Genomic DNA, 56598 nt, shown 5'->3' on the forward strand with positions numbered 1-56598 from the left:
GATCCAGTTGGGTGCTGATGCGGTTGGCCGCGAGGTTCGGCATGCTCCCCACCACCCCCTCCGCCGTCATCACCGGTGCGAAGGCGTCACGCGCCCCGCCCGCCGGCACGGCGCCCGCCTGCCCCGCCTCCTCCAGCCAGTGCGGCACCCGCCACCGGGCCCCCGCGCGCGCCACCTCCGGGTCGACGCCCATGCCGATGACCACCATGGTCCGCTCACGGGGAAGCACCACCGTCCGCACGGCCTCCCGGGCGGCCTCCAGGACCAGAAGCTGATGGCGTACGGTCCGCTCCAGGGCCAGTGGCGGGAAGCACAGGTCCTTGAGCGCCACGGCGAACTCCGTTGCGGGACCGCGCCGTTCGCCGCCCAGGACCGCCCGGCGCAGATCCTCCGCGGACGTCCCGTCACCCACCCGGGCGCCGACCGCGACGATGGCCACCGGTGCCCGAAGCCCCGGGGCGTCGGGCGACTTCCGCGCCGGCCGCCGCACGGCGGGCCGGCGCACCTCGTCGGGATGGTCCACGACGACGTGGGCGTTGGTCCCGCCGAAGCCGAACGCACTCACCGCCGCCCGGCGCGAGCCCGTCCACCGCTCCGACTCCGTCAGCACCCGCAACGGTGTGCCCGACAGCGCGTCCAGCGGCCGTCGTCCACCCGGTGTCGCCGGACGCACCCCGGCCCGCAGCGCGCCGAGCACCTTCAGCAGCCCGGACATGCCCGCCGAGGCCAGCAGATGCCCGACATTCGCCTTCACCGACCCGATGGGCACGTCCGCCCCGCCCGCGAAGACATGGGCCATGGCCCGTGCCTCGACGGCGTCACCGACGGGTGTTCCCGTCGCATGGCACTCGACCAGCGCCACCGACTCGGGCGCGACGCCCGCGCTCGCGTACGCCAGACGCATGGCCCGCACCTGGCCCTCCTCCGACGGGCTGATCAGCCCGGCGCCGCGCCCGTCGTTGGACAGACCCGCGCCCCGGATCACGCCGAGCACCGGAACCCCGGCCGCCAAGGCGTCCGGCAGCCGCATGAGCGCGACGAACCCGGCCCCCTCGCCGTGCACCAGCCCGTCCGCGTCCCGCTGGAACGGACGGCTGCGCCCCGTCCGGCTGGTCGCGGACAGGGCGCAGAACCCCACGTGCAGGTAGAGCGGGTCGGGCCGGCTGACCGCACCGGCCACCATCAGGTCGGCGGAGCCGTCGTGCAGCCGGTCGCACGCCAGCTTCACCGCGTACAACGAGGAGGCGCAGGCCGCGTCGAGGGACCACGCCCCGGCCCCGAGCCCCAGCGCCCGGGCCGCGAGCGCCGCCGGCAGCCCGGAGGAGAAGCGGTTACGGGCATCGGGACGCGCATGGCGCCCGCCCCGAAGCAGAGCGTCACGGAGCGGTGGGCGCTGCTCGGACAGCCATACGTGTTCGGCGAAGGCGGCCCCGGCCTGCGTCGGGTACGACAGATTGCCCAGCACCAGACCACCGCGTGGCAACGGCCCCGGCCGGCCCGCCTCGGCGAGCGCCTGCCGGGCGCCGTACAGGACCCAGTGGAACAGCGGGTCCAGCGCACCGATCCGCTCGGGCCCGATCGCGTAACCGCCGGGGTCGAAGACGGCCTCGAACCCCTCGACGTAACCGCCGGTCTCCGTCCAGGTGCGGTCGGCGTGGTCGTCCACCGAGCCCATGACCCGATGGCCCGGGACCCGCCAGCGTCCGGCCGGGGCGGCCGACAGGCTGGTGCGGCCGGCGGCGATGTTCGCCCAGAACGTGTCGGGGTCCAGGGCACCGGGCAGCACACAGCCCCGGCCGACGACGGCGATCGGTTCGAAATCCATACGGATGCTCACTTCAGCGGCGGGGAGGGCGGCGGAGACCGGGGACCGGTGGTGTCAGGAAGGGCGGCGGACGAGTTCCACGCCGGTCAGCTCCAGCAGGACACCCCCGTCGGCGTCGATCAGGGCCGCGTCGCACCGCGCTCCCGTGGCATGCGCCTTCCGTCCCCGCACCACGCACCGCACATCGCCGTCCACCGGGCCGCGCCGGTGCACACGGCACTCGGCCACCGCCATCGGCAGCGTCTCCGCCCCCAGGGCCACCTCGGCCCAGAGCAGGGCGAGTTGGAGGGCGCCGTCCACCGCTGCGGCGTCCAGCGCCCAGTGGGCGCCTGCCCAGTCCAGCCCGTGCAGGCCCGCGACGAGCGCCTCGGCCCCGTCCTCGGAGACACCGCGCACCGCGCGCAGGGTATGGAACCGGGGGCCGTGGAAGAGGGCCGTCCCCTCGTACGGACCGGCCGCGCCGAGCGGCTTCAGGGACTCGGGGGCCGCCCAGGTGTCCGCGGCCGGCCGGCCGTCCCCGATGTCCAGCACCGCCCGGCAGTACGCCGGACCGTCCTCGCCCCGCAGTTCGGCCTCCAGACCGGACGGGGCACCGGGCGCCCCCCGGCTGCCGAGCAGGGTGAGCCGGTGCCCCCCACCCGCCAGGTCGGGCAGGGCGCACGTCCGGTACACGCGCAGTTCCCGCACCACGAGCGGACCGGGTGCCGGTAGCCACGCCGCGCCGGCACCCGCGAACCAGTTCAGGGCCATCGCGACGGGCAGCACCGGCACATCGGCGGGCGCGTGGTCCGCGAGCTGCGGAAGCGAGTCCGCGCGGACGAGGACCTGCGCCCTGGACGATCCGCCGGCCGGCGCGACGGCCGCCGGGTCGTCCCCGGCCACCAGGACGACCCTGGGCTCACCGGCCGGGCCGGCCACCTCGGCCGTGAAGGCGGCGGCACCCCGCGCCGGTGGAATGAGCGGCACCCCGGACCGGCCGAAGTGCGCCGCGAGAGACGGGGTGACCATCCCGCCCTGCCAAGGCCCCCAGGCCACGCACCGCACCAGGCAGCCGGGGCGGCGGGCCTGCTCGGCCGAAGCCACCTGGTTCAGGACCTCGTTGGCCATCGCGTAGTCGCACTGCCCCGGATTGCCGAACACGGCGGCCACCGAGGAGAACAGGACGATCGTGTCCAGGGGATCGTCCGCCGTCGCCGCCAGCAGGACCCGAAGACCGTCCACCTTGGTGGACATCACCAGCTCGGCCTGCTCGTCGCTCTTGTCGGCGATCCGCCTGTCCGCCAGCACCCCCGCACCGTGCACCAGGCCGGTGACCGGACCCCAGGTGTCACGGACCTCGCGCAGGGCCGCGGCAAGGGCGTCCCCGTCGCGGACGTCCACCCGCACGTACCGCACGGGCGAACCGGCCGCCTCCAGGGCCGCCAGTGTCGCCCGCACCTCGCGCGCGGCGAGGATCTCCCGTGCCCGGGCCGCGATCCGCGCGGGCGACGCGTCCGTCCCGGCCGCGTCGGCACGTCGGGCCAGCAGGCGGGTGAGCGCCTGCTCGTCGGTCGCCCCGCCGAGCCCGTCGGGCTCGGCGTCCGGGTCGGTCCTGCCCAGCAGAGCGATCCTCGGGCGGTGGGCCCCGGCCAGGTCCAGCAGGGCGGCGGCGGTCACCCCCCGGGCGCCGCCGGTGACCACGAGCACCGACGCGGAGGTGATCCGGACGTCACCGGAGGGGGCGGCCGGGGCGGGCAGCAGGCGCGGGACGCGCCGTGAACCGTCGGCCCGGAGACCGGTCTCCGGGTCGGCCCCACCGTCGAGCAATTCCCGGACGACCGCCTCGGCGACCGCTTCGTCGCCCCGGCCGCCCCGCTCGCAGTCGATGACTCTGCACGACCCGTCCGGCCACTCCTTCGCCGCTGTCCTGACCAGTCCGGCGACCCCGCCCAGCCAGGCACGTTCACCACTGCGACCGCCGAGCCCGAAGTCACCCCCGGTGTCCTGCACGGCCACGAACAAGGCATCGCCCTCGGCCGCCCGGGCCGCCACCGTGCGCGCCGCACGGAGCGCCGAACGGTGGACCTCCCTCGCCCCGTCCGGCGTACCGGCCGCGGTCAGCGCGCCGAGATGGACGACGGCCCGCGCGCCCGACGGCACCTCGGCCACGGCGGTGGCGTCCACGCCGTGCTCCACCAGCTTCCGGGCGACGAGACCGGTCAGCCCGCACCCGTCCGGGCCCTCGCCGGTGACCACGACCGGCCCGTCCAGCAGCCCCGCCGTCGCCAGGCCGGACGCGGGAGTCTCCACCAGGTGCGGCACGAGCCGCGTCAGGGTCACGTCCTCGCCGGAGTGGGCGTCGGGGACGGGAAACCCGGCACCCTCCGGAGCACCGGCCTCCGCGACGGTGGCGGAGGCCTCCACGGGCGGGTGGCCCGTGACCAGCGCATCGACGATTTCGCGCAGCGTGCGGAGCCGCCCCAGGTGCCCGACGTCCCCGGACGCCAGGCCACCCACCTCGCGGCGGACGGCCGACAGGATCTCGACGCGCTTGATGGAGTCGACGCCCAGGTCTGCCTCCAACTCCATGTCCACGTCGAGCATCTCCGCCGGGTAACCGGTGAGCCGGGCCACCACCGACAGAAGGACGTCCCGCAGTTCCGAGGGCGAGAGGGACCGCGGCACGGCGTCATCGGCCGGATCGGAATGCGTGGTTGCGGCCGGTGCCGGGGCGACGGGAGCCTGCGGCACAGGGGCGACGGGCGCCGGCGGCACGGGCGCGAACGCGGGAGCCGGCGCCGGCACCGCCACCGGCGCGGGCGCCGAAGGCCGGGGAAGCGGCAGCGATGCCGCGGGAGCCGGAACGGCGGGCGCATCCCCGGTGAGCGGCATGCCGAGCATCGCGGACATGCTCGTCTCGGTCATCCGGAGAAACGCCAGGTGGCTGTCCACCAGCATGCGCTGACAGGCCGCGTGGGCCTCGGCCGCCTGCCGGTGTACCTGGTCCACGGCCGCGTACAGATCCGGGCCGAGGAGACCCGGCGCCCCGGGCGCGGCGGCGGACACCGGGGCAACGGCCGCCGTTGCGGTCTGCGTGGGCACGGGTGCGGGGGAGGGGAGGTACGCGGGCATGGGGGCCGCCTGGGTGTCGGGCTCGGGTACGTGCGGGGAACGCGGCAGGGGCGCCGGATCACCGTGCGGTTCGATGGCCGCGGCACGGGGCGGGGGGAGCTGACCGTGGTTGGCTCCGCTGATCTTCACCGTCATTCGGGGCTCGCGCTCCTTCGCTGAAATCTCGGGCGAGTCGTAGGGCGCCCAGAGAGCGCCGAGTTCGAGGGGCACTCCGCGCACCGACAGCTCGCCGAGTGCCGCGTGCAGGCCGCCGGTTGCGTTCCGGCCGGACCCGTCCAGGGAGACGGCGGTGTGCGGCCGGTCGCCGAGGATTTGACCGGCCAGGACGGTCAGCGCGTTGCCCGGGCCGATCTCGACGAACGTCCGCACCCCGCTCCCGTACATGGCCTCGATCTGGTCCTGGAAGAGCACCGGTGAGGCGAGGTGGCCGGCGATCCGCCGGCGTACCCCCTCCGGATCCGTGGGGTACGGTGCCGCGTCCGCGTTGCCGTAGACCTCGATCCCGGGCACCGTCAGCGGCACCGACCGCAGGTACGCGGCCAGCGGCTCCGTGGCCGGGGCGACGACCGGACTGTGGAAGGCGGTCGACGTGGCCAGCCGCCGGGTGGCCACACCCTCGGCGGCGAACGCCTCCCCGGCGCGTGCCACAGCGTCCGCCGAACCCGAAAGGACCACCTGGCGCGGCGCGTTGTGATTCGCGGGCCAGACGTCCCCGAATGCCCCGCCGGCCAGTACCCGCGCGACATGGGCACGGTCCGTCGCCACGGCCAGCATCGCCCCCGGCACGCCCGCCGCGTCCCGCATCAGCTCGCCACGGCGCCGGGCGAGTCCCAGCAGCGCCCCGGCGTCCAGCACCCCCGCGCAGTGCAGCGCCACCAGCTCACCGAAGCTGTGCCCCGCCACGCAGTCCGGGCGCAGTCCCAGCTCCCGCACCACCGCCAGCAGCGCCAGCGCGTGTACCGCCAGCGCCGGCTGGGCCCACTCGGTGGCGTCCAGCAGCGCCTGCCGGGCCGCGCGCTCCTCGTCGCCGAAGGCGGGCGGCGGGAACACCACCCGGTGCAGCGGCCGTCCGTCGAAGGAGGTGCCCCCCAGGCGGTCCCACACGGCCTGAGCCGCCGGGGACAGCATGGCCGCGCCGGCGCCCATCCCCACGTACTGCGCACCCTGCCCGGAGAACAGGAAGCCGATACGGCCGGGAGACGGCTCCCCGCACGCGTACCGGGCCCCGAACGGTGTGGCGAACGCGGTGCCGGGGCGCTGCCCGATCAGTGCGAGGGCCCGGTCGTACTTCTCCCGCAGCTCCTCCCCGTCGCCGGCCACGATCGCCAGGCGCACCGGGGCGGCGGGGTCGAAGGACGCCTGGCTCTCCCGGGCCAGTGCGGCGAGCGGACGGGCCCCATCCGCCGGCGGAGGCACCAGCTCGGCGGGGGAGCCCCCGCTGAACAGGACCAGCTCGCTCGGCGCCGAGCGGTGGCGCGGCGCCGGCCGGCCCCCGCCGCCCGAAGGCACGTACTCCTCCAGCGTGACGTGGAAGTTGCTGCCGCCGAACCCGAAGCTGGACACCGACGCCCGGCGCGGATGCCCGGAAGGCCGTACCCACGGACGCGTTTCGGTGTTCACGTAGAACGGGCCGTCGGGCCGGGCCGCCTCCGGGTTCGGCCGCTCGACCTTCACGGTCGGCGGCAACACCTGGTGGCGCAGGGCCATGACCGCCTTCAGCAGCCCCGCCGCACCCGCCGCACACTTGGTGTGGCCGATCTGGGACTTGACCGAGCCGATCGCGCACCACTGCCCGTCCGGCCGCCCCGACGCCCCGAACACCTCGTTCAGAGCCGTCAGTTCGGCCGTGTCCCCGGCCTTGGTCCCGGTGCCGTGCGCCTCGACGAGCTCCACCGTCTCCGGCCCATAGCCTGCCTCCTCGTACGCGCGCCGCAGGGCCCGCGCCTGGCCCTCGGGCAGCGGTGCGTAGATCGCGGTGCTGCGGCCGTCGGACGAGGTGCCGATGCCCCGGATCACCGCGTGGACGCGGTCGCCGTCCCGCTCCGCGTCCGACAGCCGTTTCAGGGCGTACATGACGACGGCCTCGCCCAGCATGGTCCCGTCCGCCGCCGCGGAGAACGGCCGGCAGTCCCCGCTGGGGGACAGCGCGGGCGTCTTGGAGAAGCACAGGAACATGCCGACGTCGTTGCCCGTGTCCACACCGCCGCTGATCACCAGGTCGGCCCGGCCGAGCGCCAGCTCACCGACCGCCGTCGACAGGGCGGCCAGCGAACTGGCACAGGCCGCGTCGGTGGTGTGGTTGATGCCGTGCAGGTCGAACCGGTTGGCGATCCGGCCCGCGACGACGTTGCCCAGCAGCCCGGGGAACGTCGACTCGCGCCACGGCGCGAACCGGGCCGAGATCCGGTCGCACACCGCCTGCGCGTCGGCCTCCGGGAACCCGCTCTCGCGGAGCGCGGCGAGCCACACGGGGCGGTGCGTCCGCGCGTACATGTGAGGAAGCAGTTCCAGGGCCGCCGCGCCGAGGACCACACCGGTACGGTCCGGGTCCAGCCGTTCCCTGCCCCCGGCGTCCGCCAGCACCTGGTCGGCGACCATCAGGGCGAGCAGCTGGGAGCTGTCCGTCGACGACAGGACGGCGGGGGGAACCCCGTACGCCATCGGGTCGAATCCGACCTCCGGCAGGAAGGCACCCCGGCGGGCGTACGTCCGGTCGGGGGCCGCCGGGTCCGGGTCGTAATGGTCCTCGACCCGCCAGCGGGACGCGGGCACCTCGGTGATCAGGTCCCGCCCGCCGGTCACGAGCCGCCAGTAACCGGCCGCGTCCGTCGCACCGGGCACCAGGGCGCCCACCCCGACCACGGCGACGGGATCGCGGCTGAGCGCGGCGGCACGCACATGGTCTCCCCGGGTGACGGGCTGCGGAACGCCCGGGCCGCTCATGCCACCTCGCACGGCACGTAGGTGAACGCTTCGGGCGGCAACGGGACTCCATGGGTGCGCAGTTGATGGGCACGGGTCAGCACCGCCGCGCCCTCGAGCAGGTGGAGAGCGATCCCCACCACGGTCCGGTTCGCGGGATCGGCCAGCGGTGTGCCCGTGACCCACCGGTTGAAGGACCCCATCGAAGGCCCGCACCAGATCTGGTAGTCCGCACGCCGTGACGCCTTCCCGTCGATCGCCCAACGGCTCGAACTGCCCAGGTACCAGCGGAAGACCAAAGCCATCCGGTGTTTCGGGTCCGCCTCCGCGCGCGTGATCTCGGCGGGATCGCGCTGCTCCCAGAACGCCTGTGTGCGCTGCCAGGTCTCGTCGAACGACGCGCCCAGCACATCGCGTTCGAGCGTGGTCCGCAGAGCGGGCGGGATCTCCTCCAGCGAGCCGTGCGCCCGGTACGCCGCGTGGAGCCGGCCGGCCCGCTGGGCGAACATCGTTCCTCGCGCCAGCACTTGCAGCTTCACACCCAGCTCGAACATGTCGGCCGCCGGCGCCATCGCCACGTCGGCGATGTCCGCCTCGCACAGCATGGCCTTCGCCTCCCGGGACAGACCGGCCTCGACGGCGGTCTGGTTCACCGACCCCACCACCACATAGGACGCGCCGAGGGCGAAAGCGGCGGCCACCGCGTCGGGGGTGCCGAGACCGCCCGCCGCACCGATCCGGACGGGCCTGCGATAGCCGTACCGCAGGCAGACCGCGTCGCGCAGCGCCGCGATCCTCGGCAGCAGAACCGACAACGGCCGGTTGTCGGTGTGCCCGCCGCTGTCCGCCTCCACGGTGACGTCCTCGGCGAGCGGTACGCACGCAGCCAGCTCCGCCTCCTCCCGCGTCAGCCTGCCCTGCGCCACGAGGGGTTCCACCAGCCCGGCGGGGGCGGGGGAGAGGAACCTCTCCGCCACCTCGGGCCGCGAGACCTTCGCGAACATCCGCGTACGCCGGACGACCGTCCCGTCGACGCCCCGGCGCAGCCCCCGGGCCGCACACCACACGACGGCCGGCGTCAGCTCCATGTACGCCGACGCGGAGACCACGGGGACACCGCGGCGCACCAGGAGTTCGGCGACGCGCCACTCCAGCCCCGGTTCGGCCGGTGAGTGGATGAGGTTCACGCCCCAGTTCCGCGACGCGCCCAGTTCGCGGACGAGCGTGTCGACCGCCCGTTCCACCTCCGCGTACGCCAGGCCGCCCGCGCCGAAGAAGCCCAGCATCTCCGCCCGCGCCATCGCCGCCACCATGGCCGTGGTCGCGATCCCGTTCGCCATCTCGCCGGCGACGTAGGGAAACCGGACGCCGTGCGCCTCGCAGAACGTACGGCCGCCGAGCCATTCCGGGTACAACGGCGGCAGCGTTCCGACTACTTGGTCCGGCGGCACGGGGCCGACGGCGAGCCCCCGCTCACGGCCGTCCGGACCACTGACCAGATGGACGGGTTCACGGATGCGCCGGGCGCAGGCGGCGATCCCGCCGAGGGAGAAGGCCTCCCGGGCCACCACGGGGGAGCCGGAAGCTGCGAGGACGGACACGGGGATGCTCCAACAGGGAACGAGGAGAAGGGGCACAGGTGGACGACGGCAGGTCAGGCGCAGCGAGCGGAGCGCGGGGCCGCCGCTCCGCCCGGCGGCCCGGACACCGTCCGGGCGCGCGGAGCCAGGCCGGACCACAGGTAGTCGGTTCCCACCGGGACGGACGCGGCCGAGGCGCCCAGCAGCGCTCTGACCCGGGTGTCGTCGAACCGCCGCCGGTGCGCGAGGTAGGCGGTCATGCCCGGGTAGAAGTCAAGCAGCGCCTCCAGGGCCGTCGGCGCGTCCGGTCTGGTGGCCACCAGCTCGACCGAGAACGGGACGAGCCGTTCCAGCACACCCACGACCGTCGTCACGGGGACGTCGCGGTCATGGACGACGTGGTACGTGTCGACCCCTGCCGAAGGGGTCCGGCCGGCCAGCCGCACCATGACCTCGGCCGCGTGCTCCACCTGGAGGAGGTTGAGCCGGCCGTGCGGGTGCCCCACCATGCGGACGGGGGGCCGGACGTCCGGGACGCCGGCCCGCCGCCCCCCGGGGCCGGTGGCGTCCCGCGCCTCCCGCAAAATCCGTTCGATGACCTGGAGCGGATGCGAGGGCAGCTCGGGGTGCGGCGGCAGGTCGGTGACCAGGATGCTCGGCCGCAGGACCAGGACCGGGCGGCGTTGCTCCCGCGACCAGTCGTGCACGAGCAACTCGGCCTCGTACTTGGAGCGTTCGTAGGCGTTCTCGAAGCCGCAGGAGTCGTTCAGCTCGTCCTCGTACGCCACCCCGTCGCGTCGGGCACCGGCCACGAACGCGGTGCTGACGTGATGCACACGGGGCCTGAGCCGACCCGCCGCGGCCAGCTCCAGGACGTGCCGGGTCCCTTCGACGTTGGTACGGCGCAGCTCGGGCAGGTCCCCTTCCAGGTTGATGCTCCCCGCGCTGTGCCAGAGCGCGCCGATCGTGTCGGCCAGCTCGTGGAACGCCCGCTCCGACAGCCCCAGCCGGGGCTGTGCCAGGTCGGTCTCCACCACCCGTAGCCGCTCGGGGAGTGCGTCGGTGAACGCCGGTGCGGAGCCGGTCAGTTCGAAGAACCTGACGATGCGGTGCAGAGCGTCCCCCGAGCCGGCGTGCGCGAGAACCGTCACCGACCGGTGTGTGTCGAGCAGACGACGCAGCAGACGCAGGCCGAGAAATCCGGTGGCGCCGGTGAGGGCAACGTGCACGGCCATGGCTCCAAGGGCTTCGGAAGGGACAGCCCGCGCCCGCCGCGTACGGCGGAGGACGGGACGGCCGCGACGACCGGGAACGGCGCGCCGCCACTCCGGCCGACGGCGGCCTCGCCGTCGGCTCCACGGCCCTCCCCGAGCACGTCGATCTTCGGCGCACGGCACACCATGTCAGACGGCGGAGGAAGCGGAAGACCTCGATCCGGGCGGCTCACCCGAACGAAGTACCCCTCCCCGCGGGCCGCGCACGCCAGTGCGGAGGCTGTGGACCGGGGGCGCCGAGGGGGCGGTCCCGTTCGCGCACGGGGCGGCTCCACGGCACTCGCAGGGATCCGAGCCCGTCGCCCGTCCCTCCTTCGGGGGAACTTGCGGGTTGCCCCGGGGGAGGCCGTGCGGCGGGCCCCCGAAGCGGCAGCCGGTGCGTCCTGTGGGTGCGCGGCGCAGGAACGACACGGCAGTCGGGGCGCCGCCGCCGCCGGCGGCCGGGCCAGGCCGGCCGGTGCGGCCCGCCGGGGAGGCCCGGGGACGGTGCCGTCGGCGGTACGAACCCCGCGTGGCCGGTGGCCATTCTGGTGGACCCGGCGGGCACGCGCCGCCCTTCTCCGCCGCGCGCCCCGCCCGCCGCCCGTCACCCCCTCCCAGCGCCCGTCAGCACACGGACCGTCACGCATTGGAGTCGTCACCCATGTCCGTTCCCGGCCGGTCCGCCGCCTCGCCGGCGAAGTCATCGCCGTCCACCACGCCCATCCCCTCGGCCCGGCCCGTACCCTCGGCGGGCCCCTCCGGCGAGACGCCCCCGGAAGCCCGGACCGAGCCGCTCTCCGCTCCCGCACATCTGCGCGTCCACCCCGTGGACCGCGCCTTCCTCGACCTGGAACGGACGCGCCCCGACGTCCGCTGGGACACCGGCGGCATCGCCTACCTGAGCGGCCCGCCCCCCGCCCTCGCGGACCTCCGCGCGTACATCGCGTACTGCCTGCGCGACGTGCCCCTGATGACGAGCCGGGTGACGGGCGGCCGGCGACCTCACTGGCGGCCGGACGAGGACTTCGCCGTCGAGCACCATGTCCACGAGTCCGTCGCCGACGGGCCCGAGGGATGGGACGCCGCCCTGCACGCCGCGCTCAACGCCCCCTTCGCGCCCGGCGCCTACTGGGGGGTCTGGCTGGTCCACGGCCACGCCGACGACGCGTACGCCGTGTGCTATCGCCTCCGCCACGCGTGCCAGGACGGTTCGGCGGCGGCCATGGCCTTCCGGGCCGTGCTCGGCGAGGGAGAGCCGTCGGGCCGCCCCGTGCCGGCACCGGTCCGGCGCTCCGCCGTGCCCCGCCGGGTGGCCGCGGCCCTCGGACTCGCGGCGAAGTTCGCGGCCGGCACGCTCGTACGCCGGTACCGCCCCGTCGCCGGGTTCGCGCCGACCGGGGAGCGGCGGCTGTACCGGGGACGCGTGCCGGCCGACACCCTGCGCGGCATCGGCGCCGCCGGGGGCGGTTCGGCGCACGACGCGCATCTCGCCGCGCTCGCCGGCGCGCTGGCGACCTGGTCCGAGAAGGCGCGGGTCCCCCTGCCACGGGCCACAGCGGTGCTCCCGATCGACGCGCGGCGCCCCGACGAGGAGCAGACCTGGGGGAACCGCTGCTTCGCGCTGCCGCTCGAACTGCCCGTGCACATCGCGCCGGCGCACCCGGACGCGGCCCGGTGGCGGCTGGACCACGTCACGGCGGCGACGCGGAAACTTCGGGGCGCCGCGTGGCGGCAGGCGATCGGAGACCTGGTCCGCCACATGCCGGCCCGCCCCACCGCGTGGTACATGCGCCGGGTGCTCTCCCCACGCGTCACCAACGTCATGGCCACCTCGATGCCACTCGCCGAGCGGGGCAGCCTGGGGGAGACGCAGGTGACGGGGACCGCGCTGCTGCCGCTGCTCGTGCCCGGGCACCTCTTCGCCGTCGGGCTCTCGTTCTTCGGCGAGTGGGCCGAGGTCTCCGTCGTCGTGGACAGCGGCCTGCCCCTGGGCGGGGAGCTGCCGGACCTGTGGGAGCGGGCCGTGGCGGAACTGGCGGAGACCGCTGCGCCACGCTGAGCCCGCGCACCCCTCACACGCCCGCCGGGCGGGCGCCGCGAGCGCGGCGCCGGCCTGCCCGGAGCTCCCGGCGGAGGACCTTCTGGTAGGCGCGGACGTCGATCTCGATGCCGTGGCGGTAGGTGGATACGTACGCCCCCGCATCGCGGCGCCGCTCGCGGCGGATCGCCCGGACCATCCGCTCCGGCGCAGGGAGCGCGACCGTGCCCTCGATCAGATGGGCGATCCACTCCGCCTGGGGCTCGAGCAACGGGAAGGCCGCACCGGCCGGTTGGGCGAGCCCCATGAAGTAGAGCCCGGGCAGCCGGGGTGGAACCGTACGCAGGTAGAGGTCCGTACGCCCGGCCGGGGCGGCGAAGACGGACGGGCTCAGGAACGGGAAGGAGAGGGAGTAACCGGTCGCGTACACCACGGCGTCCACGGTCTCGCGACTGCCATCGGTGAACGCCGCCGAGTCCCGGCCGAACGAGCTGATGCCCGGCTTGGGCGTGACCGCGCCCCTGGCAAGCTGGACCAGGAGCTCGTCGGACGACGACGGGTGCGTGACGAGCGGCCCGCGGGCCGGCCGGGGCAGCCCGTACCGCTCCGGTGCACCCCGGCTCAGCCGCAGCAGCAGTGTCATCGCCGGCCCCTTGACGAAGCGCGGCAGCGCGGCCAGGGGACTCATGGCCAAGTGGTCCGCCGGGCGGCCGAGCAGCATCTTCGGGAACACATGGACCGGGTCACGCACCGACAGGTAGGTCCGCGAGGCCGTGCGGGAGATCTCCGCGGCGATCTCGCACGCGGAGTTGCCCATGCCGACGACCAGCACCCGCTTGCCGGCGTACGGCTCGGGAGTGCGGTACGCGTGCGCATGCACGGCGGACCCCTCGAAGTCCTCGGCGCCCGGGAGGGCGGGGTCGGGGAGACGCGGGTCCCAGTGGTGGCCGTTGGCCACCACGACCTCGGTGTACTGCCGGGTCACGGCCCCGGCGCCCGCGTCCCCGCGCCTCCGGTGGACGACTTCCCAGCGGCCTTCCAGGGGGCGTACGGAAGTCACCTCGGTGCCGAAGGCGATGTGCTGGTGCAGACCGGACGAGGCCGCGTACGTCTCCAGGTAGGCGAGGACCTGGCTGTGGTGGGGGAAGACGGGTCCGTCCGCCGGCATGGGCAGCGAGGAGAACGACATGCTCTCCTTCGAGATGTTGGCGTGCAGGGACGCGTACACCCCCGACATGCCGTTGTCGTTCTCGTAGCGCCAGAGCCCGCCGATCCGCGACCCGGCCTCGTAGCAGTCGAACGGGATGCCGCGCGAGGCGAGGACCTTGCCCGCCGCGAGCCCCGACGGGCCCGCTCCGATCACGCACGTTCTCCGCATGGCTGGCCGACCTCTCCTGACCGGGCCGCAGCCCCGGCGCGCCCGTGTTCCGAACTCGGCGCGGCAGACCGCCGGCCGGGCCCGGCACGGGCACCCCCGCCCGCCGGCCGGGCCCCGTCACGCTAGCCGCCCGCGCCCGCTCAGGACCGGTCGGCAGCGGCGAACCCGCCGCACGCGTGGTCGGGGCCGCATCGGGTTGACGCCTGTGCGAACGGCGCGCCGAGAGCACCGTTTCCGGGGCGCCACCCGCTCGTTGGGCACGGACGGAGGATCCGCGGCAGGCCGGAAGCCGCGTCCGCCCGGGCCGCAGCGGCAGGCGGGCGCCCCGGGGAGCCCAGTCACGACGGAGCAGCGCGATGGATGTCACCGATGTGCACCACTCCTACCGGCGGCACGCCGTCCTCCGGGGCGCCGGCCTCCGGCTGGGACCGGGCACCCTCGCCGGGATCGTGGGGGAGAACGGGGCCGGCAAGTCGACCCTCCTCAAGATCCTCGCGGGTGAACTCCGCCCGGACCGGGGCACGGTGCGGCACAGCGGCCGATTCGGTTACTGCCCCCAGGCCGTGGTGCTCGACGACTCGTTCACCGTCCGCCAGCACCTCGACTTCTTCCGGCACGCGTTCGGTCTCCGGGACCTCCGGCGGGCCCGCGAGGTGATGGAGATCCTCGCCTTCACCGCATACCTCGACCAGCGGGCAGGACGCCTCAGCGGAGGCTCCCGCCAGAAGCTGAACCTGACGCTGGCCCTCATGCACGATCCGGACGTCCTGCTGCTGGACGAGCCCTACCAGGGGTTCGACTGGGAGACCTATCTGCGCTTCTGGGACCTGGCGACGAACCTGCGCGACGCCGGACGCTCGGTGCTGGTCGTCTCGCACCTGGCGTACGACATCGGCCGGCTGGACGTGCTGTGGCGGCTGGAGGGCGGACGCCTGCACCGGCAGGACACGCGTACGGAGGCGACGGCGTGAGGCGGCACTGGTCCCTGTTCGTCACGGCGTCCCGCTACGCGCTGATCGGTCATGCCCGCAACCGGTTCGCGATGCTCCTCGTGGTCCTGTACATCCCCGTGTGGATCGGCCTGGCCTACGTGGCCATCCCCAGCCGGGCGGCGCCGTTCCGGCTGCGGGAGACCGGCGAGGTCCTGTCCCCGCCGGGCAACCACCTCACCCAGATCACCGGCGCGCTCAACGCGGTCACCCTGATCGCCGGCTTCATGATGTTCGCGGCGACCTTCACCGGAGGGGCCTTCGACCGCCGCCTGGCCATGGCGGGATACCCCCGGTATCACCTGGTCCTCGCCAAGCTCACCGCGCTCACCCTGGTCTGTACGGCCGTCGCCGCTTACGCCACGGTGGCGGCGGGTTTCGCCTGGGCCCCGCGGCAGCCCTTCGTGCTGGCAGCCGGGCTGTTCCTCGCCGCCCTTACCTACGGCGCCCTCGGAGTGGTCTTCGGATCGGTGCTCCGCCGCGAGGTGGAGGGGATGTTCGCCATCCTCATGATCAGCATTCTCGACGTGGCCCTGCAGAACCCGCTCTCCAGCTCCGGCTCGGACAGCCCGGTCGTGCGGTTCCTGCCGACCTACGGCTCCGTGCAGGCCAGCATGTCCGCGGCCTTCTCCGACGCGCCGGCCGGCGAAGGGCTCGCGATCCAGCTCCTCTGGCTCACCGGCGCCGCGTGCGCCGGACTGCTCGTCTTCCGCCGACGCACCCGCGACGCGCTGCCGCGACGGGCGACGGCGCGCGTGCCGGCACCCGCCCGGCCCCGGGACGCGGCCGGCGAGGAGCGCGCCCGCCCGCGACAGCCGTGACCTACGAATGCCGGTGATCGTTCTGCAGCCGTCGGGCGCTCACGCCGCGCCCGCGATGACACCCCCCTCGTGCAAGGAGCCCTACGCCCATGAACCTTTCGCGTACCGCCAGGAGCACCGTCCTCACCGCGGTTCTCCTGTCCGCGACCGCGCTGGCCCTCCCGGCTCCGGCGCAGGCCGCGCCGCTGCCGCCTGCGTGTCAGGAGGCGCTGCTCGAAACCTTCGACAAGTTCCCCGTCGTCGACTTCACGGTCCCGGACAAGGTCAAGAACACGATGCTCGCCGAAGTCCTCGGCCTGAGCGAGACCGACCAGCAGGTGTTCACCGAGCAGGCGTGCGCGGCCTGGAACAGCTGGGCGACCGCCAACGGCCAGGCCGTGGCCGCGGACCTGGACACGCGCTACCGCAACGCGGCGGCACCTGTGTGCAACAAGTTCGCCAAGTCGTCCCTGGCGACGATCAAGAAGTACGCCCCGAACGTGCCCGCCGAGACACGCGACCTGGAGAAGCTGGCCAAGCGGATCTGGACGGACTCCATGGAGAAGCTCGCCGCGGACGCCACCAACGCCGACTGCCGTAACGCCTACACCACGGCGAAGGCCGGCTGGTAACAGGTACCCGCGGGTCGCGCCGCGCCCTGCCGGTGAGCGGCCGGTGGGGCGCGGCGTGTCGCTCAGCAGGCGGCCGCTTCGTCGACCGTGGCCCGTACGTAAAGGACCGCGTCGAGGCCGGTGATCTGCAGCAGGCGCTGGAGGTGGGGCCGGGGCCCCGCCACACGCAGGGCGCCCGCCCGGTGGGTGAGGATCAGCAGATTCAGGAGCGACGAATCCGCGAACGTGATCCCCGAGGCGTCCAGGACCACCTTCGGGTGCGTCCAGGCCGCCGTGGTCAGCGCCTCTTCGAGCCGGGTGATCGACTGCGCGTCGCAGGCGCCATGAGCCGCCACCACCCACGCTCCGTGCTCCTCGTACTGCGTCACCACAGCCTGCACCTGACCGGGCCCGGAGGGCGTACTGATCGCACCGGTGCCGCTCACGCGTACTTCCGGAACGGCTTCGCCGTAAGACACTCCGAGCCTCCTGTGACTCTCACCATGTCAATGAATACACGAAAAGTATGTCATGTAGTTGAGTTCGGGCAAGGGTCCGCGCTTAGATGGGGGCATGCCTGGAGTTCCCGAATCCCACACTGGATGGACGTTCGTCACCAACCACGCGCGCGTACTGGCGGCCATCGCCGATGACCCGACCGTCCGCATTCGCGACATAGCCGCGCACTGCCGCCTCACGGAGCGCGCGGTCCAGCGGATCATCGCCGACCTCGAAGAGGCCGGATACCTCTCCCATACGCGAGAGGGCCGCGCGAACACGTACCGCATCGAACCGGACAAGGTGCTGCGCCACCCCGCGGAAGCAGGCCTGTCCGTGGCCGCGCTGCTCACCCTCCTCGTGCAGGACGAGACCGACCGCAGCAGGGAACCGGTGAAGGTGCCGTGAAAGTCGCGTATCAGGAGCGTGTTCGAACGGTAGAGGTGTGACGCTGCGTCACCTTCTGGGGGAGTGGGCCGATTGCCATCGAGGGCGGGCCTGCGTGATAGTTGCCGCAAGGCAATGTTTGTCCGTCCAGTTGGAAGGTGGTGCGGCTCGCCGCAGGCGGGTCCCCCCTCATGGCTCCTCCCCAGGGAACTCCCGTTACGAAAACCGACGAACGCCCGGCAGCCGGCGCCTGGTCCACGGCCCCGTACCCGGTGATCGAGAGCGGTGCGAACGGGGTGCTGACCGGGCTGAACCCCGCGGCCTCCCGGCTCCTGCCGGACGCGCGTCCGGGCGCCACGATGGCCGACACGGTCCCGGCCTGGCTGGCACGCGCCGACCGGGAGCTGCGTGATCCGGCGGCGAGCACGTCCGCGGGCCTCCACGCGGGAACGGTCCCGTCGGCGTCGGGCTGGATCGGCGGACGCAGCTACGAAGCACGCGCCGGCCACGGCGGCGACGGTGACGTGGCGTGGTGGCTGGTGGACGACACCGGCCGCCGGCTCGCCGAAGAGGCGCTGGCCACCGAGCGCGAACGGACCGCGTTCCTCGCTGAGGCGTCCAACGTCCTGCTGGCTTCGTTGAACACCGACCGGTGCGTGTCGGCGACGGCCCGGCTCGCCTCCCAGTACCTCGCCGAGGCGGCGGTCGTCGTCTCTCCCCCGAAGGGGGACAAGCTGCCCCTGGCCCACGCGGTGGCCGGCCAGGAGACCGTGCGCGGCCTCGTCGCGGCCGACCCGTCCGAGGTGCCGGGCCTGGACGAGGCGCTCCAGGGCTTCCCGCCCGTGCCCTCGCGCTGGATCGACCCCGCGTCCCTCCCCGCGTGGGTGGTCCCCGAGGGGTACACCGGAACGATCACCTCGGTCGTCGTCGCACCCCTGCCCGGCCACGGGGTCCCGGCAGGCGCCCTGGTCCTGCTGCGGAGCGGCGGCCAGTTCACCGAGGACGAGCAGATCGTCGCCCGGCTGTTCGCGGCGCGCGCCGGCGCCGCCCTGTCGGCCGCCCGTCTGTACGCCGAGCAGAGCGCCGTCACCCGCACCCTGATGCAGGACCTGCTGCCGCCCCGGCTGCACCACGTCCACGGCGTCGAATTCGCCGGCGGCTACCGGCCCGCCGCGGCCCGGGAGCGCGTCGGAGGCGACTTCTACGACGTCCACCCGGCCGGCACCGACGAGGACGACTCCTCGCTGGTGGTCCTGGGCGACGTGTGCGGCAAGGGGCTGGACGCGGCCGTGCTCACCGGCAAGATCCGCAACACCCTTCAGGCGCTCGTCCCCCTGGCGGACGACCACCAGAAGGTGCTGCGGCTCCTCAACGACGCACTCCTCAACTCCCACCACACCCGCTTCGCGACCATGGTCCTGGCCTCGGTCCGGCGGACGGACCACCTGGTGCGCCTGCGGCTCACGGCCGCCGGGCATCCCCTACCACTGGTGGTGCGGGCGGACGGCCGGGTCGAGGAGATCCGGACCCAGGGCACCCTGGTGGGGGCGCTGCCCGACATCGAGTCCCGGACCGCCGAAACCGTCCTGCGCCCCGGCGAGACGTGTCTGCTCTACACCGACGGGTTCACCGAGGCCCGGGGCGGCCCGCTCGGCGACGAGATGTTCGGCGAGACGCGACTGAAGCGGGCGCTGTCCGAATGCGCCGACATGCCCGGGGAAGCGGTGGTGGAGCGCATCCAGATGATCGCCGCCGAGTGGGTGCGGGGCGGCGGCCACGACGACATGGCCGTCGTCGCGATCACCGCTCCCCGGACCACCCACCTCAGCGCGGTGGACGGCCACACCCGGGGCAGGTACACCGCATGACAGCTTGCCTTTCCGAACTGACCGAACTGCGCGACCGGCTCCTCGCCGCAGCCGCCCTGGACCGTGATGCGTTCGCCGCCGCCGGACTCGTCACCGGAGCCCTCGACAACGGGATGCCCGCCGAGACGGTGCTTCTGGACCTCATCGCACCCGTACAGGCGAAGGTCGGCACCGAGTGGGCGGCCAACCGCCTCACCGTCGCCCAGGAGCACGCCGCCAGCGCCATCGTGGAACGAGTGATCACCGCGCTCGCCCACCACCCCGCCGCCCGCACCACGCCCCGCCACGGAAAGGTCACCGTGGCCTGCGTGGAGCAGGAGTGGCACTCCCTGCCGGCCCGCCTGCTGGCCGAGGTCCTCACCCTGCGGGGCTGGGCGGTCGACTTCCTGGGAGCCCAGGTCCCCACCCCCCATCTGGTCTCCCACCTCCACGACACCGGCGCGGACGTCGTCGCCCTCTCGTCCTCCCTTCCCACCCGGCTGCCCTCGGCCCACGCGGCGATCACCGCCTGCCAGTCCGTCGGAGTGCCCGTCCTCGCCGGAGGGGCGGCCTTCGGGCCCGACGGCCGCTTCGCGCGCATGCTCGGCGCGAACGCCTGGGCCCCCGACGCGCGCACCGCGGCCGACCTGCTGGCCGCGGGCCTCGCGCCGCCCGCCCCGGCCGACGTACGGCAGCAGATCGACGACCTGCCGCACCTGGTGGACCAGGAGTACACCCTGGTCGCGCGCTCGCAGGGGCGACTGGTCAAGCAGGTGCTGACGCAGTTGGAGGACCTGTTCCCGGCCATGGCCACGTACACGGACGTGCAGCGCGAGCGCACCGCGGAGGACATCGCGCACATCGTGGAGTTCCTGACCGTGGCCATCTACACCGACGACGACGAACTGTTCACCACCTTCATGACGTGGACCGCGGGCATCCTCACCGCCCGCCGCGTCCCCGCCCGCTCCCTGCCGCCCGTCCTGGACATCCTGACGGCCGCGCTCAAGGACTTCCCCCGGGCCGTCCGGCCGCTGGGGCGGGCGAGGGCCGTCCTTGCCGGCGTCACCGCAGCACACCCCGGAGCACCCGCATGAGCGTCCCGCCCCTCTGTCTCACCGTCGAAAGGGGCGAGGGAACCACCTGGCTGCGTCTCGCGGGCGTCCTCGACCACGACACCAGTGAGGCCTTCGGCGTACGCGCCACGGCATGCGTCGACGCCGACCCCAGGCCGGCCGAACTGCGCCTGGACTGCGCGAAGCTCCGGCTCTGCGACTCGATGGGTCTCGCCGCCCTGCTGATGATCCACCGCCGCACCGCCGCGCGCGGGATCACCCTCGTCCTGGACGACCCGCCGCCCTCCATGGAGCGGATGCTCCGCATCACCGGGACACGGCAGCTCTTCGCACCGGGGACCGCGGAATCAAGGGGCCCGGACGAAGTGAGCCGGACGACCGACTGAAAGCCCTCCGGACGCGCCCGGTCACGGCAGCGCGGGCAGCGCCATCACCACCGTGATCCGTTTGCCGCCCGGGTGGACGCCGACGGAGACCCGGCTGGCGAGCAGTTGTACCAGCGGCCAGCCGTAGCCGCCGATCCTGGGCGCCTCCGCCCGCACCTGGGGCTCCGTCGCAGGCACATCGGCCGGGCTCTCGCTGCTGGCGTCGCCCACGGTGATGCGCAGCCCGTCATCCGTGACCTCGGCCTCGAACGCGGTCAGCCGGCCACCGTGCCGGAAGGCGTTCGTCACCAGTTCCGACGTCACCAGCAGTGTGTCGTCCACCACATGGGCCGGCCACCCGTCGAGCGCGGTCCCGAAGCGCGCCGTCAGCAACTCGGTCACGATGCTCCGCGCCGCCGCCGCGTTCTGCGGAACGGCCGAGAGCACACCGTCCGCTTCCCCGCCCAGTTCTACCGGCACCCGCGTACCCCTCCGACCCGACGGACCGACGCCCTCAGCACTGGAGCGCGGCTTCGACGTCGTCCGCGAACCGGAACGCGCCGGCCGTACCCGTGACCTCGAAGAGCCTGCGCACGCCGGAGTGCAGCGGGCCGGCCAGGACGAGCGGCACGCCCGCTTTCACGTGTTCCCGCTGACCGTCGAGAAGGGAGTGGAGCGCCGCGGAGTCGGCGAACGTGACCCCGGACAGGTCGACCACCGTACGCACGCAACCGTCCGCCACCGCGCCGGTCAGCGCCGCCGACAGGTCACCGCTGCCCGACCACCCGTCCAGGCTGCCCCGGACCCGGATCAGCACCACGTCGTCGGCCGTCCGCTCGGAACCGACTCTCCGTTCATCTTCCGCCATGAGCCGTATCCTCCTATGCCGCACTCCCGGACCGGCGCCCGGGGCCGGACCCGCGCTTCCGGGCGGCCACCGAAGTGTGCGCCTCCCGTGCGCCGGGCGGCGCCATACCGGTCAGCAGCGACCCCCTGCGCTCGCTGGAGCAGGTGATTCCGGTTCGGGCGCGTTCCGCACTCACGTGACATGGGCAATTTCCGATCAGCGGTCCTCACCGTTGGGAGGGACACCCCACATGACGAGCCACGCGACCGAAGCCGCACTCGAAAGCCTGCTGAGCCGAGCCCTTCAGGCCACCCGCACCGGCGACTGCTGGACGATCCGGACCGACGAGGCATGGTGCCGCGTCGCCCCCCGTTCGGCGACCCGGCGCGACCAGGGCTGGAAGCTCCACCTGTCGGCAACGGCCGCCTCCGCACCGACGGTCCTCGTCAGGGCCCTGGACGTCCTGCTGCCGGACACCTCGGCGTTCAAGTTCGCCCGGTCCCTCGACCAGGTGAGCACCCTCAACTCCCGCGCCACGCCCCGGGGCAGCTCCGGAAAGTTCATCACCGTCTACCCGCGCTCGGACGCCGACGCCGTCCGCCTCGCCCGCGAACTGCACGCGGCGACAGCCGGACTGCCCGGCCCCCGCATCCTCTCCGACCAGCCCTACGCCCCGTACAGCGTGGTGCATTACCGCTACGGCGCCTTCACCGGCCGGCAACGGCTCTCGGACCAGGGCCTGTTGATCTGGTACATCGAGGACCCCGACGGCAACCCGGTGGAGGACGAGCGCAGCGGCCGCTACGCCCCGCCCCCGTGGGCCGTCTGCCCCTTCCCCGCCACCGTGCCGCTTCCGCCCCCGGCGGCGGAGGCGGCGAGCGGCCCGGTGCTGCTCGGCGGTCGCTTCGCGGTACGGGAGGCGATCCGGCACACCAACAAGGGCGGCGTCTACCGGGGCACCGACGTCTCGACCGGCGCGCCCGTGGTCATCAAGGAGACGCGGCCCCATGTGGAGGGCGACGCCTCCGGGCGCGACGTCCGGGACTGGCTGCGCGCCGAGGCCCGGATGCTGGACAAGCTGAAGGGCACCGGGCTCGCCCCGGACGCCCTGGCCCTCTTCGAGCACGGCCGGCACCTCTTCCTGGCCCAGAGCGAAGTCCCGGGCGTCAGCCTGCGCACCTGGGTCGCCGAGCGCTTCCGTGACCTCGGGGGCGCGGAGTACCGCCGCGAGGCGTCGGCCCTGGTCGCCCGGCTCGTGGACCTCGTCACGGCGGCCCACGCCCACGGCTGCGTCCTGCGCGACTTCACACCCGGCAACGTCATGGTCCGCCCGGACGGCACACTCCGCCTCATCGACCTGGAGCTCGCCGCCGAAGAGACGGGCTCCTGCCTGCCGACCCGGGTGGGCACCCCCGGCTTCAGCGCCCCCGAGCGCCTGAGGGACGCGCCCGTGTCCGTGACGGCCGACTACTACAGCCTCGGCGCCACCACGTGCTTCGTCCTGACCGGCAAGGTGCCGAACCTGCTGCCCGAGGAGCCCGCCCTCAGGACCGGTGAGGAACGGCTCGCCGCCTGGCTCGGCGCCTGCACCGGACCCGCGAAGCCCACGGACGCCATGGCGGAGATGATCACCGGGCTGATGAAGGACGAGCCCGCCGCCCGCTGGGACACCCGCCGGGCGCACGAAGCCCTCCGCGGCCAGGACACCGTCCGGCGCACGCGTACCGCCCCGGTGCCGGACGAGGACCTGGACCATGCCGTCGCCGGACTCGTGAACCACCTGGTCGACACCGTGACTCCGACGGACGACCGGCGCCTGTGGCCCGTGTCCACCGCGGCCGGCGAGACCAACCCGTGCACCGTGCAGCAGGGGGCGGCCGGGCCCCTGGCCGTCCTCGCGCGGTACTTCGAACTGACCGGCGACCCCCGCCTGCCCGAAGTCCTCTCGGCAGCCGGCCACTGGATCGCGGACCGCACCCACCTCCGCACCACCCGCCCCGGCCTGCACTTCGGGGACCTCGGGACCGCCTGGGCACTGTACGAAGCCGGCCGGGCCATCGCCGACCAGGCGCTCGTCGACCACGCGCTCACCCTCGCGCTGGCCCCGCAGGAGCCCACGCCCCACCACGACATCACCCACGGCACCGCCGGCAGCGGCATGGCCGCCCTCCACCTGTGGCAGCGCACCGGTGACCCGCGCTTCGCCGCGCCGGCCGAGGACGCGGCCGACCGGCTGGCCTCCGCCGCGCGGCGCGGCCCCTCGGGGGTGAGCTGGGCCGTCCCCGCCGAAGCACTCTCCGGCGAGGCCGGCAAACAGTACCTGGGCTTCGCCCACGGTTCCTCCGGCATCGGCTGCTTCCTCCTGTGCAGCGCGGTCGCCTTCGGACGCCAGGACCATCTGCGGCTCGCGGTGGAGGTCGGCGAGCACCTCCTGCACAGCTCCGCACGGATCGGCGAGGCGGCCCAGTGGCCCGCCCAGGCCGGCGACGAACCCACCGCCCCGTACTGGTGCCACGGCTCGGCCGGCATCGGCACCTTCCTCGTACGGCTCTGGCAGGTCACCGGCGACGACCGGTTCGGCGACCTCGCCCGCCGCAGCGCCCCTGCCGTCACCGAACGGGCCCCCCGGGCCCCGCTGTCCCAGTGCCACGGGCTCGCGGGCAACGGCGACTTCCTGCTCGACCTGAGCGCCGCCACCGGGGAGCCCGCACACCACACCATGGCCGCCGCGATGGGGCGCCTCGCCGTCACCGAAGGCGCCCGCCGCCACCGGCACATGGTCTTCCCCAACGAGTACGGCGACGTCTCGACCAGCTGGAGCGACGGATCGGCCGGAATTCTGGCCTTCCTCCTGCGGCTCCGCCACCCGAGCTCCCGGCACTGGATCGCCCAGCTGCCGGGCTGAGCGGCAGAGAACCTGCCGCCGAACCACAAGAAGAAGGAGAGAACCATGGAAATCCAGACCCAGGACCTCGAACTCCTCGCCCACCTCCACGCTCTGCCCGAGACCGACCCGGTCGGCGCCGACGCGGCGGCGTTCTCCGCCACGTGCGAGTGCATCGGCCTGCTGACGGTCCTCAACACGGTCTGCATCGGCATCAGCTGCGCCTAGGACCGGCCCACCGTCCGGCCGGCGGCTGTCCCGGGACAGCCGCCGGCCGGACCGAACCGGCGAACCAGAGGTGAGGACCGGACCATGCGCCTTCACACCGGCGGCGAGGAAATCGCCCCCGAGCACACCCCCGCCACCCTCGGCCCGCCCGCGTACGCCATCAGCACCCGCGGCCTGGTCAAGAGCTACCCCGGGCCCAAGGGCACCACCACGCACGCCGTGAGCGGCCTCGACCTGGACGTCCTCCGGGGCGAGACCTTCGCCTTCCTCGGGCCCAACGGTGCCGGGAAGTCCACCACCATCGCCATGCTCTGCGCCCTGGCCCGCCCCACCGCCGGCCACGCCACGGTGGCGGGTGCCGACGTGCGCACCCAGCCCCACCGGGTACGGCAGCGCGTCGGCATGCTGTTCCAGCAGAGCGCCCTCGACCCGGACCTGACACCCGAACAGAACCTCCGCATCCACGCACGTCTCTACGGGATGCGCCGCGCCCACATCCGACAGCGCACCGCCGACGTCCTGGAAGTGGCCGGACTCACCGAGCGGCGGACCACTCCCGTACGCACCCTGTCGGGAGGCATGCGGCGCCGTCTGGAAATCGCCCGCCAGCTCCTGCACGCACCGGACGTGCTGTTCCTGGACGAGCCCACCACCGGCCTCGATCCCCACGCCCGCGCACAGATCTGGGACCACCTGTACGCCCTGCGGGAGCGGAACGGCAGCACGCTCTTCATCACGACCCACCAGCTCGACGAGGCGGCCAACTGCGACCGCGTCGCGATCATCGACCGCGGCCGGCTGGTCGCCCAGGGCGCGCCCGGCGCCCTGAAGGCCGCCATCGGTGACGACCGGGTCGTGCTGCGCACCAGCCAGGACGAACGCGCGCACCGCGTCGTCCACCGCATGGTTCCGCGCGGGCAGTCCGTGACCAGGGACGCCGACGGGATCTGTCTGCGAGTGCCCGACGGCAGCTCCTGGATTCCCCGTCTCTGCGCGACCCTGGAAAGTCACGGCATCGCCGTCCGCGCCGCGTCCGCCACCCCGCCCACCCTGGACGACGTCTTCTTCCACCACACCGGCCGCAGCATCCACAGCACCCAGCCCGGCGGCGGCCGATGACCACACTCCCGCTCGGTGCGGCCGGCACCGCCGACAGCAGGTGGCCGGCCCGGCTGCGGCACGAGCTGCGCGCGATCCACGGACTGATCCACCGGGACCTGCTCCGCCTGGCCGGCCAGCGCGCCCACACCGCGCTGATGCTGCTCCACCCCGTGCTGTACCTCCTGATCCTGGGCGGCGGACTCGCCGCGCTCATCCCCCACTCCACACTGGGGGTCGGCTATCAGACCTTTCTGTTTCCCGGCATGCTGATGATGACCGTGCAGACCCCGGCCATCCTGGTCGGCATCCGCCTGATCACCGACCGCCAGAGCGGCTATCTGCGCGAACTCCTCATGGCACCGGTCAGCCGTACGACCCTGCTCCTGGGCAGCTGCGCGGGCGGCACCCTCGTCGCCACGATCCAGGGCGCCGTGCTGCTGAGCCTGGCCGGAGTCGTCGGCCTGCCCTACGACCCGCTCCTCCTGGCGCTGCTTCTCACCGCCATGGCCCTGATCTCCTTCACGATCACCGCCCTCGCCCTGACCCTGGCGGTCGGCCTGAGCAGACCCGAGACGTTCCACACGCTGCTCGGCGTGATGATGATGCCCCTGCTGTTCCTCTCCGGCGGCTTCTTCCCCCTGGGCGCACTGCCCGGCTGGGCCCACTCCCTGGCCGCCGCGAACCCGTTCGCGTACGGAGTCGACATGCTCCGCGGCAGCATCGCCCTGCGGGCCCCGGACGCCGCGGCCGCCGGCGGCATCACCTGGGCCGGCCACCCGCTCCCGCTCCCCGTGGAAGCGGCCCTGCTCCTGATCAGCGGTGCGGGGGCCCTGGTCTGGGCCGCTCACCGGTTCGAACGGCAGGAGTGACCGGACCGACCGCACGTCCGCCGGTGCTGGGCCGAACGGGTGGGTACGGCACCGGCCATGCGTGTTCGCTCCGTGACACGCGGGCCCGGCGTGAGGATGTCCGCGGAATGGGTGCACCGGTCAATCACGGCTGAGAGCGGGTACGTCACGTGGCGGATACAAGGGGCTCGACGGCGCGGGTCGGCGCATGGGCGGAGATGCGGGACGCGGTCACCACCAGGGCCGTACTCGTCATGGTGGGCGTGCTGCTGCTCCAACTGGGCTTCGCCCTCTCGTACATGGGGGCGTTCCATGCTCCGAAGCCCCATCGCATCCCGATCACCCTGGTCGCCCCGCGCCCCGTGGAGGCCGACCTGGTCGCCCGGCTCAACGCACTGCCCGGCGACCCGGTGCACGTCACCGCCGTACGGGACCGCGCGCAGGCCAGGGCCCGGCTGCTGGAGCGGAAGGCCGACGCCGCACTGATCGTGGCGGTGACCGGGCGCACCGACACGCTGCTCATCGCCTCGGCCGGCGGCCCCTCGGCGGCCGACGCCGCCGCGAAGGTCGTGGCGACCGTGGAACGCACGCAGAACCGGGCGCTGACCGTCCGCGACATCCGCCCGCCCGCCGCGGGCGACACCCGGGGCCTTTCGTCGTTCTACCTGGTGCTCAGCTGGACGATCGGCGGCTACCTCGCCGCCTCCGCACTGAACATGGCGGCCGGATCCAAGCGCCCCACGCTCCGGCGGTCCATCGTGCGGCTCGCGGCGATGGTGCCCTACGCCTTCGTCTCCGGGATCGGCGGCGCCGTCATCGCCGGTCCCGTACTGCACTGTCTGCCGGGCGCCTTCTGGGAGCTCGTCGGCATCGGCACACTGGTCGTCTTCGCCTCCGGTGCCGTCGGCGTGGCCCTTCAGTCGCTGGCCGGGACCATCGGGCTGGGCCTCACCATCCTCATCTTCACGATCCTCGGCAACCCGAGCTCCGGCGGCGTCTACCCGGCCTCCCTGCTGCCGCCCTTCTGGGCCGCGATCGGCCAGGCCCTGCCACCCGGCGCCGGGACGACCGCCGTCCGGAACACCGTCTACTTCGACGGCAACGACACCACGGGCGCCCTGTGGATCCTCGGTGCCTGGGCGTTCGCCGGGATCGTCGTGGCCCTCCTGGCCGCCGCCCTGCGCGGCCGCCGTCGGGCCCGCACGGAAACCCGTTAGGCGACCGCCGCGGCACCCTGCTAGATTCATCCCGGCCGTGCGAAAGAACGAGGAGGTGGTACCCGTGAACGCAGTAACGACATGGGTGCTCCCCTCCGGGGTCACGGTCGGGCGATAGGCAGGTCGTCCGGGAGCGCCTTTCTGTGCACTCCCGAAAGGCACGATCATGCATGTCACTTCCGAGCAGCGCCTGGACGACGGCGTACTCGAACGCTCCTTCACCCTCGGTGACATCCCGGGCATCCTCTGGACACCCGAGTCCGCGTCGGCGTCCGCACCGGTGCCGCTGATCCTCCTCGGTCACCCCACGCTCGGCCTGCAGCGGATGTACCCCCGTCTGGCCGACCGGGCCCGGCACTCCGCGGCGGACGGCTTCGCCACGGCCGCCGTCGAACTCCCAGGCTGCGGCGACCGGCCCCGGCTGCCGGCCCTCGACCGGGCCCGCGCCGACATGCGCCGGGCCCTGCGGGCGGGCGAACCGGTCACCGACGAGATCATCGACGCCGTCGTCCTCCCGCTGGTCGACCAGGCGGTCCCGGAGTTGCAGGCCGCCATGGACGCGATCCTCGCGCTCCCCGAGGTCACCGGTCCGGTCGGCTACTCGGGCGGGGTGATCTCCATCGGCGTCCGGCTCGCGGCGGTCGACCCGCGCATCGTGGCCGCCGGCCTCTTCGCGGGCAGCTTCATCCCGCGCACCACGTACGAGGAGGCCCGCCGGCTCACCATCCCGCTGCACGTCCTGTTGCAATGGGACGACGAGGGGAACGACCGGCAGGCGGCGCTCGACCTGTTCGACGCGTTCGGCTCCGAGGAGAAGTCGCTGCACGCCAACATGGGCGGCCACACCGGCGTCCCGGCACACGCGGGGGCCGCGGCGGCCCACTTCTTCACCCGGCACCTGAAGTAGCACCGTGGGGAGACGGCCGGCAGCACCTCGCCGCACCGCACACAGGTCCGGCGCCTAGGGTGTCTGCTGTACGCGCGTGCCCCCGCACGCCCGGACGGCAACGAAGGAAAGAGGTGACGTGATGCTCCGCAACGGCTTGGAACCGTGGCACCTGCTCATCGTGGCGTTGGTGGTCATCATGGTGTTCGGCTCGAAGAAGCTCCCCGACATGGCACGCTCCCTGGGCAAGTCGGCCCGCATTCTCAAGAGCGAGGCCAAGGCGATGAAGGCGGAGGCGGGCACCGACCCGGCCGCGCCGGGGCATCCGTAACGCCTGCGCACGAAAGGGGCCGGGGGAGTGGCGGGCCATGAGCCGCTGCCCCGGCCCCGTCGACGCGGCGCTGGAAGCCGTGTACCGGGTCGCGCCGTACGGCTCACGACCGGCGCGGGTCACTCCCACACCGGTGGCGCGGACCCCGTACGCGCAACTCGTCCAGCACCCGGGTTCTTCCGGGCGGAGGCGTGAAGATCCGCAGGCGCTGGTCCGCCGCCGGGGTGGCCAGCACCTCGCAGTCCAGATCGATCCTGCCCAGCTCCGGATGGATGAGCCGGTACGGATGCGACCGCCGCACGGCGACCTCGTGCCGGTCCCACAGCGTGCCGAAGTCCGCGCTCGCCGCCCGGCACCGTGCCACCAGCGACCGGGACGCCGCGTCGTCCCCCCCGCCGGGCCGCCGCGGCCCGCAGGTCGGCCACCAACTGCCGCGCCTGCTCCTCGTGTTCCTCGGGTGCGAAGTGACCGCGGACCACCGGATCGGTGAACCAGCGCAGGATGATGTTGCGGTCCTCCTCCGCGACCGAGCACACACAGCCGAACAACGCGAGCGCCAAGTCGTTCTGCGCCAGCAAGTCGCCCAGATCGCTCACCACTTGGACCGGCACGCCGTCCAGCCGGTCGAGCAGATACCGCAGCCCCGGGCGCAGGTACCCGCCGGCCCGCGCGCCCTCCGGCGGGCGGTGCCCGGCGAGCACGTACAGATGGTCCCGCTCGTCCTCGGTCAGCCGCAGCGCGCCCGTCAGCGCGGCGAGCACCTGGACCGAGGGCTGCGGCCCACGGGCCTGTTCGAGTCGCATGTAGTAGTCGGCGGACATCCCGGCGAGGACGGCGACCTCCTCGCGGCGCAGCCCGGGGGTCCGCCGCCTCGGCCCCTCGGCGGGCCCGACGTCGCGGGGCGCCAGCCGCTCCCTGGACCGGCGCAGGAAATCGGCGAGCTCCGGACGCTTCGGTGTCATGTCGGCCCAGGATAACGGCCCGGGGCCGGCGCATCCTGGGACCGCCGGTCCTGGGCACAGCGCTCCGCTCCCGGCCGGGAGCCGACGGCGGCACGATCGGCACAGGCCCCGTCCGGGGCCTGTCCGACCCGCAGAACGGTGGCCGCACGATGAGGGAATCCACACTCCGAGTTCCGGGGGCGCGACTGCGCCACGCCGTCCGCGGTGCAGGCCCCGTGCTCCTGCTCATCGCCGGAGGCCACCACGGTGTCGACGCCACCGAACCGCTCGCACGCAACCTCGCCGACCGGTACACCGTCGTCACCTACGACCGGCGCGGGCTCTCCGGGAGTACCGCCGGCACCCCCGCGAAGACGCTCGCCACCCACGCCGAGGACGCCTCCCGCCTGCTCCGCACCCTCGCACCGGAGCCCGCGCACGTCTACGGAACCAGCATCGGGGCCCTCGTCGCACTGGAACTGACCATCCGTCACCCCGATCAGGTCGCGGCGGTCGTCGCCCACGAACCGCCCGCCGCGCGACTGCTTCCGGAACCCGGGCAGGGCATCGGGCGGCTGCTCGCCGTCGAGGAGACCTTCCGGACACGCGGCGCGGACGCGGCCATGCGCAGGTTCGCGGCCGACCTCGGTATCGACCCGGCCGACTCCGAGCCGGACCTCCCGCCACGCACTCCCCACCCCGGCCGCCTGCGGAACGCGGAGGTCCTGCTCACGCACGACCTGCCGGCGATCAGGGCACACGTCACCGACCTGGCCGCACTCGCCGCCTCACCCGCCCGCATCGTGGCCGCCGCCGGCGAGACGTCGGGCCACACCTGGACGTACGCGTGCGCCGAGCTCCTCGCCGGAGCGCTGGGGACGCCTCTGGAGACGTTCCCCGGCGGCCACAACGGATACGTCTTCCGCCCGCGCGCCACGGCGGACCGGATCCACGCGGTGCTCGGTTGCTGAGGGGGCCGCGCCGTCCCCCGGCTCGGCGTCACTCGAAGCCGGCCCGTGTCGACCCGGTCCGGCTCACCCCTCGTAGTCCTCGATGAGACGGCTGATGACGCCGTGCAGGACGTCCGCCCGGGCCCGGTCCTCCCACTGCTCCCGCAGGGCGCGTTCCACCGCACGGAGCCGCTGCCACGCCTCCGGGGCCTCGTCCATGACCCGGTCCACGAGCGGCGAGGAGACCAGCTCCAGGCACTCGGCCAGCCGCAGCCGGGTGGCGGGGGCCGGCGGGCCGGAAGGGGGCTCGGCGAACCCGTCCGTCAGGTACCGCGCGGGATCGCCGAGGCACCATCCGGCCACCGCCCCCTCGTACACCAGGAGGTCCACGTCGGGGGCGATCCCGAGCCGTGCGTCCGGCTCCTCACCGAGAAGGCGGACGTCCGCGAGGCAGGTCAGCGCGCCGGCATCCGGGTCGCAGTGGAATACCGTCGTCCCGGGCATGCCGAACTCCCCGACGGCATCCGCGCGGAGCCCGGCCGCCCGCGTCCGCGGCCCGCGATCCACGGCTTCGGAGACGTACTGCGCGGGCACGAAGAACGTGAGACTGCGCAGCTCGCGGCTGCCCCGGTCGAAGCGGACGTAGTCGTCCTGCGACCACAGCCACCGCATGCTGCCGAACGTCTCCGGCAGCTCCCGCTCGCGCCCGGCCGGGTCCGCGTACCCCGCGACGATCAGCTGGAGGTCCCGGAAGTCGAAGCGGGGCGTGTACGCGAGGGGCCTGCCCGTCGTAGCGGCGGTCATGCCGTCGCCGACCGTGACCTTCACCGTGTCCGTCGCCTCACCGGATGCGCCTGGCGGCCGGCAGGTGGCCGCCCTTGGTGTCGCGGATCTTCCCGTTCACGATGTCCTCGTGGGTCACCGGGGGCTGCGGGTCGTCGGGCGACCCGCCCAACGCCTTCGCCCCGCTCTCGCCCTTCTTCCCGGAGGGGCCGTAGCCCGTGATGACGTCGCCCGCCCCGGCACCGGGGCCCTTCGTCACCACGATGTCCTCGCCCTTCCGGAAGATGAGGTTCCCGCGCTGTCCCTGCGAGAGATACACCGCGTCCGGCGCCTTGAGGATCTCCGCCACGCGTTCGTCGCTGAGGTGGGGGTGGTAGTTGCTGGATTTGCGCACCTTGCCGTCGCCGGCGCGGTCGATGACGGTCTCCGCGGCCTTCACCGCTTTGGCGTCGGGGCACTTGGCGCCGGCGAGGAACCCGGCCCGGGCGGACGGGCGGTGGTGCGCGGGGGCGGCGGAGTGGAGCAGTCCGCCCGGCACGGTGACGCCACCGGAACGAGCCGTGGCACCCGAGGCCGAGGTGCGGAGCGTGCAGCCGCCGGCGTCGCGCTCCTGGCGTACCCGGTCGACCAGCTTCTTGACCTCGGTCCTGGCCAGGGCGTAGGCGTTGATCAGGGTGTCGGCGCGGTACGGAATCCGGTACTGGACGAGCCGGCCACCGCTGGCGCGGGAACGGGCCCGTGCCTCGTTCTTCTTCCGCGCCTCGACCGAGGTGAAGGTGGGCCCGGCACTTGGGTCGGAGCAGGACAGGCTGCCGGAGACGGACGCTCCGGTGACCGCGAAGGAGCTCTGCGGACTGGTACACCGTCCCGCGGACTTGCCGTCGATGCTGAAGGAAGCGGTCATCACCGCGGTGACCTTGCCGCTGACCAGGCGGCTCTTGGCGCTGGTGGTGATGTGTCCGGAAAAGCTGTTCTTCGCCGTGCAGCCACCGGAACCGCACGTGACCGTTCCGCCGCTGCTGAGGGTCAGGTCGATGCCGCTGTCGGTGGCGTTCTTCAGCTCCTCCGTCTGCTTCTCCAGAGTGTCGAACATGGGGTCGACGGCGTTTTCGGCGACCGGCGCCAGGTCCAGCCCCTGGGAATCGCTGTCCGCCAGGGGGCCGTCCGTCACCTCGGGGCTCTCGGGCGGGTCCTCGCCCTCGGCGTCCGTCTGCGCGGTGACGGCCGTCAGCCGGACCGAGGCCGCTTCGGCAGAACCGCCGGACGTCCCTTCGGCCCGGGAGGGGCCGTACGACTCGAGGCGCAGCACCCGGTGGGGTTTCTGCTCGGTGACGAGCAGCCGGCCCGCGGAGGTGTCCACCGCGAGGGCCGGTGTCCCGTCGACGGCGGGCGGCCGCGCGGACTCGCTGGGGGCCGGTGTGCCCTCCAGCCGGTCGAGCGCCTTCCCGAGCGAGGTCGCCAGGTCGGGCGGGGCCGGCATGTGTCCGACCGTCTCCCGCGTGACGCTGTCGCTCTCGTCGGCGGCCGCCCACGCGCCGGAGACCGAGTCCTTCGCGCGGGTGAAGGTCCTGCCGCCGATGTGCAGAACCTCGCGGGCGAGTCCGGAGCCGCCGACCTCCACGGCGCCGAAGCGACTGCCGGACGCGGTGACGGTGATGTCCCGCTTCACCAGGTCGTCACCGGAATCCCGGTACCGCAGACCCGGGGCATCGGCCAGCGCGGCCACGGCCTGCCGGAACGGCTTGAGGTCCCGCTTGGCGACGGGCTCCTCCGACCCGGGCGGGCCGTGCCACACCAGTAGCCCGGCCACGAGCCCGGCGGCCAGCACCCCGGCCCCGCCGAACAGCAGCAGACGCTTGCGCCGCGGGACGGGCGGCGGCTGTCCGGGCCCGTACTGCGGCGGACCGTACGGGAATCCCGGCCCGGGGCCATAGGGCGAGCGCGGCTGCGGCACAGCCGGCGGGGGGTAGACGCCCTGTGGCGGCCCGACGACCCCGGACGGGCCGGTGTACGGGGAGTGCTGAGGCGGGACGTCCGCCGGAGGGGGCGGTCCGAAGACCCCGGCCGGCGGACTGTACGGAGCGCCCTGCGGCGGGCGGTCCGCCGGGGGCCGGTACGCGTCGTCGTGGTCCGTCATGAACTTCCCCCGTGGATGGTCTGTGGGCCGCTGATCGCTACAGGAACAGTGTGGGGGTGACGTCACCGCACGTCACCGGAATTCGGACACCGGCCCCGGGTTCACAGCAGCCGGTCGACCAGCCCCTCGACGTAATCCGGGGTCAGGGGCCCCATGCCGAACAGGACGCGGATGTACATCGGTGCCAGGACGTGGTCCAGCACGGCGAGTGCGTCGGGTGCGGACTCGCCGCGGTCGCGGGCGCGGTCGAGCATGGCCTGCAACTGCCGGGTGCGCTCGGTGCGGACGGCGTCGCGGGCCTGTGCGCCCTGTTGACCCGTGCCCGCCAGGGCGACGGCCAGGTGCAGCACCGCGGGTCCGTCGGGCCCGGTGATCTCGCGGGCGACCTGGGCCGCGTACGTACGCAGGTCGCCGGCCAGGCTCCCCGTGTCGGGCATCGGGGAGCGCGCGTTGAGGCGGGTGAGCGCCACGTCGCTGAGCAGCGCCTCCAGACCGCCCCACCGGCGGTAGACGCTGCTGTCGGCCACGCCCGCGCGGGCCGCCACCTCGCCGACGGTGAAGTTGCCGTAGCCGCGCTCGCTGATGAGCTCGGTGACGGCCTGGTGCACCTGCGCGCCGACCCGGGCGCTGCGTCCACCCGGCCGCCGGGCTCGCTGTTGCTCGTTCATGCACCCACTTTAACGCAGTCAATACTTGCGTTTGTGGACCGCCCTCGCTTACAGTCTGCTAACGCAGTCCGTAGCTGCGTTAGAAAGCTGCACGGCGACCCGCGCCGACCACGGCCGGGCGCGTCTCACGGTTGAGAGGGATTCCCATCACTGCATCGCATGCGGCCGCAGGCGGCCGCACGAACCGAACCGTGCTGCTCACGGTGACCTGCCTGGGCCAGTTCATGGTTCTGCTCGACAACACGATCGTGGGAGCGGCGCTGCCGGACATGCAGCACCGCCTGCACCTGCAACTCACCGGTCTGCAATGGGTCGTCGACGCGTATGTCCTGCTGGTCGCCATGCTGCTGCTGTCCGGCGGCATCTTCGCCGACCGGTTCGGCCGTAAACGCGTGTACCTGACCGGCGTCGCCGTGTTCACCGCCGCATCGGTGGTGTGCAGCCTCGCGCCCTCGCTCGGCTGGCTGATCGCGGGCCGGGTCCTCCAGGGCATCGGGGCCGCGGCGCTCAGCCCCGCCTCGCTCGCCCTGCTCACGGCGGCGTACCCCGCGCCGCAGGAACGCGTCAAGGCGATCGGTCTCTGGGCCGGACTCAGCGGAGTCGGCCTGGCCGCGGGCCCGGTGGCCGGCGGCGTGCTGACCGAGGTCTTCGGCTGGCCCGCCATCTTCCTGGTCAACGTGCCCATCGGCGCGGCCCTCCTGCTGGCCGGCCTGCGCCACCTGGAGGAGGCGCGCAATCCGAACGCCCCTGCGATCGACATCCCGGGGACGGTGCTGTCCGTCCTGGGGGTGGGGGCGCTGACCTACGGGCTGATCGAGGGCGGGGCGCGCGGCTGGACGTCGCCGGCGATCCTCGGCAGCTTCACCGCCGCGGTACTCCTCCTCGCCGCCTTCGTGGCCGTCGAAGCGCGCCGCCGCGCACCGATGCTGCCGCTGCGGCTGTTCCGGGAGCGCCTGTTCACCGTCTCCAACGCCTCCATGGTCGTGGTCGGGTTCGCGCTCACGGGCTCGTCGTTCTTCTTCTCCCAGTTCTTCGTGTACGTCCAGGGCAGCTCGATCCTGCGCGCGGGTCTGCAAACCCTCCCCACCACCCTCGCCATGGTGCTCGTCAGCCCGTACGCGGGCCGGCTCGCCGCCCGGCACGGCTTCCGTGTCGTGGTCACCGCCGGCCTGGCCCTGGGCGGTCTCGGGCTGCTGGCCCTCGGGACGGTGCACGCCGGCACGGGTTACGGGAACGTGTGGTGGCGGCTGGCAGTCGTGGGCGTCGGCTTCGCCCTGACGATGTCCCCGCTGACGGGCGCCGCCATCCAGGCCGTCAGCCCGCAGGAGGGCGGTCTCGCCTCGGGCATCAGCAGCACCACCCGGCAGATCGGCGCGGTACTCGGCGTGGCGGTGCTCGGAGCGGTGGTCCGCGCCCGGCAGTCGGGCGGCGCCTCCTTCGGGGCCGGCCTCGACAGCGCCTTCCTGGCGGCGGGTGCCATCACACTGGTCACCGCCCTGTTCACGGGCCTCTGGCTGACGAGGAGCAAGCCTGCGGAAGGCGCTGCCGCCCCGGTACGGTCCACCGAAACGCCGAAGACCACCACGGCGGACAGCCGTTGACAGACCGCGAACGCGTCTTGGCTCCACCGACGACCACGAACAGAGGAACCCCCGTGCACGACGCGACCCGGGTATCGATCCAAGAGCACACGGTGTCCGACCCCGAGGCCGGACCGTACGCCCTCACCACGGGGCCGGACGGCGCCCTGTGGTTCACCCTCGTCCACAGCGGCCGGATCGGCCGTCTCGTCCCCGGCGAGGAACCGACGGAGTACCGCCTCGCCCCCGACAGCGGGCCGACCGTCATCGCACCCGGCCCGGACGGCGCCCTGTGGTTCACCGAGTACCGGGCCGACCGGATCGGGCGGATCACCACCGACGGCACGGTGACCGAGTTCGGCGTGCCCGGCTCCGGATCCGGGCCGTTCGGTATCGCGGCGGGCCCGGACGGCGCGCTCTGGTTCACCGAGACCACCGCCGACCGCATCGGCCGCGTCACCGTCGACGGCGACGTCACCCAGTACCCGCTCCCCGCCACCGGCGCGTTCCCGTCCGCGATCACCGCCGGGGCCGACGGCGGAATGTGGTTCACCCTCAATCAGGGTAACGCCGTCGGGCGGATCGGCATGGACGGCACCATTGCCCTGCACCCCCTGCCGACGGAGGCCGCGGGCCCCGTCGGGATCGCGGCGGGCCCGGACGGCGCGCTCTGGTTCACCGAGATCACCGCCGGTCAGGTCGGCCGGATCACCCCCGACGGGCGGATCACCGAATTCCCGCTGCCCGACCGCGCGGCCCGGCCGCACGCCGTCACCGTCGACGGCCGGGGCGCCGTGTGGTTCACGGAATGGGGAGCCAACCGCGTCGCCACCATCACCCCGGACGGCTCCGTCACCGCCCACGACCTGCCCACGCCGAACTCGGAGCCGCACGGCATCGCCCCGGGCCCCGACGGCGCCCTGTGGACCGCGCTGGAGACGGGCTCACTGGCCCGCATCGCGCCGTAGGCCGCTCCCGGTCGCCTGAACGCCCCGTCAGGCGACCGGCCCCGGACCAGCCGGCCGAGCGGGTTGTCGGGCACAGGGGCGCCCACCCGGCTCACAGCTCACCGTGCTCGTCGGCCACGAGCCGCCGCACCTCGACCGGCTGCTGCGTGGGCGCACCACGACGTCACCCGGCTGCCAGGTGTCCATCGGCTCCTCCAAGACCCCGCCGTCGTGGGTGACCGGGCAGCATGAACCTCGCCATCACGCACCCCCGTTGTCAGTCGTCCGCGGATCCCGGAAAGGAGAAGTAGAGCGCATCGCTGTAGAACGACGCGAAGTGCCGCTGCCAGTCGGCTCGGACGGAGGCCAGCCAGGTGTCGTTACGGCCGGCGATCGCCGCCTCGGCGAGGGCGACGGCCTCGGGGACGCCCTCGGACGCCAGACGCCGAACGCTCGCCGCCGGATCGGCGTCCGTCATGGAAACGATCTCGCCCGTTTCGAGCAGGAAGTACTTCGCCTCCTGCTTCTCCAGGTGGGCCGTGGTCCTGGCCACGCACTCGGCGAACTCGGTGTCGTCCTCCAGGCCGTTGCCGACCACGCGCAGGACGTCGCGGAGCAGCGCCGCGCCGTCGGCGTAGTCCGCCGCGACGCAGATCGGGTGGTTCCAGATCATGGAGGGGACGACCGTCGTCCCGTGCCCCACCAGGAGCTTGTGCGCGAGCGGGATGTCCCAGTTGTGCTCGGATATGCAGCGGATCCGCTGCGGGATGTCCGCGTCGCCCGGAACCGAGTCGGCGGAGTAGAGATACGAACGATTCGCCATGTCGGCGACGCTAGCACCGGGCACCGACAACATCGTCGGGCAACTCCCGCACGGGCGGGGGAGCCGGGGCATGATGGCTGCATGCGCACGCCTCCACAGGTCACCGTCACCCTCGTACGGGGAGACATCACCCGCCAGACCGTCGACGCCCTCGTCAACGCCGCGAACTCCTCACTGCTCGGCGGCGGAGGGGTGGACGGGGCGATCCACCGCCGCGGCGGCCCCGAGATCCTCGCCGCCTGCCGGGAACTGCGCGCCTCGCGGTACGGCAAGGGGCTGCGCACCGGCCAGGCCGTCGCCACCACCGCCGGAAGGCTCGACGCCCGCTGGGTCGTGCACACGGTCGGCCCGGTGTGGAGCGCCGCCGAGGACCGCTCGGCCCTGCTGGAGTCGTGCTACCGCGAATCCCTGCGTGTCGCGGCGGAGCTGGGGGCGCGTACCGTCGCCTTCCCCGCGATCTCCACCGGCGTCTACGGCTGGCCCATGGACGACGGAGCCCGCATCGCCGTCCGTACCGTGCTGGCGGAGGCCGCGCCACCCGTCGAGGAGGTGCGGTTCGTGCTCTTCGACGCGTACGCGTACGGGGAGTTCCAGGAGGCCCTGGCGGCTGCGGGGCCCTGACGAAGGGCGGATCCGCGCCGTGCCGGCCGTATGAAGCACTCGCTGCGGGCCGGTACCCACGCCATCTCCGGCGAGCTGCCCACCGCTCTCGCCGAGCTCGATGCCCTCCTCGACCGCCTGCGGCAGCACGGCCCCGCCTGGCACCTGCCCCGCACCCTCGGACTGCGCGGCCGGATCCAGCTCGGCCTGCGGGACGCGCAGGCGGCGCACACGGGGCTGTCCGAGGCCGTACGCCTGGCCGCCGAGTGGCCCGTCGTGGTCGCCGACACCGCCAGTCTCCACGGCGACCTGGCCGAGGCGTGCATGCACCTGGGCCGCCCCGACGAAGCGTTGCGGCACCTGACGCGCTCCGCCGAACTGGACCTCCGCCGCGGGTAGCGGATGGGCGCGTTCTGCACGTACAGCAACGCCGCCCGGCTCAGCCTGGAACTGGGACGGATCGAGGACTCCATCGCCCTCGCCGCCGAGTCGGCGGACTGGGACGACGACCCCGGGAGCCACGCCATGATCGGCGCCGAGACGGCCGTGCTTCTCGGCGAGGCGGGCGACTTCGACCGGGCCGGCGGGGCCATCGGCCGGGCGCTCGCCGCCCACTCGCGCGCCCCGCGCTTCGAACAGCTCAGCAACGCCCTGCGCGAGCTCGCCCGCCTCCGGGCCGAGCAGCAGGGCGCCGACGGGCTTCCCGACGCCCTCGCCCGCTTCACGGACGCCGACCGGATGGCCGACGAGGCCCGCGCCGCCGGGTACCAGCCCCACGGCCGCTCCCTGGAGACCGCCCTCGCCTACGAACACGGCCGGGTCGACGCCTACGCCGGGCAGTACGAGGACGCCCTGACCGCCCTGGAGAAGGCCCTTGGCCGGATCGGGGAGCCGGGACCGGAGAACGCCACGGAGTGGGCCGAGTGCGTCCGGCTCGCGGGCGTCGTGGAGGGCATCTACCTGGAACGGACCGCCTCCGCCCTCGCCCGCCTCGACGCGGCGGTCCCGCGCCTGGCCGCCCTGGGGCACGCCGAGGAGACGGAACCCCTGGCCGCGCGTTGGCGGCCCGGCTGCGCGACGGGCAGTGACACGTCAGCTCACCGGGGCCTCCACGTACGCACGCGGAGGCCCCGGTGAGCTGATCACGTACTGCCGCGTAACTCCGACAACGAGGCACGTGCACCGTCAAGGCCGCGGTGCGATCTCCACGGAGAGGTCGTTGTCGAGGGTGTAGTACGGGCGCACCGTCAGCTCGCCCAGCGTGGTGGCCGGGTAGACGAACACCGCCTTCCGGTCCGCGATGTCGTCCAGCAGCCGGGCCACCCGAACCCGGGGCGCACCGGCCGACGGATGGACGAACACGTCCCACACCACCGGTGTACTTCCCACCCCTTCCGCCAAGAGGTCCGCGTAGGCGACGGTGAACGAGAAGTCCTGGTCCCCCTCGGCGCTCAGCCCGATCCGCGCCACCGCGGTTTCGCGCCCGCGCCGGTTCAGCGACACCTCCGCGCCTTCGCCGAGCCCGGCACCGTACAGCCGCGCCGCCACCGTCATCGCGTCGGATCCGACGGTGATCCGGCCGGCCTCCGCGTGCGGGGCGCGCCGCCAGGCCCGTACGGCGAGCCGGCCGTCCTTGGTGGCGTACGGGATGCGGACCGCCACCGGCGCGCCCCGTACGGCGTCCCCACCGGACATCAGCCCGCGCAGATCGCGCAGGCCGGGCAGTAACGGCACGCGAGCCTCGCCCGGCCCGGCCACGACATAGGCATCCCAACGGCCCTCATCGAGGGCAGGGTCGGCCTCCAGCACGCTCTGCCACTCGTCCGGCCCCGCGGGCTCCAGTACGAGCGAGCGTCCGGCCTCCTCCGGCTGCCCCTTCCCCGGACGGGGCTGAAGCAGCAGCCGCGGATCCGCCGAGGCGGGCCGGGACAGCTGGACGCGTATGAGCAAACGCCCTCCGGCCTGCGCCGTCACCGCGGCCCGGGGCTGCTCCGGCAGTCCGTTCACATGCTCGCCGTCGCCCCTCATCGTCGCGCCTTCCGCACGGCCCTCACGACACTGCCGGCCGCGATGAGCATGGTGTCCCGGGCCGCGAAACCGCTGCTCGCCAAGGCGCTGCCCGCCCCGGCCACCGCCCGGCCCGCACGCCGGTCGGCCAGCAGCTCCTCGAACAGCCGTTCCGCCTGGACCACGACGTGTGCGGGGCCGTAACGCCGGGAGTTCTCCAGCGCGTTACGCCCCATGCGGCGGCGCATCTCGTCATCGCCGACGAGGTCCAGCAGAGCGCCGGCCAACGCGTCCCGGTCTCCGACGGGCACCAGCCGGCCGTCCTCCCCGTCAGTGATGATCTCGCCGGGGCCGTACGCGCAGTCAGTGCTCACGACCGGCAGCCCGCAGCTCATCGCCTCGACGATGGCCATGCCGAAGGACTCGAGATCGGAGGTCACCGCCGCGACCGACCCCTTGACCCACTCGGCCTCCATCGGGGCCACCGCACCCATCAGGAACACGTTGTTGTACAATCCGAGCCGGTCGATGAGCGCGCGCAGCCGCTCCCGTTCCTCGCCCCTGCCGTAGATGCGCAACTGCCAGTCGGGATACGCCGCCGCGACCGCGGCGAAGGCATCGATCAGCAGGTCGAACCGCTTCACCGGCGCCAGCCGCCCGGCGGCGACCACGATGCGCCCCCGGCTGTCCGCCGGCGCGAGGGCCGGGGCAGGGACACTGTTGGGCAGCGCCTGCACTCGAACACCCGGCAGCCGCATCCTGCGCCGGTAGACGGCCGAGTCGGCCTCCGTGACAGGGGTGACCGCGTCCAGCCGCGGATAGGCGCGGCGCAGCGCCTTGCGCAGCCGAGGGGGGTGGTGGTTCAGGGTGAGATGTTCCTGGCCGACCCGCACCGAATGCGCAGGCGCGTGGAGAGCCAGGTGGACATTGAGCCCGGGCCGCGTCCCCACGACGACATCGGCGTCGAGCGAGGCCAGCGCTTCGCCGATGCGTTCATCGGTCAGCGCGCTGTACTCGCCATAGCGGTACTCGGACGAGGGAAACACCTTCGCCGGGGTCAGATGTCGCGGGTCGTCCTTCTCGTGCCGCAGATCCACCAGGGGCCGGAGCCGCACACGCGGATCGAGGGCGATGCTCGGGCGTTCCCTGCTCCGGAGCACGGAGATGATCTCCACATCGTGCCGATCGGCCAGTGCGCGAGCCAAGTTGAACGTGGTGGTGATCGTCCCTCCGATCGCGTACGCGTTGTGGATGAGGAAAGAGATTCGCATGCAGTACAGGACGAATGGCTGGTACGGAAGGTTGCCTGCCCGGCCCCCGTGCGGGTGCAACTGGCCTGCCACAATGGGCAGATGAACGACGACTTCCTGGCCCGTCACCACGACCGGCTGGCTGCGTGGTTGAGAGACGGAACGACCGCGGACCTCGACGCGTTCCTGGACGCACACCACGAGTCATTCGTACTCGTGACCACGGACGGAGAGGTACTCGACCTCGAGACGCTACGGGAAGCCCTGCGTGGTGCGGGCGGCAGCAGCCCGGGCTTGTCGATTCGGATCGAGGAAGTCACCGGAGTCACCCCGGACGTGTACCGCTTCGTGGAACGTCACCTCGTGGACGGTTCCACCGTGGGCGTACGAGTGGTGACCGCCGTGCTGGAGGGCGGATCGCTGCTCACCGTCCAGGAGACCGCCCGCCGGTAGCCCCGCCCCCGTCCCGGGCGTTCGCCGCCGGCCGACGGCACCACAGGTCACCCACGGCCGGCGCGAACGCCCGGAAGAGTCACGGAGTCCGGATCGGCTGCGTGAGGTTCACCGGGTTGCCGTCGGGGTCCAGGATGTGGGCGACGCGCTGCCCCCACGGCATGTCGTTCGGGCCGCCGCTGACCGACCCGCCCAGCGCCTCCACGCGCCCGAGTGTCGCGTCGACATCCTCCACACCGATGCTGAGCAGCATCCGGGGTGCCGCGCCGTCCCCCGCTTCCTCCTTGGCCACCAACCCGAGGTCGGTGTCGCCGATGCGCAGGCCGAGGTAGAACGCCGGGCCGTCCGCCGGCACCCGGAAGATCTCCTCGGCGCCGAACAGCTTCGTATAGAAGCCGGCCAGGACGTCCTGGTGGGCGGTGAGGATCACTGGCTGAATGGTGGACATGGCGCTCCTGTCGGGAAGGGTTGGATCACCGGGCAGACTGCTCGTGAACGGTGAACTCATCGGTGTGACAGCCTCCCCGGACGATCCGCGCTTCGGACCGGCCCGTCTGTGGCCGAAGCGCGGACTCGTGGGAATCGTTCGCCCGGCGCGGCTGGGAACCGCCCGTTCAAGGCCCGTGACTCGCGGCTGAACGGGCGTGGGTGCCGGGACGGGCGCTGTGATGCCGGTGTGGTCCACGCAGGGCGGGAGCGGGGCGGTACGGCGGCCGCTGCACATGGGTCGACCTGGCCTTTCGTTGCCCGCGCTCCTAGGGTCGGACGTGATCGAAAGGGGGCCCGGATGGACCGGACCGTGCGTACTGTCGAGGATGTTCTCGCGCTCCTGGACGGGTTGTTCGTCTCCGAAGCCGGGAGCGGCCACTTGGCGGCCGGGGACGGCCGGGATTTCTGGGACCGGTTCTACGCCGACAGGTCGAAGCCCGTTCCGTTCTTCCCGTTGAAGCCGGACGAGAGCCTGGCCGGCTATCTCGACCAGGGCCTGATCGCGCCCGGCCGGGCCCTGGATCTGGGATGCGGGGCGGGCCGCAACGCCCTGTACCTGGCTTCGCGCGGATTCGAGGTCGACGCCGTGGATCTCTCCCCGGTGGCCATCGCGTGGGCCCGGGAACGCGCGGCCGATGTGGGGGCCGATGCCCGCTTCGTGTGCGGCGACGCGTTCTCCCTGCCGGCCACGGAGGTGAGTGGACCGTACGACCTGGTCATCGACTCCGGGTGCTTCCACCATCTGGCACCGCACCGCAGGGTGAGCTACCTCGCCCTGCTCGACCGCGTCCTGACCCCCGGCGGCCATCTCGCCCTGACCTGCTTCGCGGCCGGTGAGGAGGGGATGGGCACCCAGCTCGCCGACGCGGATCTCTACCGCGAACGCCGGCTACGGGGTGGCCTCGCCTACACCCCTGAGTCGCTGCGCTGGATCTTCTCCGACCTCGCGGAAGTCGAACTCCGCCGCATGCGCGACGAACCGCCCGAGTCACCACTCTTCGGCACCGGTTTCCTGTGGACCGCTCTGCTCCGTATGCCCCCGGGGCGCGCCGCCCGCCCAGCACAAACACGTTGACCGCCCCCGGCAGGTGGTGCTTGGGTCGGTCCGTGGACAGCATCTCCGGCAACAGGCGGTTCTGGAATCGGATCAGCGACGCCTACCAGCACAGACACGACGCGCGGATCGGTGCGACGCCCCGACTGTGGGGCACGTACGCGATCCCCGACGCGCATCTGCGAGCGCTGGGTGACGTCACCGGCAAGCGTGTCCTGGAACTCGGCTGCGGCGCCGGCCAGTGGTCCAGGGCGCTCGCCGCCGAGGGTGCCGAGGTGGTCGGGTTCGACCTGTCCGAGGAGCAGCTTGCCGCAGCGGCTCGCGCGATGGGGGCGGCCCGCTACCCGCTGGTGCAGGGTGCCGCCGAACACCTTCCGTTCGCCGCCGACAGCTTCGACCTGGTGTTCTGCGACTACGGCGGGCTCAGCTGGGCGCCCCCGCACCTGGCCGTACCGCAGGCCGCCCGCGTACTGCGGCGTGGCGGGCGCCTGGTGTTCAACGTCGCCAGCCCCTGGTTCGAAGCCTGCTACGACGAAGCCACCAGCCGCGCGACCACCACGCTGCAACGGGACTACTTCGGCCTGGACACCATCGATGAGGACCAGGGCGCGGTCAGCTACCAGCTCACCTACGGCGACTGGATCAGGGTCCTGCGCGGCGCAGGGCTCGTCATCGACGACCTCATCGAACCGCGCCCCGACCCCGAAGCGGCCAACGGCTACAACAAGACGGACCCACCCGACTGGGCACACCACTGGCCGGCCGAAGCGCTGTGGGTGACCCACAAAGCGTAAGCCCCGCCCTTCGGTTGACGACGATGTGGCACGCGCCGACCGTTCGCCCGAACCACGCCCTGCCGGAGCCGGCCTCTCAGAACCCCGGAGCAGGGACGAATCCCGGCCACCAAGGGGGCACACCGCTGGGGCACGGGGGCGTGGCGGCGGTACCCCAGGAAATCGAGAGGGTGCACCAGGCGGTAGCCAGGAGCGTCACCGCGAGAGCAAGGGCGTCGAGAAGGGACCGGTTCCCGAGAAGGACACCACTGCCGCATCGACCGGCTCCCGCGGCACTGCCGGCAGGGAACAGACATGCGCCGGAGGGCGCCCGTCACGGCGGAGTCGTCGGGGAGCAGGGGGAACAGAACGAGGTCGACTCGGCCAGTGTGAACGAAGCCCGCGTTGCGTACCAGCGGTGGTCAGCCCTTCAAACCGCCGGACCTCCGCCTCAGCATGCGATCGGCCGATACGCCAGGGCCTGATCGACCACCTCGTCAGCCGAGAGCTCCCGCTCCGGAGGCCAGTAGATCAAGTCACTGATGTGACCGGAGGGACACACCAGGGCTCTGTCGAGCCTCTCCATCGATTCCGCCATCGCGTCATCGGAGACGAAGTCCGCATCCATGATGCGCTGCACGAGCACGACTGCCTCCGCGCGGCTCATCCCCATTGCGCTCACCTCCCCTTCCGCCACAAGCACCGTACCGCCACATGCTGGTGTGCCTTCCCGCTGGACGCTGAAGCGCCGGCCCCCTGGCGCAGCCGATCGACGCCTCATCGCTTCGCGCCCGCACGCCCTTCCCGCGAAGACGGTGGTTGGTCGGAAACACGCTGATGCCCTCATCGGCTCAGCGCACCGCCACGGCCTCGATCTCGATGAGCATGTCCGGATCGGACAAGGCGCTGACTTCTGCCAGCAGGCTGGTCGGCCGACAGCCCGCAGCCGCGAGTCCGTCCAGGAGCACCTCGTAGTGTGCCTTGCACGAGGCGAGGTCGGTGGTGATGATCCGGATCTGCACCACGTGGCCATCGCCATCCCTGCCTCTGCGACCGTTTCACCCAGCCGCTGCAGCGTCAGTCTCATCTGTCCGGCCATGTCTCCCCGGTACGCGATGCCGCCGTCGTCGTCGCGAGCTTCGTGTCCGGAGACGAACCGCCAACTGAGCGGGTCGTCGACGCGGACAGCTCGGTTGTACATCAGCCGCTCGCCCACCATGCGCGGGCCGATCTCATGGGTGGTCATGTCGTTCCTGTACCGGGGCGGACTGCGGTTCAAGCAGGCGCGGAAGGGTGGACGGACCCTGGCACTACCGGCGGATCCGGACAGGGCCGACTACGAGGAACGATCGGTGCAGCCGATGACCGGCTGCCCGTCCTCTGCCCCAACTCGAAACGCCATGACCAGGGCGCCCGAAGGGAGCCGGCATGCTGCCGTCCCTGCCGGGAAGCCGCGGGCGCGAGGGAAGATCACTACAGGGGCGACGAGGCGCGAGTCGAACCGCATGGACGCTTTGACGGGCGCGGAAATGCCTTCGACCGGTCACCGCCGGTGCGGCATCCTCGTCGGTATGACCACACCGCCGTTCGTTCCCGGACTGGAACTCTCGCGTCGCTTCTACCTCGAAGCCGTGTGGCCGCTGCTGGACGAGGCCGTCCCCGGGCTGACGCACTCCGCCGCCCGTCTCGGCAGCGGTTCGGAAGTCCTCGGGTTCGACACCGCCCGTTCCGCCGACCACGAGTGGGGTCCCCGTCTGCAGGTCTTCCTGCACCCGCGGGACGCCGCCCGTCACGGGGCGGCGATCACGGCGTTGCTCTCCGAACGCCTGCCGAAGTCGTTCTGCGGCTACCCCACGCACTTCGCCGAGACCGGCGACGCGGGCATCGGAGTCATGCGGGCGACCGAGGGACCGGTGCGTCACCGGGTGGAAGTCACCGACGCGAGCACCTGGTTCACCGCGCGGCTGGGATTCGACCCGGGCCTGGGCGTCACCCTGGAGGACTGGCTGGCCACACCCACCCAGCGTCTTGCCGAGGTCACGGCCGGCGCCGTCTTCCACGACGGCCTCGGCCACCTCGGGCCGGCCCGGACCGTCCTCGGCTGGTACCCCGATGACCTCTGGCTGTACCTTCTGGCCTGCCAGTGGCAGCGTATCGCCCAGGAGGAAGCCTTCGTCGGGCGCTGCGGCGAGGTGGGCGACGAACTCGGCTCCGCCGTCGTCGCCGCCCGGCTGGTGCGCGATCTGATGCGGCTCTGCCTGCTCATGGACCGCCGCTACCCGCCGTACGGCAAATGGCTCGGCAGTGCCTTCGCCCTCACTCCCCAGGGCCCCGCCCTCACCCCGGTCCTCGCCGCCGCCCTTGCCGCGGCCGACTGGCACACCCGCGAGCACCACCTCGCCCACGCCTACGAGACCGTCGCCTCCGAGCAGAATCGCCTCGGCCTCTGCGATCCCGTCGACCCCGCGACACGGCCCTACCACGACAGGCCGTTCCAGGTGCTGCGCGCCGAACGCCTTGCCGGGGCGTTGACCGCCCGCGTCACCGACCCGGCCGTCCTCGCTCTGCCGGCGACCGGCGCCGTGGATCAGTTCATCGACAGCACCGAGGCCCTCAGCCGCCCGGACCTCACCCGCGCTGTCACCCGCGCAACGGCCCTGTCCTAGGCGGCCCGCCATGTCCTGACTCCGCCGCAGAGGCACCGGACGGCCCCGGCATCCACGAGTGACGTACGCACGTCTACGCGCTGACACCCTGTGAACCCGGCCCGAGTCCGCAGCCGTTGCACCTCTGCATCGCCGCAGAGGGCACCCCTGGCGCAACCTCGTCGAAGCGGCCGAAGTGCGTCAACCGGCGCCGGGCATGCCGCGGCGACGGTGCCGTCGTCCTGACCTACGACACCGGGCGCGGCCTCGTCCTGCTCACCCGCCAGTTCCGCCACCCCGCCTACGTGAACGGGCACCCCGACGGCATGCTCATCGAGGCAGCGGCCGGACTGCTCGACGAGGAAGACCCGCACACCGCGGTCCGCCGCGAGAGCGAAGAAGAACCGGGCGTCAGGCTCGGCCCGCTCACCCGCATCCTCGACGCCTGCATGAACCCGGGCTCCGTCACCGAGCCGCCACCTCTTCGCGGCTTCCTGCACTCCGTCCGACCGGGCCGGCGTGGGCGGAGGAGTCGAGGAAGAGGGCGAGGGCATCGAAGTTCTGGAGCGTCCCTTCGCCGAGGCCCTCGCCATGACACGCGACGGGCGCAGCACCGACGGCAAAACCATCCTGCTCCTGCAATGGGCAGCCCTGTGCGGGCCGTTCGCCCGACAGCGGACCGTCCGAAGGGCCGCCTTCGGGCGATGACCCAGGTCCGCGACCCCGTTTCCGGATGTTCCTGCTTCTCCCGGACCGGTCCTCGCTCCGCTCGAACCGCAGGGCAGGAGGCTCATCCGGACGCGGGGAGAGGCGGCCAGCCGCATTCGAGTAGATCGAAGGCGCGAGTGACCACTTGACGGGGATCGTCGTGTCCGCGGGCCGCGCGGGGTGCTTCGAGGGCGAAATGAGCCAGGGCGACGCATGCGGGGTCGTCGGGCGGCAGGCCGCTCTCCTCGGCGATGACCGTGGTGAGGGCGTCGGCGTGGCGCAGCCACATGCCCTGCTGGTAGTCGCGGAGAGCCGGGGTGCTGTTCACCAGCTTGAAGAAGGCGGCGAAGCGGGTGTCGTCGTCGGGTGAGGCCATGCGGTGGCGCAGCGCGTGCTCGCGCAGCGCTGCGGGAATCGACTGCCCCTCGGGGCGCTCACGCACGGCGGCCAGCAGGCGCGCCCTGTGGTCGGCGTCCTCGTCGAAAACGAGTGCCTCCTTGACCGGGAAGTGCTTGAACAACGTGGTGGTGGACACGTCGGCGGCGTCCGCGATCTCACGGATGCCGACATCGTCGTAGCCGCGCTCCAAGAACAGGTGCAGTGCGGCGTCCGCGATGGCCTGGCGTGTGGCGGCCTTTTTGCGTTCGCGGCGGCCCATCGGTGCGTGCCCGGTCTCGGTGTGGGTCATAAACCAAGACTACCCTTCGGTCGCTCAGTTTTAAAAGTTGAGTCGTTGCACTTATGGATTCGGTGTGCTTTTCTGAAGTGGCAGTCGACGAAGCCTGTGCGTCCTGCTTCGGCGCTTCGACCATCAACCCCATGAAGGGGCGATTCGGCATGTCGTCGAACCCCTCCGTGGACTCATGGGCCGACGCCGCTCACCGCACTCCCCACGCACCACGAACGGAGCCCCACCATGAGCACCACCCCTGCCCCGCGCATCGCGATCATCGGCGCCGGTCCCGGCGGCCTGACCTGCGCACGCATCCTGCAACGACACGGCATCACCGTCACGGTCTACGACCACGACTCCGGCCCCGCCGCCCGCAACCAGGGCGGCACACTCGACCTGCACGAGGACAATGGGCAGATCGCCCTCCGCGAAGCCGGACTTCTCGACGACTTCTTCCGCCTGGCCCGGCCCGAGGGCCAGGAAATGCGTCAGATGGACGCGGCCGGCGGCACCGTCCTCTTCCACCACACCCCTGACGAAGGCGAACGTTTCAAGCCGGAGATAGACCGCGGCACGCTGCGCGAGCTCCTCCTCAACTCCCTGAAGCCCGACACGGTGCGCTGGGGTCACACCCTGCGCTCCGTCGACGGCCCCGCAGCCGGTCCACGTCTGCTGCGCTTCGCCGACGGCACCGTCGTCGAGGCCGATCTCGTGATCGGCGCCGACGGTGCCTGGTCCGAGGTCCGCCGCGCTCTTTCGGGTGCCACTCCCCAGTACAGCGGGATCAGCTTCCTCGAAGCCTGGTTCCAAGACATCGAGAACAAGCACCCCGACATCGCCGAACTCGTCGGCCAGGGCAGCGCCGCGGCCGCCGACGGTGAGCGCGGCCTCTTCGCCCAACGCAACAGCGGCGACCACGTGCGCGTCTACATCATCCAGCGCGTCCCCGTGGACTGGATCACCGCAGCCGGCTTGACCGTCGAAGACACCACCGCCATCCGTTCCCTGCTGCTGGAGCGCTACCGAGACTGGGCACCGAGCCTGCGCCGACTGCTCACCGACAACGACGGCCTGTACATCGACCGCCCCATTCACGCCCTGCCCGTCCCGCACACCTGGGACCACCAGTCCGCGGTCACGCTCCTCGGTGATGCCGCACACCTCATGCCGCCGCTCGGCGTCGGCGTCAACCTCGCCATGCTGGACGCCTGCGAACTCGCACTCGCCCTCGTACAGCACGAGACTGTCGATGACGCCCTCCGCGCCTACGAGGAGTCGATGCTGCCCCGGTCCACCGAGATGCAACGCCTCCTCGACCACGGCGCCGACGACCTGCTCTCCGACGAACTGCCGGACTTCGCACGGAACGACATGGCCGCGGACTAGTGGGGGGCGCTCTACCCCAACGCACGACTGAGCCTCCACGGCAGCCTCATCCTGGTCGACAGGGTTCGCGGGAAGGCGTGGGCGCTCTTCGAAGCCGGCCCGGACCGCATCGCGCGTCGCCACCCGCTGACCGCACAGGAGCTTCGCGCGGACGGACCTCGATGCCGTCCCGACGCGCTGCCACAGCCCGGTACCCCAGCACGAGGCGCGGTTGCGGCAGTTCACCGCCGTCGGTCACAGAGCAGTGGCGGCGCGTACCAGCCCCGCGACCGCCGTCGAGCGGCTGTGCGGAGGCCACGCGATGACCGTGGTGACGTGAGGCGCGTCGGAGACCGGTACGGCTGCGAGGCCGTTGCCCAGGCCGCTGCGGCCCGACTCCGGGACGACCGCGCAGGCGCGCCCGAGAGCGATGAGCTGGGTGAGTTGGGTGTGGTCGCGCACCTGGGGCCCGGGGCCGTCGGGGAAGGTGCCGTCGGGGCGTGGCCAGCGGGGGAGAGGGAGGTCGGAAAGGTCACTGACCTCGGCGAGCCGCAGGTGTGGGCGGGCGCCGAGGGGGTGGCCGGCCGGGAGGATCACGACCTGGCCCTCGGTGTACAGCTCCTCGGTGTCGAGGCCGGCCGTGTCGTCGAAGGGCCGGTGCAGCAGGGCTACGTCGGCCTGGCCCTTTCGCAGCACCGGTGCCTGCTCGCCCGGCCCGCACAGCACCACGTCCACGGCGACGGCGTCGGGCTGGGCGGCGTAGGCATCGAGGAGTTTCGCCAGCAGTTCACTGGAGGCCCCCGCCTTCGCGGCCAGGACCACGGTGGGCCGGCCGGCCGCGGCGAGGGCGACGCGGCGGGTGCGTCGTTCGGCGGCCTCGACGGCGTCCAGCGCGACGCGTGCCTCCTGGAGCAGCACCGCACCGGCCCCGGTCAGTGAAGCGCCCCGACTGCCGCGCTCCAGCAGTACGGTGCCCAGGCGTCGCTCCAGCCCGCTGATCGCCCGGGACAGAGGGGGCTGGGCGATCCCGAGCCGGTGTGCGGCCCGGCCGAAGTGCAGCTCTTCTGCGACGGCGACGAAGTACCGCAGTTCACGTGTCTCCACCCCGTCACCCTAACCGGGCCGGCCGGCACCGATACCCGGGCGGTATCGCCGCCCACCCGGTCGGTCTTGGACGTCCTGCCCCGAGGGGGAGAAGTATCGATGCCATGACTGAGACGAACACCGTGAACCACCCCAAGGTCGCGCTGGTGACCGGGGCCAACAAGGGCATCGGATACGAGATAGCCGCCGGACTCGGCGCCCTCGGCTGGTCCGTCGGGGTCGGCGCGCGGGACGATGCGAGGCGCGAGGCCGCCGTGGACGAGCTGCGCGCGGCCGGGGCCGACGCGTTCGGCGTACCGCTGGACGTGACCGACGACGCGAGCGTGAGCGCGGCGGCTCGGCTGATGGAGGAGAGGACCGGACGACTCGACGCGCTCGTCAACAACGCGGGGATCACCGGGGGCGCACCGCAGGAGCCCACCACCGTCGATGTGAACCGGGTGCGGGCGGCGGTGGAGACCAACGTGATCGGTGTCATCCGTGTCACCAACGCCCTGCTGCCGCTGCTGCGGCGCTCGCCGTCACCGCGGATCGTGAACGTCTCCAGCAGCGTCGGATCCCTCACGCTCCAGACCACCCCGGGTGCCGAGACCGGCCCGATCTCCATCGCCTACGCGCCGTCCAAGACCTTCTTGAACGCCGTCACCGTGCAGTACGCCAAGGAGCTGGCCGGCACCCACATCCTGATCAACGCCGTCTGCCCCGGCTTCACCGCGACCGACCTCAACGGCTTCCGAGGGGTGCGTACTCCCGAGCAGGGCGCGGCCGCCGCGATCCGACTGGCCACCGTATCGGCCGACGGGCCGACGGGCCGCTTCTTCGATGACGAGGGCGAGGTCCCCTGGTAACACGCTTTCCGTAGGCGCCACCGGGGGAGGTGGCGCCTACGCGTCCGGCACGGGCCGCCGGTGGGCGCGTACCCGCTCACCGCTCTCCGGGTGGCCGGCCCGATACCCCGACGTACCAGTCGTCGGCCTCCGTCATCCCGTCCATGCTCGGCTGGTAGGGCTTGACGATGTCGTCGGCGTCCTTGAAGTACACCGTGACGCAGAGCGGGTACTGCTCTCCCGTAGGGGCCGTGACGGTTTCCCGGGGGGCCACCCAGACGAACTTTCCCGGCTGTGTCCACTTCTCGCGGGCGAAGGTCAAGGTGGGGTCCGCCGTGCCCAGCTGCAGCAGTTCGGACCAGCTCATGTGCGTCACCGTCCGAGCGTAGGACGCGGACTCCGCCACGAGGAAGAGGGGTTGACAGCGCGGGGTATCTAGAGATAAAAGACGGACTCCCCCTCGCTGGCCGTCTCACCGCGCTCAGCCTCGTCCAGTGGCTCGACTCCCCGCCGGGGGTGCTCGCCTTCACCCGCGGTGACACCTTCACCTGCGTCATCAATTTGTCCACCACACCGACCCGGCTTCCGCACCACCTGCGGGTACTCATCAGCTCCCACCCCCTGAGCGACGACGGCCTTCTGCCTCCCGACAGCGGTGCCTGGCTCCGTACCGCCCGACCGTGGCGCCACTCGGCGGGGGAGGGCGGGGGAAGAGAAGGCCACCGAATCTCAGAGCCCTCTGATTTCGCGTCGCTACGGTCCGGCCCATGGTGCGCGACTATCTCATCATCGGGGCCGGACCGGCCGGACTTCAGCTCGCCGCTCTGCTCGAACGCGACGGGCGCGACTACATCGTCCTGGAGCGGGGGAGCGGCCCGGGGACCTTCTTCACCCGGTATCCCCGCCATCGCCGGCTGATATCGACCAACAAGGTCAACACAGGTTTCACCGACCCGGAACTCAACCTGCGCATGGACTGGAACTCGCTGCTCAGCGATGACCCGGAGCTGCGCTTCACGCGGTACAGCGAGCGCTACTTTCCACCGGCGGACGATTTCGTGCGCTACCTGGCCGACTTCGCGGCCCGTACCGGCGTGCGCGTCGAGTACGGGACGGAAGTCGTCCGGGTCAGCCGGGCGGACGGCGTCTTCACCGTGCGCGGCGGCGACGGACGCACCTGGCAGGCCAAGAGGCTCGTCATGGCGACGGGCATCTCCCGGCTCTACGAGCCACCCATCCCGGGAGTCGAACTCGCCGAGCGGTACGACACCTTCGACCCGGACCCGGCCTCCTTCACCAACCAGCGGGTGCTGATCATCGGAAAGGGGAACTCCGCGTTCGAAACCGCCGACGGCCTCATCGAGAAGGCCGCGGTCATCCATGTCGCCGGTCCGCACTCGGTCAGGCTCGCCTGGAAGACCCACTACCTCGGGCACCTGCGCGCGGTGAACAACAACTTCCTGGACACCTACCAGCTCAAGTCGCAGAACGCGGTGCTCGACGGCACCGTCGAGAGCATCGAGAAGACGGAGAGCGGTGACTACCGGGTCATGCTGCGCTACGCGCGGACCGTCGAGCCGTTGCGCGAGCTCCATTACGACCGGATCATCGTCTGCACCGGCTTCCGCTTCGACGCGTCGGTCTTCGAGGAGACCTGCCGCCCGTCGCTCGTCATCAACGACCGGTTCCCCGAGCAGACCTCGTCATTCGAGTCGGTCAACGTGCCGGACCTCTACTTCGCCGGCACGCTGATGCAGCAGCGGGACTTCAAGAAGTCCACCAACGGCTTCATCCACGGTTTCCGTTACGCGGTACGGGCTCTGCACCGCATTCTCAGCGCTCGCCATCTCGACACCCCGTGGCCTGACCGGACGCTCGCCGCGACGCCGGACGCGATCGCGGACGCCGTCATCGGCCGGGTCAACCGCTCGTCGGCGCTCTGGCAGCAGTTCGGCTTCCTCGGCGATGTGGTCGGCGTGGACGGCGACCGGGCCGTGTACCAGGCCGAGGTTCCGCTGGACTACGTCACCGACGGAGGTCTCGGGCCCGCCACGCACCGGTTCGTCATCGACCTGGAGTACGGAGCCGAACACGACCAGGCCGACCCGTTCGACGTGGGCGTCCCCCGCGTCGTCGAGAACGACGTGGACCACGCCATGGACTCCACGTATCTCCATCCCGTCGTCCGCCACTACCGGGACGGTGTGCTCGCCGGCACCCACCACCTGGCGGAGAACCTGGAGAACGACTGGAACCTGCCGGAGGTCCACCGGCAGCCGCTCACCGACTTCGTGAAGGAGTGCCTTGACTGAGCAGTTTCCCGGTGCCGTGCTGGACATCCTCGAAGCGGCGGGCGACCGGCCGGTGTTCGAGCATGCCGGCGTGGAAATCTCCGGTACCCGGCTCCTCGGCACCGTGCGGCGCGCGGTGAACGGCCTGCGCGGACACGGCGTCGGACCCGGCGACGGCGTGGCCATGCTCCTGGGCGTGGGCCCCGGAGCGTTCACTGCGATCATCGCCGCCCACGTCGTCGGCGCGCGTGTCGTCGGCGTGCGGCCCGGCCTGACCGAGGAGCAGCGGAAACATATCGTGCGAGACGTCGACGTGACCGTCACCGACCGGCCCCCCGAGGCCGGAGACCGGGGGAACGGCCTGGTCCTCGCGCTCGACGAGCTGCTGGCGGCGACGGACGACGGCGTCCGGCCGAGAGTCCTGGCCCGGCCCGGGGACACCGCCCGGCTCCTGCACACCAGCGGCAGCACCGGCCTCCCCAAAGCCTGCGCCCAGACGTACGCGGCGATGACCGCGGGATGGGCGCACCGACCGGACGCCTGGCCGCCGGCCGTCCGCGAACTCGCCGGGCGCCTCGACCGGTTCCTGGTGTTCGGCACCCTGGCCAGCCAGGTGATGATGGAGTACGGGCTGCTGGCGCTCGCCGCCGGCGGCACCCTCGTCACCGCCGACCCTCCGGACTTCCCCGACGCCCTGGTGCGTCACCGGGCGACCGCGAGCGTGATCACGGTCGCCCGGCTGACGAGGCTCGTGGCCGCGCAGCGCGCAGCGCCGGTGGACCTCGGCGAGCTGCGCGCGCTGATGGTGTCGGGGTCGCCGCTGGAGCCGGGGCGCATGCGGGAGGCCACCGAAGTGCTCGGCCCGGTCGTCTTCCACGGCTACGGCCAGACCGAGACCGGCATGATCTCGATGGCCGTCCCGGAGGAGCCGCCGGGCTCTCTCGGAGTGCCGCCCGTGCAAGTGGAACTGGAGATCCGTGACGCCTCGGGCCACCCGGTCCGGCACGGTACCGACGGTGAACTCTTCGCTCGTACCCCCTCCCAGAGCCATGGCTACTGGCAGGAACCCGCCCTCTCCGCCGATGTGTTCTCCGGCGGATGGGTGCGCACCCGCGACCTCGGCCACCTCGACGCGTCGGGCCGGCTGTGGCTCACGGGCCGCACCCGGGACGTGATCATCGTCAACGCCAACGTGTACTACGCCGGGCCCGTCGAGCGGCTGCTCTGCAGCCACCCCTCGGTGGCCGAGGCGTACGTCGTAGCCGTACCGGACGACCGTACGGGCGAGGCCGTCCACGCATTCGTCGTGCCCGCATCCGATCGCACCCCGGACCTCGACGAACTGCGGGCGCTGGTGGCAGCGGGCGTGGGGGAGGAGTGCGCTCCGACCCGGCTCACCGTCATCGAAGAGGTACCGCTCACGGCCGCCGGGAAGCCCGACAAACAGCGGCTCGCCCAGCGGAGATAGCGGAAGGTCCGGGCCCCGCCCTCGTGACGAGGGCGGGGCCCGGACCTTTCACCACCGCTCAGGGCGCGCCGCCGTCCCGGCCCGCCGAGGGTGCCGTGGGATCGGCACGCTCGACGGCAACGGCCTCGCCGCGCACCAGATCGTCGAGTTCGGCCTCCAGCCGAGCGGCTTCTTCGGGGGGTCCCTCAGCCGTACGCGGGTTGCTGCCGCGCAGCGCGACGGCACCGCCCGCCAGGGCCATCGGCAGCGCCACGAGCAGCGCGGCGGTGCGCATGCCGCCCGGCGCCGACAGCACCAGAGCGATGAGCGGGGGCCCGAAGGCGCCGCCGGACTTGCCGACCGCCGCCGCCCAGCCGCCGGCGGTTCCCCGGATGGCCAGGGGAAAGATCTCCGCCGTGTAGGGGCCGATGAGTGCGATGACCCCGGCGGTACCGGCGAACAGCAGGATCACGGCGGTCATGAGAACCGGTTCGCTGCCGTCCATTCCCACCGCGGCGAGGACGAGCAGTGCCGCGACAGTGAGGGCCGCGTAGACGACCATGGTGCCCTTCGCCGACCAGCGCTTGTAGAGCCACGCCGCCACCACACAGGTCGGGACGGACAGCAGCGAGGAGAGGAACAGCAGGGTGGCGGCGGACATGCCTCCCTCGTTCGACGCCTCCAGCTGACTGGGCAGGAAGGTGATGAAACCCCAGTAGACGAGCCCCCAGGCGAGGGCGTAACCGCTGACGACCAGTGTCCTGGTCGTCTGAGGGTGCTTGAACAGGGCAGAGGCGCGAACGTGCTCGCGCCGGGCCCGTTGGGCGGTGAAGGCCGCCGACTCCGGGATCCAGCGGTTCAGCGCGATGAGGATCAGCACCAGTGGGAGCTGTGCGAACCACAGGACACGCCACCCCGTCAACGGGATCAGCAACGAGGCCAGTCCGGCGGCCGCCATATAGCCACCGGTGGTGGTGAGTCCGGCCTGCAGCACCATGACGGCGGCGCGCCGTCCCGGCGGCAGACTCTCGGTCATCAGGGCGTACACGACGGGCAGC

47 protein-coding genes and 4 pseudogenes (2 of these 51 only partly in view) are annotated in these 56598 nt (G+C 72.7%); 29 read left to right on the forward strand and 22 right to left on the reverse strand.

Features of this window, described 5'->3' with window-relative positions; all coding sequences use genetic code 11:
* The 4 genes in view from ABZ565_RS16125 to ABZ565_RS16140 are tightly spaced (at most 54 nt apart) and all read right to left on the reverse strand, a layout consistent with a single transcriptional unit that may run on beyond the window.
* Nucleotides 1-1825, reverse strand: the 5' end (the start) of a protein-coding gene (locus ABZ565_RS16125; protein ID WP_361026191.1) for a beta-ketoacyl synthase N-terminal-like domain-containing protein. 4742 nt of this gene lie to the left of the window's left edge; 1825 of the gene's 6567 nt are visible here — the first part of the coding sequence; the start codon lies at nucleotides 1823-1825; its stop codon lies beyond the left edge, outside the window.
* 54 nt (nucleotides 1826-1879) lie between these two features.
* A complete protein-coding gene (locus tag ABZ565_RS16130) occupies nucleotides 1880-7879 on the reverse strand; it encodes an SDR family NAD(P)-dependent oxidoreductase (RefSeq protein WP_361026194.1) in 6000 nt (1999 codons plus the stop codon).
* Nucleotides 7876-9459, reverse strand: coding sequence for a PfaD family polyunsaturated fatty acid/polyketide biosynthesis protein (locus ABZ565_RS16135; protein ID WP_361026197.1), 1584 nt, complete (start codon nucleotides 9457-9459; stop codon nucleotides 7876-7878). The genes ABZ565_RS16130 and ABZ565_RS16135 overlap by 4 nt, the downstream gene beginning before the upstream one ends.
* 53 nt (nucleotides 9460-9512) lie before the next feature.
* Nucleotides 9513-10673: an NAD-dependent epimerase/dehydratase family protein gene (locus ABZ565_RS16140; protein WP_361026200.1), complete on the reverse strand. Its 1161-nt coding sequence runs from the start codon at nucleotides 10671-10673 to the stop codon at nucleotides 9513-9515.
* 682 nt (nucleotides 10674-11355) lie between these two features.
* Here ABZ565_RS16140 and ABZ565_RS16145 point away from each other — a divergent pair.
* On the forward strand, nucleotides 11356-12753 hold the full coding sequence (locus tag ABZ565_RS16145) for a wax ester/triacylglycerol synthase domain-containing protein (protein ID WP_361026203.1): 1398 nt from the start codon (nucleotides 11356-11358) through the stop codon (nucleotides 12751-12753).
* Nucleotides 12754-12766: 13 nt separating this feature from the next.
* On the opposite strand, the gene ABZ565_RS16150 is transcribed toward ABZ565_RS16145, so the two are convergent.
* Nucleotides 12767-14095 carry an NAD(P)-binding domain-containing protein gene (locus ABZ565_RS16150; RefSeq protein WP_361026205.1) on the reverse strand — a complete coding sequence of 443 codons (1329 nt, stop codon included), beginning with the start codon at nucleotides 14093-14095 and terminating at the stop codon, nucleotides 12767-12769.
* Nucleotides 14096-14466: 371 nt separating this feature from the next.
* On the opposite strand from ABZ565_RS16150, the gene ABZ565_RS16155 reads away from it, so the two are divergent.
* From ABZ565_RS16155 to ABZ565_RS16165, 3 genes are all read left to right on the forward strand, one after another.
* Nucleotides 14467-15081: an ABC transporter ATP-binding protein gene (locus tag ABZ565_RS16155; RefSeq protein WP_361026208.1), complete on the forward strand. Its 615-nt coding sequence runs from the start codon at nucleotides 14467-14469 to the stop codon at nucleotides 15079-15081.
* On the forward strand, nucleotides 15078-15920 hold the full coding sequence (locus ABZ565_RS16160) for an ABC transporter permease (protein ID WP_361026211.1): 843 nt from the start codon (nucleotides 15078-15080) through the stop codon (nucleotides 15918-15920). The genes ABZ565_RS16155 and ABZ565_RS16160 overlap by 4 nt, the downstream gene beginning before the upstream one ends.
* 89 nt (nucleotides 15921-16009) lie before the next feature.
* Entirely contained in the window at nucleotides 16010-16531 is a 522-nt protein-coding gene (locus ABZ565_RS16165) for a hypothetical protein (RefSeq protein WP_361026214.1), read from the forward strand.
* Between the two features lie 62 nt (nucleotides 16532-16593).
* Here ABZ565_RS16165 and ABZ565_RS16170 read toward each other — a convergent pair whose 3' ends face one another.
* Nucleotides 16594-16989 carry an STAS domain-containing protein gene (locus ABZ565_RS16170; RefSeq protein ID WP_361026217.1) on the reverse strand — a complete coding sequence of 132 codons (396 nt, stop codon included), beginning with the start codon at nucleotides 16987-16989 and terminating at the stop codon, nucleotides 16594-16596.
* A gap of 94 nt (nucleotides 16990-17083) precedes the next feature.
* On the opposite strand from ABZ565_RS16170, the gene ABZ565_RS16175 reads away from it, so the two are divergent.
* The 4 genes from ABZ565_RS16175 to ABZ565_RS16190 all read left to right on the forward strand — a co-directional run bounded on the left by ABZ565_RS16175 (nucleotide 17084) and on the right by ABZ565_RS16190 (nucleotide 20704).
* Nucleotides 17084-17416 (forward strand): helix-turn-helix domain-containing protein, encoded by a 333-nt coding sequence (locus ABZ565_RS16175; protein ID WP_361026220.1) that lies wholly within the window; start codon nucleotides 17084-17086, stop codon nucleotides 17414-17416.
* A 170-nt stretch (nucleotides 17417-17586) separates the two neighbouring features.
* Complete coding sequence (locus ABZ565_RS16180; protein ID WP_361026223.1) at nucleotides 17587-19263, forward strand: PP2C family protein-serine/threonine phosphatase; 1677 nt, start codon at nucleotides 17587-17589, stop codon at nucleotides 19261-19263.
* Complete coding sequence (locus ABZ565_RS16185; protein ID WP_361026226.1) at nucleotides 19260-20339, forward strand: cobalamin-dependent protein; 1080 nt, start codon at nucleotides 19260-19262, stop codon at nucleotides 20337-20339. The genes ABZ565_RS16180 and ABZ565_RS16185 overlap by 4 nt, the downstream gene beginning before the upstream one ends.
* On the forward strand, nucleotides 20336-20704 hold the full coding sequence (locus ABZ565_RS16190; RefSeq protein WP_361026229.1) for an STAS domain-containing protein: 369 nt from the start codon (nucleotides 20336-20338) through the stop codon (nucleotides 20702-20704). The genes ABZ565_RS16185 and ABZ565_RS16190 overlap by 4 nt, the downstream gene beginning before the upstream one ends.
* A 21-nt stretch (nucleotides 20705-20725) precedes the next feature.
* Here the strand turns inward: ABZ565_RS16190 and ABZ565_RS16195 are convergent, their stop codons facing one another.
* The gene (locus tag ABZ565_RS16195) at nucleotides 20726-21163 is read right to left on the reverse strand and encodes an ATP-binding protein (RefSeq protein ID WP_361026232.1); all 438 of its coding nucleotides are present in this window, start codon (nucleotides 21161-21163) and stop codon (nucleotides 20726-20728) included.
* 34 nt (nucleotides 21164-21197) lie between these two features.
* Nucleotides 21198-21551 (reverse strand): STAS domain-containing protein, encoded by a 354-nt coding sequence (locus ABZ565_RS16200; RefSeq protein WP_361026235.1) that lies wholly within the window; start codon nucleotides 21549-21551, stop codon nucleotides 21198-21200.
* A gap of 229 nt (nucleotides 21552-21780) precedes the next feature.
* Here ABZ565_RS16200 and lanL point away from each other — a divergent pair, with 229 nt between their 5' ends.
* The 7 genes from lanL to tatA all read left to right on the forward strand — a co-directional run bounded on the left by lanL (nucleotide 21781) and on the right by tatA (nucleotide 29025).
* Nucleotides 21781-24435 (forward strand): class IV lanthionine synthetase LanL, encoded by a 2655-nt coding sequence (gene lanL, locus ABZ565_RS16205; protein ID WP_361026238.1) that lies wholly within the window; start codon nucleotides 21781-21783, stop codon nucleotides 24433-24435.
* Between the two features lie 45 nt (nucleotides 24436-24480).
* The gene (locus tag ABZ565_RS16210; protein ID WP_361026241.1) at nucleotides 24481-24642 is read left to right on the forward strand and encodes a VenA family class IV lanthipeptide; all 162 of its coding nucleotides are present in this window, start codon (nucleotides 24481-24483) and stop codon (nucleotides 24640-24642) included.
* A gap of 84 nt (nucleotides 24643-24726) precedes the next feature.
* Entirely contained in the window at nucleotides 24727-25761 is a 1035-nt protein-coding gene (locus tag ABZ565_RS16215; RefSeq protein ID WP_361026244.1) for an ATP-binding cassette domain-containing protein, read from the forward strand.
* Nucleotides 25758-26612, forward strand: coding sequence for an ABC transporter permease (locus ABZ565_RS16220; protein WP_361026247.1), 855 nt, complete (start codon nucleotides 25758-25760; stop codon nucleotides 26610-26612). The genes ABZ565_RS16215 and ABZ565_RS16220 overlap by 4 nt, the downstream gene beginning before the upstream one ends.
* A gap of 197 nt (nucleotides 26613-26809) precedes the next feature.
* Nucleotides 26810-27808, forward strand: a complete 999-nt coding sequence (locus ABZ565_RS16225) for a DUF3533 domain-containing protein (protein ID WP_361026476.1) — start codon at nucleotides 26810-26812, stop codon at nucleotides 27806-27808.
* 166 nt (nucleotides 27809-27974) lie between these two features.
* Entirely contained in the window at nucleotides 27975-28715 is a 741-nt protein-coding gene (locus ABZ565_RS16230; protein ID WP_361026250.1) for an alpha/beta hydrolase, read from the forward strand.
* A gap of 118 nt (nucleotides 28716-28833) precedes the next feature.
* A complete protein-coding gene (tatA, locus tag ABZ565_RS16235; RefSeq protein ID WP_164401590.1) occupies nucleotides 28834-29025 on the forward strand; it encodes a Sec-independent protein translocase subunit TatA in 192 nt (63 codons plus the stop codon).
* A gap of 103 nt (nucleotides 29026-29128) precedes the next feature.
* Here the strand turns inward: tatA and ABZ565_RS16240 are convergent.
* A pseudogene (locus tag ABZ565_RS16240) lies at nucleotides 29129-29987 on the reverse strand (helix-turn-helix transcriptional regulator).
* A 215-nt stretch (nucleotides 29988-30202) separates the two neighbouring features.
* Between ABZ565_RS16240 and ABZ565_RS16245 the strand changes: the two are divergent.
* Entirely contained in the window at nucleotides 30203-30937 is a 735-nt protein-coding gene (locus ABZ565_RS16245) for an alpha/beta fold hydrolase (RefSeq protein WP_361026254.1), read from the forward strand.
* Between the two features lie 63 nt (nucleotides 30938-31000).
* Here the strand turns inward: ABZ565_RS16245 and ABZ565_RS16250 are convergent, their stop codons facing one another.
* From ABZ565_RS16250 to ABZ565_RS16260, 3 genes are all read right to left on the reverse strand, one after another.
* Nucleotides 31001-31744 carry a hypothetical protein gene (locus ABZ565_RS16250; RefSeq protein WP_361026257.1) on the reverse strand — a complete coding sequence of 248 codons (744 nt, stop codon included), beginning with the start codon at nucleotides 31742-31744 and terminating at the stop codon, nucleotides 31001-31003.
* Nucleotides 31745-31757: 13 nt separating this feature from the next.
* Complete coding sequence (locus tag ABZ565_RS16255; RefSeq protein ID WP_361026260.1) at nucleotides 31758-33836, reverse strand: hypothetical protein; 2079 nt, start codon at nucleotides 33834-33836, stop codon at nucleotides 31758-31760.
* Between the two features lie 101 nt (nucleotides 33837-33937).
* Entirely contained in the window at nucleotides 33938-34504 is a 567-nt protein-coding gene (locus ABZ565_RS16260) for a TetR/AcrR family transcriptional regulator (protein ID WP_361026263.1), read from the reverse strand.
* A gap of 146 nt (nucleotides 34505-34650) precedes the next feature.
* Here ABZ565_RS16260 and ABZ565_RS16265 point away from each other — a divergent pair, with 146 nt between their 5' ends.
* Complete coding sequence (locus tag ABZ565_RS16265) at nucleotides 34651-36105, forward strand: DHA2 family efflux MFS transporter permease subunit (protein WP_361026479.1); 1455 nt, start codon at nucleotides 34651-34653, stop codon at nucleotides 36103-36105.
* Between the two features lie 53 nt (nucleotides 36106-36158).
* Entirely contained in the window at nucleotides 36159-37052 is an 894-nt protein-coding gene (locus tag ABZ565_RS16270) for a virginiamycin B lyase (RefSeq protein ID WP_361026266.1), read from the forward strand.
* Between the two features lie 256 nt (nucleotides 37053-37308).
* Here ABZ565_RS16270 and ABZ565_RS16275 read toward each other — a convergent pair whose 3' ends face one another.
* Nucleotides 37309-37854 (reverse strand): hypothetical protein, encoded by a 546-nt coding sequence (locus ABZ565_RS16275; RefSeq protein WP_361026269.1) that lies wholly within the window; start codon nucleotides 37852-37854, stop codon nucleotides 37309-37311.
* Nucleotides 37855-37935: 81 nt separating this feature from the next.
* Between ABZ565_RS16275 and ABZ565_RS16280 the strand changes: the two genes are divergently transcribed.
* Complete coding sequence (locus ABZ565_RS16280) at nucleotides 37936-38475, forward strand: O-acetyl-ADP-ribose deacetylase (protein WP_361026272.1); 540 nt, start codon at nucleotides 37936-37938, stop codon at nucleotides 38473-38475.
* 42 nt (nucleotides 38476-38517) lie between these two features.
* Nucleotides 38518-39542 (forward strand): annotated as a pseudogene (locus ABZ565_RS16285) (tetratricopeptide repeat protein); the annotation flags it as partial.
* Nucleotides 39543-39639: 97 nt separating this feature from the next.
* Here ABZ565_RS16285 and ABZ565_RS16290 read toward each other — a convergent pair.
* Together ABZ565_RS16290 and ABZ565_RS16295 are read right to left on the reverse strand one after the other, a co-directional pair.
* On the reverse strand, nucleotides 39640-40482 hold the full coding sequence (locus ABZ565_RS16290; protein ID WP_361026275.1) for a hypothetical protein: 843 nt from the start codon (nucleotides 40480-40482) through the stop codon (nucleotides 39640-39642).
* A complete protein-coding gene (locus ABZ565_RS16295; protein WP_361026278.1) occupies nucleotides 40479-41732 on the reverse strand; it encodes a glycosyltransferase family 4 protein in 1254 nt (417 codons plus the stop codon). Before ABZ565_RS16295 ends, ABZ565_RS16290 begins: the two co-directional genes overlap by 4 nt.
* Before the next feature lie 81 nt (nucleotides 41733-41813).
* Here ABZ565_RS16295 and ABZ565_RS16300 point away from each other — a divergent pair, with 81 nt between their 5' ends.
* Complete coding sequence (locus ABZ565_RS16300) at nucleotides 41814-42164, forward strand: hypothetical protein (RefSeq protein WP_361026281.1); 351 nt, start codon at nucleotides 41814-41816, stop codon at nucleotides 42162-42164.
* Between the two features lie 79 nt (nucleotides 42165-42243).
* Here ABZ565_RS16300 and ABZ565_RS16305 read toward each other — a convergent pair whose 3' ends face one another.
* Complete coding sequence (locus ABZ565_RS16305; RefSeq protein ID WP_361026284.1) at nucleotides 42244-42612, reverse strand: VOC family protein; 369 nt, start codon at nucleotides 42610-42612, stop codon at nucleotides 42244-42246.
* Nucleotides 42613-42951: 339 nt separating this feature from the next.
* On the opposite strand from ABZ565_RS16305, the gene ABZ565_RS16310 reads away from it, so the two are divergent.
* Both ABZ565_RS16310 and ABZ565_RS16315 read left to right on the forward strand, forming a co-directional pair.
* Nucleotides 42952-43728: a methyltransferase domain-containing protein gene (locus ABZ565_RS16310; RefSeq protein ID WP_361026287.1), complete on the forward strand. Its 777-nt coding sequence runs from the start codon at nucleotides 42952-42954 to the stop codon at nucleotides 43726-43728.
* A gap of 32 nt (nucleotides 43729-43760) precedes the next feature.
* Complete coding sequence (locus ABZ565_RS16315; RefSeq protein ID WP_361026290.1) at nucleotides 43761-44501, forward strand: class I SAM-dependent methyltransferase; 741 nt, start codon at nucleotides 43761-43763, stop codon at nucleotides 44499-44501.
* A gap of 430 nt (nucleotides 44502-44931) precedes the next feature.
* Here the strand turns inward: ABZ565_RS16315 and ABZ565_RS16320 are convergent, their stop codons facing one another.
* Both ABZ565_RS16320 and ABZ565_RS16325 read right to left on the reverse strand, forming a co-directional pair.
* Complete coding sequence (locus tag ABZ565_RS16320; RefSeq protein WP_361026293.1) at nucleotides 44932-45153, reverse strand: e9imm peptide; 222 nt, start codon at nucleotides 45151-45153, stop codon at nucleotides 44932-44934.
* A gap of 178 nt (nucleotides 45154-45331) precedes the next feature.
* Nucleotides 45332-45726: pseudogene (locus tag ABZ565_RS16325) on the reverse strand (Rid family hydrolase).
* Between the two features lie 325 nt (nucleotides 45727-46051).
* On the opposite strand from ABZ565_RS16325, the gene ABZ565_RS16330 reads away from it, so the two are divergent.
* Together ABZ565_RS16330 and ABZ565_RS16335 are read left to right on the forward strand one after the other, a co-directional pair.
* Nucleotides 46052-47146 carry a DUF4037 domain-containing protein gene (locus ABZ565_RS16330; RefSeq protein ID WP_361026296.1) on the forward strand — a complete coding sequence of 365 codons (1095 nt, stop codon included), beginning with the start codon at nucleotides 46052-46054 and terminating at the stop codon, nucleotides 47144-47146.
* A 200-nt stretch (nucleotides 47147-47346) separates the two neighbouring features.
* Nucleotides 47347-47833: pseudogene (locus ABZ565_RS16335) on the forward strand (NUDIX domain-containing protein); the annotation flags it as partial.
* Between the two features lie 82 nt (nucleotides 47834-47915).
* Here ABZ565_RS16335 and ABZ565_RS16340 read toward each other — a convergent pair.
* Complete coding sequence (locus tag ABZ565_RS16340; RefSeq protein ID WP_361026299.1) at nucleotides 47916-48521, reverse strand: TetR family transcriptional regulator; 606 nt, start codon at nucleotides 48519-48521, stop codon at nucleotides 47916-47918.
* A 228-nt stretch (nucleotides 48522-48749) separates the two neighbouring features.
* Between ABZ565_RS16340 and ABZ565_RS16345 the strand changes: the two genes are divergently transcribed.
* On the forward strand, nucleotides 48750-49892 hold the full coding sequence (locus ABZ565_RS16345) for an NAD(P)/FAD-dependent oxidoreductase (protein WP_361026302.1): 1143 nt from the start codon (nucleotides 48750-48752) through the stop codon (nucleotides 49890-49892).
* 234 nt (nucleotides 49893-50126) lie between these two features.
* Here ABZ565_RS16345 and ABZ565_RS16350 read toward each other — a convergent pair whose 3' ends face one another.
* Complete coding sequence (locus ABZ565_RS16350) at nucleotides 50127-50975, reverse strand: LysR family transcriptional regulator (RefSeq protein ID WP_361026306.1); 849 nt, start codon at nucleotides 50973-50975, stop codon at nucleotides 50127-50129.
* 104 nt (nucleotides 50976-51079) lie between these two features.
* On the opposite strand from ABZ565_RS16350, the gene ABZ565_RS16355 reads away from it, so the two are divergent.
* Nucleotides 51080-51823: an SDR family oxidoreductase gene (locus tag ABZ565_RS16355; protein ID WP_361026309.1), complete on the forward strand. Its 744-nt coding sequence runs from the start codon at nucleotides 51080-51082 to the stop codon at nucleotides 51821-51823.
* Nucleotides 51824-51899: 76 nt separating this feature from the next.
* Here the strand turns inward: ABZ565_RS16355 and ABZ565_RS16360 are convergent, their stop codons facing one another.
* On the reverse strand, nucleotides 51900-52169 hold the full coding sequence (locus tag ABZ565_RS16360; protein ID WP_361026482.1) for a hypothetical protein: 270 nt from the start codon (nucleotides 52167-52169) through the stop codon (nucleotides 51900-51902).
* Nucleotides 52170-52569: 400 nt separating this feature from the next.
* Between ABZ565_RS16360 and ABZ565_RS16365 the strand changes: the two genes are divergently transcribed.
* Both ABZ565_RS16365 and ABZ565_RS16370 read left to right on the forward strand, forming a co-directional pair.
* Nucleotides 52570-54114 carry an NAD(P)-binding domain-containing protein gene (locus ABZ565_RS16365; RefSeq protein WP_361026312.1) on the forward strand — a complete coding sequence of 515 codons (1545 nt, stop codon included), beginning with the start codon at nucleotides 52570-52572 and terminating at the stop codon, nucleotides 54112-54114.
* Entirely contained in the window at nucleotides 54107-55561 is a 1455-nt protein-coding gene (locus ABZ565_RS16370) for a fatty acid--CoA ligase family protein (protein WP_361026315.1), read from the forward strand. Before ABZ565_RS16365 ends, ABZ565_RS16370 begins: the two co-directional genes overlap by 8 nt.
* A gap of 58 nt (nucleotides 55562-55619) precedes the next feature.
* On the opposite strand, the gene ABZ565_RS16375 is transcribed toward ABZ565_RS16370, so the two are convergent.
* A protein-coding gene (locus ABZ565_RS16375) for an MFS transporter (RefSeq protein WP_361026318.1) crosses the window boundary here: on the reverse strand, nucleotides 55620-56598 show its 3' portion. It continues 584 nt past the right edge of the window; 979 of the gene's 1563 nt are visible here — the last part of the coding sequence; its start codon lies beyond the right edge, outside the window; the stop codon is at nucleotides 55620-55622.

Source organism: Streptomyces sp. NPDC016469, from assembly GCF_040632905.1.
Taxonomy (GTDB): Bacteria; Actinomycetota; Actinomycetes; order Streptomycetales; family Streptomycetaceae; genus Streptomyces.

What these genes read in the sequence shown, in the direction of transcription:
- ABZ565_RS16275 (WP_361026269.1), bottom strand. Translation starts at nt 37,854, where the DNA reads ATGGCGAATCGTTCGTATCTCTACTCCGCCGACTCGGTTCCGGGCGAC.
- ABZ565_RS16210 (WP_361026241.1), top strand. Translation starts at nt 24,481, where the DNA reads ATGGAAATCCAGACCCAGGACCTCGAACTCCTCGCCCACCTCCACGCT.
- ABZ565_RS16220 (WP_361026247.1), top strand. Translation starts at nt 25,758, where the DNA reads ATGACCACACTCCCGCTCGGTGCGGCCGGCACCGCCGACAGCAGGTGG.
- ABZ565_RS16175 (WP_361026220.1), top strand. Translation starts at nt 17,084, where the DNA reads ATGCCTGGAGTTCCCGAATCCCACACTGGATGGACGTTCGTCACCAAC.
- ABZ565_RS16130 (WP_361026194.1), bottom strand. Translation starts at nt 7,879, where the DNA reads ATGAGCGGCCCGGGCGTTCCGCAGCCCGTCACCCGGGGAGACCATGTG.
- ABZ565_RS16320 (WP_361026293.1), bottom strand. Translation starts at nt 45,153, where the DNA reads ATGGGGATGAGCCGCGCGGAGGCAGTCGTGCTCGTGCAGCGCATCATG.
- ABZ565_RS16255 (WP_361026260.1), bottom strand. Translation starts at nt 33,836, where the DNA reads ATGACGGACCACGACGACGCGTACCGGCCCCCGGCGGACCGCCCGCCG.
- ABZ565_RS16155 (WP_361026208.1), top strand. Translation starts at nt 14,467, where the DNA reads ATGGATGTCACCGATGTGCACCACTCCTACCGGCGGCACGCCGTCCTC.
- ABZ565_RS16140 (WP_361026200.1), bottom strand. Translation starts at nt 10,673, where the DNA reads ATGGCCGTGCACGTTGCCCTCACCGGCGCCACCGGATTTCTCGGCCTG.
- ABZ565_RS16295 (WP_361026278.1), bottom strand. Translation starts at nt 41,732, where the DNA reads ATGCGAATCTCTTTCCTCATCCACAACGCGTACGCGATCGGAGGGACG.
- ABZ565_RS16355 (WP_361026309.1), top strand. Translation starts at nt 51,080, where the DNA reads ATGACTGAGACGAACACCGTGAACCACCCCAAGGTCGCGCTGGTGACC.
- ABZ565_RS16260 (WP_361026263.1), bottom strand. Translation starts at nt 34,504, where the DNA reads ATGAACGAGCAACAGCGAGCCCGGCGGCCGGGTGGACGCAGCGCCCGG.
- ABZ565_RS16190 (WP_361026229.1), top strand. Translation starts at nt 20,336, where the DNA reads ATGAGCGTCCCGCCCCTCTGTCTCACCGTCGAAAGGGGCGAGGGAACC.
- ABZ565_RS16340 (WP_361026299.1), bottom strand. Translation starts at nt 48,521, where the DNA reads ATGACCCACACCGAGACCGGGCACGCACCGATGGGCCGCCGCGAACGC.
- ABZ565_RS16290 (WP_361026275.1), bottom strand. Translation starts at nt 40,482, where the DNA reads ATGAGGGGCGACGGCGAGCATGTGAACGGACTGCCGGAGCAGCCCCGG.
- ABZ565_RS16305 (WP_361026284.1), bottom strand. Translation starts at nt 42,612, where the DNA reads ATGTCCACCATTCAGCCAGTGATCCTCACCGCCCACCAGGACGTCCTG.
- ABZ565_RS16360 (WP_361026482.1), bottom strand. Translation starts at nt 52,169, where the DNA reads ATGAGCTGGTCCGAACTGCTGCAGCTGGGCACGGCGGACCCCACCTTG.
- ABZ565_RS16165 (WP_361026214.1), top strand. Translation starts at nt 16,010, where the DNA reads ATGAACCTTTCGCGTACCGCCAGGAGCACCGTCCTCACCGCGGTTCTC.
- ABZ565_RS16215 (WP_361026244.1), top strand. Translation starts at nt 24,727, where the DNA reads ATGCGCCTTCACACCGGCGGCGAGGAAATCGCCCCCGAGCACACCCCC.
- ABZ565_RS16225 (WP_361026476.1), top strand. Translation starts at nt 26,810, where the DNA reads ATGCGGGACGCGGTCACCACCAGGGCCGTACTCGTCATGGTGGGCGTG.
- ABZ565_RS16365 (WP_361026312.1), top strand. Translation starts at nt 52,570, where the DNA reads ATGGTGCGCGACTATCTCATCATCGGGGCCGGACCGGCCGGACTTCAG.
- ABZ565_RS16185 (WP_361026226.1), top strand. Translation starts at nt 19,260, where the DNA reads ATGACAGCTTGCCTTTCCGAACTGACCGAACTGCGCGACCGGCTCCTC.
- ABZ565_RS16180 (WP_361026223.1), top strand. Translation starts at nt 17,587, where the DNA reads ATGGCTCCTCCCCAGGGAACTCCCGTTACGAAAACCGACGAACGCCCG.
- lanL (WP_361026238.1), top strand. Translation starts at nt 21,781, where the DNA reads ATGACGAGCCACGCGACCGAAGCCGCACTCGAAAGCCTGCTGAGCCGA.
- ABZ565_RS16230 (WP_361026250.1), top strand. Translation starts at nt 27,975, where the DNA reads ATGCATGTCACTTCCGAGCAGCGCCTGGACGACGGCGTACTCGAACGC.
- ABZ565_RS16200 (WP_361026235.1), bottom strand. Translation starts at nt 21,551, where the DNA reads ATGGCGGAAGATGAACGGAGAGTCGGTTCCGAGCGGACGGCCGACGAC.
- ABZ565_RS16145 (WP_361026203.1), top strand. Translation starts at nt 11,356, where the DNA reads ATGTCCGTTCCCGGCCGGTCCGCCGCCTCGCCGGCGAAGTCATCGCCG.
- ABZ565_RS16330 (WP_361026296.1), top strand. Translation starts at nt 46,052, where the DNA reads ATGACCACACCGCCGTTCGTTCCCGGACTGGAACTCTCGCGTCGCTTC.
- ABZ565_RS16310 (WP_361026287.1), top strand. Translation starts at nt 42,952, where the DNA reads ATGGACCGGACCGTGCGTACTGTCGAGGATGTTCTCGCGCTCCTGGAC.
- ABZ565_RS16300 (WP_361026281.1), top strand. Translation starts at nt 41,814, where the DNA reads ATGAACGACGACTTCCTGGCCCGTCACCACGACCGGCTGGCTGCGTGG.
- ABZ565_RS16280 (WP_361026272.1), top strand. Translation starts at nt 37,936, where the DNA reads ATGCGCACGCCTCCACAGGTCACCGTCACCCTCGTACGGGGAGACATC.
- ABZ565_RS16345 (WP_361026302.1), top strand. Translation starts at nt 48,750, where the DNA reads ATGAGCACCACCCCTGCCCCGCGCATCGCGATCATCGGCGCCGGTCCC.